The 41,727-nt window shown below is 29.0% G+C and carries 24 protein-coding genes and 1 tRNA gene; 10 read left to right on the plus strand and 15 right to left on the minus strand.

Annotated elements, in window-relative coordinates:
• Positions 1-111 precede the first annotated feature (111 nt).
• The 6 genes from MSCUN_RS00850 (at position 112) to cfbC (ending at position 5,977) form a co-directional block, all read left to right on the plus strand.
• Positions 112-666, plus strand: coding sequence for a flavodoxin family protein (locus tag MSCUN_RS00850; protein WP_095608935.1), 555 nt, complete (start codon positions 112-114; stop codon positions 664-666).
• A gap of 346 nt (positions 667-1,012) precedes the next feature.
• A complete protein-coding gene (locus MSCUN_RS00855; RefSeq protein ID WP_095608936.1) occupies positions 1,013-1,567 on the plus strand; it encodes a flavodoxin family protein in 555 nt (184 codons plus the stop codon).
• A gap of 50 nt (positions 1,568-1,617) precedes the next feature.
• Entirely contained in the window at positions 1,618-2,172 is a 555-nt protein-coding gene (locus MSCUN_RS00860) for a flavodoxin family protein (RefSeq protein ID WP_245837660.1), read from the plus strand.
• A 261-nt stretch (positions 2,173-2,433) separates the two neighbouring features.
• The gene (purF, locus tag MSCUN_RS00865) at positions 2,434-3,840 is read left to right on the plus strand and encodes an amidophosphoribosyltransferase (protein ID WP_180738352.1); all 1,407 of its coding nucleotides are present in this window, start codon (positions 2,434-2,436) and stop codon (positions 3,838-3,840) included.
• A gap of 119 nt (positions 3,841-3,959) precedes the next feature.
• Positions 3,960-5,183 carry a peptidase U32 family protein gene (locus tag MSCUN_RS00870; RefSeq protein WP_095608938.1) on the plus strand — a complete coding sequence of 408 codons (1,224 nt, stop codon included), beginning with the start codon at positions 3,960-3,962 and terminating at the stop codon, positions 5,181-5,183.
• A 5-nt stretch (positions 5,184-5,188) separates the two neighbouring features.
• Entirely contained in the window at positions 5,189-5,977 is a 789-nt protein-coding gene (gene cfbC / locus MSCUN_RS00875) for a Ni-sirohydrochlorin a,c-diamide reductive cyclase ATP-dependent reductase subunit (RefSeq protein WP_095608939.1), read from the plus strand.
• A gap of 36 nt (positions 5,978-6,013) precedes the next feature.
• Here the strand turns inward: cfbC and MSCUN_RS00880 are convergent, their stop codons facing one another.
• A complete protein-coding gene (locus tag MSCUN_RS00880) occupies positions 6,014-6,481 on the minus strand; it encodes a GIY-YIG nuclease family protein (RefSeq protein ID WP_095608940.1) in 468 nt (155 codons plus the stop codon).
• 101 nt (positions 6,482-6,582) lie between these two features.
• Between MSCUN_RS00880 and MSCUN_RS00885 the strand changes: the two genes are divergently transcribed.
• A complete protein-coding gene (locus MSCUN_RS00885) occupies positions 6,583-6,993 on the plus strand; it encodes a DUF371 domain-containing protein (RefSeq protein ID WP_095608941.1) in 411 nt (136 codons plus the stop codon).
• A 206-nt stretch (positions 6,994-7,199) separates the two neighbouring features.
• Here the strand turns inward: MSCUN_RS00885 and MSCUN_RS00890 are convergent.
• Positions 7,200-7,283, minus strand: a tRNA-Leu gene (locus MSCUN_RS00890).
• A gap of 155 nt (positions 7,284-7,438) precedes the next feature.
• On the minus strand, positions 7,439-8,302 hold the full coding sequence (rfbD, locus tag MSCUN_RS00895; protein WP_095608942.1) for a dTDP-4-dehydrorhamnose reductase: 864 nt from the start codon (positions 8,300-8,302) through the stop codon (positions 7,439-7,441).
• A gap of 221 nt (positions 8,303-8,523) precedes the next feature.
• On the opposite strand from rfbD, the gene rfbB reads away from it, so the two are divergent.
• Entirely contained in the window at positions 8,524-9,465 is a 942-nt protein-coding gene (rfbB, locus tag MSCUN_RS00900; protein ID WP_211305540.1) for a dTDP-glucose 4,6-dehydratase, read from the plus strand.
• A gap of 273 nt (positions 9,466-9,738) precedes the next feature.
• On the opposite strand, the gene MSCUN_RS00905 is transcribed toward rfbB, so the two are convergent.
• The 7 genes from MSCUN_RS00905 to MSCUN_RS00935 all read right to left on the minus strand — a co-directional run bounded on the left by MSCUN_RS00905 (position 9,739) and on the right by MSCUN_RS00935 (position 29,372).
• The gene (locus tag MSCUN_RS00905; RefSeq protein WP_170103968.1) at positions 9,739-15,243 is read right to left on the minus strand and encodes a cobaltochelatase subunit CobN; all 5,505 of its coding nucleotides are present in this window, start codon (positions 15,241-15,243) and stop codon (positions 9,739-9,741) included.
• Positions 15,244-15,631: 388 nt separating this feature from the next.
• Positions 15,632-18,103, minus strand: coding sequence for a right-handed parallel beta-helix repeat-containing protein (locus tag MSCUN_RS00910; protein WP_095608945.1), 2,472 nt, complete (start codon positions 18,101-18,103; stop codon positions 15,632-15,634).
• A 212-nt stretch (positions 18,104-18,315) separates the two neighbouring features.
• Complete coding sequence (locus tag MSCUN_RS00915; RefSeq protein ID WP_095608946.1) at positions 18,316-20,892, minus strand: right-handed parallel beta-helix repeat-containing protein; 2,577 nt, start codon at positions 20,890-20,892, stop codon at positions 18,316-18,318.
• A gap of 334 nt (positions 20,893-21,226) precedes the next feature.
• Entirely contained in the window at positions 21,227-27,316 is a 6,090-nt protein-coding gene (locus tag MSCUN_RS00920; protein ID WP_109582947.1) for a right-handed parallel beta-helix repeat-containing protein, read from the minus strand.
• Positions 27,317-27,622: 306 nt separating this feature from the next.
• Positions 27,623-27,943 (minus strand): DUF2149 domain-containing protein, encoded by a 321-nt coding sequence (locus tag MSCUN_RS00925; protein WP_095608948.1) that lies wholly within the window; start codon positions 27,941-27,943, stop codon positions 27,623-27,625.
• Entirely contained in the window at positions 27,934-28,584 is a 651-nt protein-coding gene (locus tag MSCUN_RS00930) for a MotA/TolQ/ExbB proton channel family protein (RefSeq protein ID WP_095608949.1), read from the minus strand. The genes MSCUN_RS00925 and MSCUN_RS00930 overlap by 10 nt, the downstream gene beginning before the upstream one ends.
• An 83-nt stretch (positions 28,585-28,667) precedes the next feature.
• Positions 28,668-29,372 carry a DUF2162 domain-containing protein gene (locus MSCUN_RS00935; RefSeq protein WP_095608950.1) on the minus strand — a complete coding sequence of 235 codons (705 nt, stop codon included), beginning with the start codon at positions 29,370-29,372 and terminating at the stop codon, positions 28,668-28,670.
• Positions 29,373-29,782: 410 nt separating this feature from the next.
• On the opposite strand from MSCUN_RS00935, the gene MSCUN_RS00940 reads away from it, so the two are divergent.
• A complete protein-coding gene (locus MSCUN_RS00940; RefSeq protein WP_143744871.1) occupies positions 29,783-33,217 on the plus strand; it encodes an Ig-like domain-containing protein in 3,435 nt (1,144 codons plus the stop codon).
• A 266-nt stretch (positions 33,218-33,483) separates the two neighbouring features.
• Here the strand turns inward: MSCUN_RS00940 and galU are convergent, their stop codons facing one another.
• Positions 33,484-34,341: a UTP--glucose-1-phosphate uridylyltransferase GalU gene (gene galU, locus MSCUN_RS00945; protein WP_095608952.1), complete on the minus strand. Its 858-nt coding sequence runs from the start codon at positions 34,339-34,341 to the stop codon at positions 33,484-33,486.
• A gap of 16 nt (positions 34,342-34,357) precedes the next feature.
• Complete coding sequence (locus MSCUN_RS00950; protein ID WP_095608953.1) at positions 34,358-35,425, minus strand: glucose-1-phosphate thymidylyltransferase; 1,068 nt, start codon at positions 35,423-35,425, stop codon at positions 34,358-34,360.
• A 342-nt stretch (positions 35,426-35,767) separates the two neighbouring features.
• Between MSCUN_RS00950 and MSCUN_RS00955 the strand changes: the two genes are divergently transcribed.
• Positions 35,768-38,269: an Ig-like domain repeat protein gene (locus MSCUN_RS00955; RefSeq protein ID WP_095608954.1), complete on the plus strand. Its 2,502-nt coding sequence runs from the start codon at positions 35,768-35,770 to the stop codon at positions 38,267-38,269.
• A gap of 226 nt (positions 38,270-38,495) precedes the next feature.
• Here MSCUN_RS00955 and hacA read toward each other — a convergent pair whose 3' ends face one another.
• The 3 genes from hacA to cyaB form a co-directional block, all read right to left on the minus strand.
• Positions 38,496-39,743 carry a homoaconitase large subunit gene (gene hacA, locus MSCUN_RS00960; protein WP_095608955.1) on the minus strand — a complete coding sequence of 416 codons (1,248 nt, stop codon included), beginning with the start codon at positions 39,741-39,743 and terminating at the stop codon, positions 38,496-38,498.
• Complete coding sequence (locus tag MSCUN_RS00965) at positions 39,740-40,921, minus strand: homocitrate synthase family protein (RefSeq protein WP_095608956.1); 1,182 nt, start codon at positions 40,919-40,921, stop codon at positions 39,740-39,742. The genes hacA and MSCUN_RS00965 overlap by 4 nt, the downstream gene beginning before the upstream one ends.
• A 183-nt stretch (positions 40,922-41,104) precedes the next feature.
• On the minus strand, positions 41,105-41,653 hold the full coding sequence (gene cyaB / locus MSCUN_RS00970) for a class IV adenylate cyclase (RefSeq protein WP_095608957.1): 549 nt from the start codon (positions 41,651-41,653) through the stop codon (positions 41,105-41,107).
• Positions 41,654-41,727: the final 74 nt, after the last annotated feature.

Consider the following 41,727-nt stretch of genomic DNA (forward strand, 5'->3'; position numbering starts at 1 on the left):
AATTATAACGATAGTTATAAAATCTAAATTATTAAAAAATTATATATATGGTATTTAAAAATATTATTATATATACAAATATAACAATAGTTATAAAATAGGTGATTAAATATGAAAATAGTAGGAATTAACGCAAGTCCACGTGAAGAAAGTAACACACGTATGGCATTACAAACAGCTTTAGAAGAAGCAGAAAGAAAAGGTGCAGATGTACAAATCTTTGATACAAACAAAATGAAGATTACACCATGTCAAGGATATAACGCATGTAAAGCTAATGGAGGAAAATGTGTAATAGATGATGAAATGCAAGACATCTATGATGCAATTAACGAAGCGGATGGAGTAATACTAGCAACACCAATTTACTGGTATAGTGTAGCAGCACAACTTAAACTTGTAATTGACAGAATGTATTCATACTACATGACACCAGCAGCAGATCAACTTAAAGGTAAAAAAATAGCTATGATCACATCACAAGGAGCACCTGGAGAAGAAGCATTTGCAGATGCACGTACAGTTGTACTTAAAGGATTTGAAGCAATTGGATTTGAAATTGTTGATGATGAAGGATTCACAGAAAACAATCAACCAGCAGCAATTGCAAATAAAGATGATGACATCAAACGTGCAGTAGCTCTTGGAGATAAAATGGTGGAATAAATATATAAATATTCTATTTAGAAAATCTAAATGATATTAACCACCCAACTTCACATCACCTCCAAAACTTTCTTTTTTAATTTTATAAATATTATTCAACTTTTTTATTTAAAATAAACTATTATCTTAAAAATCTTTTTTTCTTCGATTAGTTCCACTAAAAATTATTAAAATATTATATTTTTTAGTATTTTCATAAATTATTAGGTAAATATAAAACCTAACTATTAAAATTAGTTTTAAATAATAATTTTTCTAATTAGAAAAAGCAACTTTTTTTATACAATCTTTTAAATACATGATTTAAATATAATATTAGATACTTAATTCAAATAGGTGATTTAAAATGAAAATAGTCGGAATTAATGCAAGTCCACGTGAGGAAAGTAATACACGTATAGCAATACAAGCAGCTTTAGAAGAAGCAGAAGTAAAAGGAGCAACAGTAGAAATCTTTGATGTAACAAAAATGAACATTACACCATGTCAAGGAGATAATGCATGTAAAGCTAATGGTGGAAAATGTGTAATAGATGATGAAATGCAAGATATTTATGATGCAATTAATGAAGCAGATGGAGTAATACTAGGAACTCCAATCTACTGGTATAATGTATCAGCACAACTTAAACTTGTAATTGATAGAATGTATTCATACTACATGACACCAGCAGTAGATCAACTTAAAGGTAAAAAAATAGCTATGATCACATCACAAGCAGCTGATGATGAAGGAATATATGATAAAGAACGTATGAGAATACTAAAATCATTTGAAGCAGTAGGATTTGAAATTGTAGCTAATGAAGGATTTGCTGCAAATAATAATCCTGCTGAAATCACAAATAAATCAGATGATCTTAAACGTGCAACAGCAATTGGAGATAAAATGGTAGAATAAATTCTACTTAATAATAGTTAAAATAACGAAAAAAAATATAGGTGATTATAATGAAAATTTTAGGAATTAACACAAGTCCACGTCCAGAAAGTAATTCAAAAATAGCATTAAAAACAGCACTTGATGAAGCAGAAGCTAAAGGTGCAAATGTAAAAATTATAGACACAAACAAAATGAAAATCGCACCATGTCATGGAGACAATGCATGTAAAACTAATGGTGGAAAATGTGTAATAGATGATGAAATGCAAGATATCTATGATGCAATTAATGAAGCAGATGGAGTAATACTAGCAACACCTATCTACTGGGCAGATGTATCAGCACAACTTAAACTTATAATTGATAGAATGTATGCATACTACATGATGCCATCAGCAGATCAACTTAAAGGTAAAAAAATAGGAATTATAACATCACAAGGAGCACCTGGAGAAGAAACATTTGTAGATGCACGCGTTACAGCACTTAAATGTTTCCAATCATTAGGATTTGAAATTGTAGCTGATGAAGGATTCACAGAAAATAATGAACCAGGAGCAATTAAAGATAAACCTGATGATCTTAAACGTGCAAAAGCAATGGGAGATAAAATAGTAGAATAAAATAATAACTTTTATTTTATCTATTAACCTTCTTTTTTTTAACTTTTATTTTTTTTAATTTTATCCATCTTTTTTTTTATATAAATTCAAACCTGATTTAGAAATTTACATTTTTTCATGATCATTTTATTAAAAAATATAAGTATTATAGATAACATAACTATTAGTATAATTAAACTTTTAAACAACGATTTTTTTAAACTCATAGTATAAAAAATACTAAAAAATTTTTTTTTAACATTAGACAATATATGGAGAGACATGAAAGTGCAAAATGATTTGCAAGATAAATGTGGAGTTATAGGAGTATATTCTTATGATGACTCTGTGGATGTAGCATCATGGATTCTATCAGGACTACATACAATTCAACATAGAGGACAAGAATCAGCAGGAATTAGTGTAATAAAAGATGGAAGAACAAATACTCATGTAGGAATGGGACTAGTTTCTGATGTTTTTGATGAAGATCTTATAAACTTATTAAATGGAAATATTGGTATTGGACATGTTCGTTATTCAACAACTGGAGATTCAAGCCATGAAAACTGCTCACCTTTTGTAGAAGAAGCTGAGGATATAAACATATCAATAGCACATAATGGGGATATTGTAAACTCATTCAAACTACGTGAAGAACTAATTGAAGATGGTTTTAAATTCAAATCAAATACAGATTCTGAAGTTATATGTCACCTTCTAATAAAAGAGTACCAAAAATCACATGATACAGTGGATGCAATTAAAAAAACATGTGATAGACTAATAGGTTCATATTCACTTGTAATAATGATTAATGGAATACTTTATGCTGTACGTGATCCATTAGGTATGAAGCCATTATCTCTTGGTGGAAATGATGATTTTTTAGTTATTGCATCAGAAACTGTGGCATTTGATTCATTAAATGTTGATTATATCCGTTCAATAAAACCTGGTGAAATACTACAAATTGATGGACGGGATGTTGAAAGCTTCTTCCTTAAAAAATATGATCATACAGCAAATTGTATGTTTGAATACCTCTATTTTGCAAGACCTGATAGTATGATATATGATAAAAGTGTATATGAAGTACGCTTGAATGTAGGTAAGAAATTAGCTGAAGAATATCCGATAGATGCAGATGTAGTAATAGCAGTACCGGATTCATCAATACCAGCAACACTTGCATATTCACGTGCTACAGGAATTCCATATGCTGAAGGATTAATTAAAAATCGTTATGTTGGACGAACATTTATCATGCCAACACAACAAGATCGGGATATTGCTGTAAGACTTAAAATGAATACAGTAGATTCAATAATAAAAGATAAAAAAGTAGTTGTAATAGATGATAGTGTAGTACGAGGTACAACATCAAAAACTATTATTAAAATGCTACGTGAAGCAGGAGCAAAAGAAGTACACTTACTTGTTGGATGTCCTGAAATAATTTCACCATGCTATTATGGAATAGCTATGGCAACAAAAGAAGAACTTCTTGCTGTAGGAAGAACAAATGAGGAAATCAGGGATGAAATAGGTGTAGATTCAATAGGCTATATTAGTATTGATGGTCTTGTTGATGCAATAGGAACACCATATGAGGATCTTTGTCTTGGATGTATTACAGGAGATTATCCAACAGTAATACCTGAAGAAATTGAAGATGAACTAAATTAAAAAATTTATCCACCCTCTTTTTTTTAACTTTTTCTCTTTTTTTTTAATAAAAAGTAATATTTCATACACAAATTATTTATAAAAAGATAATTTTATTTTACCAAGGAGATGTATTATTTATGGTTGAACTACTTGCACCAGCACGAGATAAAAAGGCAGTATCAGCAGCATTAAATAACAATGCAGATAGTGTATATGTTGGAATATCAGACTATAATATGCGAGCAAATGTAGCAAAAATAAGTATAGATGATATAGCTGATATAACCAGACAATGTCATGATATGGGAAAGATGTTATATGTATGTACAAATACAGTAGTAGATGATAAACAAATACAAAAATATAAAAAACAAGTAGAAATACTAGAAAAATATGATATAGATGCACTAATAATATCAGATATTGGAATGATAAATGTAGCAAATAAAACATCAATACCAATACATCTAAGTGTACAGGCAAATACAACAAATACAGAAGCACTAAAACTATACCGTGATTTAGGTGTAACACGAGCTGTACTTTCACGAGAACTTTCTTTAGATCAGATAAGTGAAATATGTAAACATTCTCCTATTGAAATTGAAACATTTATACATGGAGCAATATGTGTAGCAATGTCAGGACGATGTTTTTTAAGTTCATACTTCTATGATCGTAATGCAAATAATGGAGAATGCCTACAACCATGTAGACAGCCATGGATGATAACATCAACAGAAGATAAACAATTAATAGTAGAAGAACATGAAAACAATACCTTGGATCATTCAAGACTTCTAAGTCCAAATGACATGTGTATGATAGAACATATTCCAGACTTAATGAAAGCAGGTATTGATGCATTTAAAATAGAAGGACGAGCAAGACCAGCAGATTATGTAGCATGTGTAACAAAAACATATAGTGAAGCAATAAAATTATATGAAGATGGATTATGGGATATTAAATCTAGAGAATTAATACCAGGCTGGCTTGATGAACTTCGAAGTGTATTTAATCGTGGATTTGACACTGGATTTTATTATCGTATACCAAGTAAGACAAGCTATGATAATAAAGCAACATATAAAAAACAAGATATAGGAATCATAACAAATTACTACAAAAAAGTTGGTGTTGCTGAAATAAAATTATGGCAAGATCTTAAAATAGGTGATGAAATAATAATACAGGGAAATAAAACAGGAAGTATAACACAGAAAGTAGAATCTATGCAAGTTGATGGAGAAAATATAGAATACATAAAAGAAGGACTCATAGGATTAAAAACAGATACACAAGTACGACAAAATGATCATGTATATAAGAAAGTAGAAATAGAAAATATGGGAGAATAAAAAAAATGACATTAAAGAAAATTGCAATATATGGAAAAGGTGGAATAGGAAAATCAACAACAGTATCAAACATAGCAGCAGCATATGATAATTCAACATTTGTAATAGGATGTGATCCAAAAGCTGATACAACACGTACATTAGTTGGAAAAAGAATACCTACAATACTTGATACAATGAGAGATAATCCTGGATGTAGTAAAGAGGATATTGTATATGATGGATATAATAATACTATCTGTACTGAATCTGGTGGTCCTGAACCTGGTGTTGGATGTGCTGGTCGTGGTGTAATTGTTGCAATGCAACTTCTTGATAAACTAGGTGCATTTGATAGTGATCCTGATCTTGTAATATATGATGTACTTGGAGATGTTGTATGTGGAGGATTTAGTGTACCACTACGTGAAGATTATGCAGATGAGGTATATATTGTAACAAGTGGAGAGTATATGTCATTATATGCGGCAAATAACATAGCAAAAGGTATCCAAAAACTTGAAGGAAAACTTGGTGGAATAATTTGTAACTGCCGTAATGTAGAAAATGAAGAAGAAGTAGTATCTGCTTTTGCTGATAAAATAGGAAGTAAAGTAATAGGTATTATACCAAGAAGTAAACTTGTACAAGATAGTGAATATAAAGCAACTACAGTAATTGAATCATTCCCTGAATCACAACAAGCTGAAATATATCATAAACTAATTGATGATATAATGATGAATGATGATATACGAACACCTCATCCTATGGATATTGATGAATTTGAGGAATTTTTCTATTCATATGTATAAAATTTAATTCTCTTTTTCATCTAACTTTTTTTTTAACTAATTTTTTTCATACCACTTATATGGCATGTAGCCTATTTTTTCATATGATTTACAACTTGACTTAATAGCTTCATCATATGTGTCAAAATAATATAAATGACTTCTACATTTACAATCAGAACAACCAAAACTTTCAATATATTTATCTGTATCTTGGCTTATTTCATTTGATATCATACATTCAATCTTTTTTGTTGAATGAGTATATATGACTTGTTCTACTTTTGTATTTTTATCAAGAAGTAGATAGTCAGCATGCCAATGTTTCTTTTTATCATCAGATAAATGTCGTGTTATACGCTTTGATAAACTTCCAAGAGCAGATCCAACATACACATAATAACCACATGAAAAATCAATATTACCACGTGCACCAATTTTTATACTACAATCATTTTCAACTTTTATTATAAGACAATAATTTCCCTTATCAGGTAGTGATTTATTAAAATTTACATTATTCATATACTCTATATTTTTTTAAATTATAGAATATAAAAATATAATATAATAATAATTTTAAAAATAGAATTTTATTTAAATAAAAGCGAGTGAATTGATTAATTATGGAATACTCATTTAAAGCATATGGACATGAAAATGTATTATCAAAACATAAATCAACATTTGAAATAACAACAGATGAACATTTAACATTACGTGGAGATTGTATAATAGGAACAAGTAGTGATACAACACTTAATGATTTTCCAGAAGAACTACGAGAAAAAATAATGACTGATGATACTAAAATTGAAATAATACTTAAAACACCAAATGCAACAGATACAATAATAGGCTATGGATCATCAGATTTAACATTAACACATCCATCTGATATGGTATGTCGAAAAAGTGATTTTACATGCAATCGTACTCTTATGATAAAATCAGATAAAGCAGCATGTGATTTTAAAAGTGAATTAATAGATGATCTTAAAAATAAGTGTGAAATGATTGTTACAATAAAAGTATAAAAAAAAGAATTTATAATCTCCTCTTAATTATTACTCTTTTTTTCAAACTTCTTTTTCTTTTTTTTTAATAAAATAAAAGAGTTAATATTAAAATAAAATTAGTTTTATCAATAAAAGTTAATATTTTAAAAAAATAGTATGTTATCTAAAAAGTGAAATTATTTATTAATGAAAAAATTAGTTAATTTATTTAATAATAGTTAAAGTGCGGGAGACGGGAATCGAACCCGCGAAGAGACTACCTCAATAGGCCCTCAACCTATCGCCTTTGACCGCTCGACCACCCCCGCATATAAAATAGATATAAGTTTATTATTATATTGGATGGATTTTTAACCAATAATTTTGTAGTTCTAAATAAGAACTATTATAAAGTTTGATCCTTATAGTATATAAACATTTTGGTTTTATATGAACCAAATTAAAAAAAAAGTGAATGATGAATTTATAACTCATCATCAGCCATACGCTTTAAAGACTCACAACATGTTTCCATCCTAAAGTCTAATTCATCTTCAATCTTTTTAACATTTAATGATGAATCACGTGGTCTTGGTGCTTTTTGAACAAATTTATCTGATGTAATAGGGTTTATAAGATCACTATCTAAATTAAATGCTTCAGCTATTTTAAGTGTAAAATCATAACGACTTATAAGATCATTTCCTGCTGTATGATATACACCTGTTTTATCACTTTTTGCAAGCTTAAAGAGTGCTTCAGCTGCATTATCAGCATATGTGGGAGAATTTATCTGATCTGTAACAATATTAATACTATTACCTTTTCTAAGTTCATCAATTACCCATGTTGTAAAGTTTGATCTTTGATGCCATCCATAAAGTACACTAACACGTCCAATTGCATAATTATCTGTATTTTGTTTTAATTGTACTTCTCCATCATATTTAGATTTAGCATATATTCCTAGTGGATTTGTAGCATCATCTTCTTTATAATTTCCTTTCTTTCCATCAAATACAAAGTCTGTTGATACATATATTATTTTCATATTATTTTCATCTGCTATTTTTGCAAGATTACCTGTTGCATCAGCATTAATCTTATATGCTTGATCTATCTCATCTTCACAAAGATCTACATTTGTCATAGCAGCAGCATGAATAATTACATCTGGGTCATATTTCATGATTGCTTCATATGTTTCATCATGATTTGTAATGTCACATTTAACAGTATCTGGAGTCTTATTAGAATTGTGTGAAAGAATAAGTTCATCATCAGGATCTGCGACAGTAGCAAGTCTTTCACCAAGCAAGCCACTACCACCTGTTATAAAGAATTTCATAATAAATACTATGTTAAATTCAAATATAAAAAAATATTTATTAAAAGATATTCACTTTACATCTATAACTAAGTATTTTAATAAATTCAAAGATAAATAAAACATAATAAACTATATCTTTAAAACAAATAAAAAAAAATTTAATTCCACATAAAGTTTGTGAAAATTATTAGAAAGATAAAATAAAAAAAAAATATTAAAGGTGAGATACTTTGAAAATAATGGTAACAGGAGCAGCAGGATTTATAGGATCAAACTTCGTACACTACATAGCAGATAAATATGACGACTATGAAATAGTAGTACTTGATAAACTAACATATGCAGGAGATATGCATAATCTAGATAATGTAGATGTAAAATTCATAAAAGGAGATATTGCATCACAAAAAGATGCATCAGAAGCAATGAAAGATGCAGACTATGTAGTAAACTTTGCAGCAGAAACACATGTAGATAAATCAATCACAGATCCAGCATCATTTGTAAAATCAGATGTACTAGGAACACAAAACCTACTTGAACTTGTACGAAAATATGATGTAGAACGATACATACAAATATCAACAGACGAGGTATATGGTAGTATACTTAATGGATCATTTAAAGAAACAGATAACATAGACCCATCAAGTCCATACTCTGCAAGTAAAGCAGGAGGAGACCTACTAGTATCAGCATACTATAAAACATATGACATACCAGTAATTATAACACGTAGTAGTAACAACTTCGGACCTAGACAATTCCCAGAAAAACTAATACCACTATTCATCCTAAAAGCACTAAAAGATCAACCACTACCAGTATATGGAGATGGAAAAAACGTACGAGACTGGATATATGTAGAAGATAACTGTGCAGGAGTAGACACAGTACTACAAAAAGGAAAAATAGGAGAAGTATACAATATTGGTGGAGGAAATGAGAAAAACAACCTTGAAATCACAAAGATGATACTTGAAAAACTAAATAAACCAGAATCACTCATACAACATGTAGATGATCGTCTAGGACATGATAGACGCTACTCACTTGATGCAACAAAAACTCAGAAACTTGGATGGAAACCAAAATGGACATTTGAAGATGCAATGCAAAATACAGTAGATTGGTATAAACAAAATGCAGAAAGACTATATCCAAAAGTTGAAACACTATAAAAAGTTAAAAATTCACCTTTAGATTTTACCTCCACACCACCATTTTTTTTTATCATATTCTTATTTTTTCCTAAATAAAAAGAAAGTTAAAAATTAGTTCTATTTTTAAAAATAAAAGTTTAAACTCCACATCTATAAAAAAAATAGAAAAAAGTAATCTTATTTTAAATTAAATATTTTTTATAAAAAAAAAGAAAAAAAGTGAAGGGGAAATTTTATTTAAACATTTTTTCAATTTGTATAATGATCTTATTTTTTGTCTAAAACACTATCCTAGTAATCTCGTGGACTTCGTTTCATAAATCCAGCAAAGAATATGAATGCTAATACTACTATTGCAATAATATAACCTAGTGATATTTCAGCTTGAGATGAAGCTTTTTGTCCACCTTTAGCAGAAACTTCCATTACAGTAGCTGTTGCACTTGTAGCTCCAGCACTAGCTGCACTAGCTTCTCCAGAACTTGCTTCTGCAGAACTACTATCGGATGATGTTGCTTCTCCAACACTACTGTCTCCACTGTTTGTAGAGTTTCCTCCACCATTAGCTTGTCCATTTTGGTTACTTGAACCTGTTGAACTACCTTGGCTTCCAGTTCCATCATTAGTTCCACTTCCATTAGCTGTACCATTGGAAGCTGAATTACCACTATTATCTGTATTACCAGAACTATCTCCACCAGATTGTGAAGCATCACCAGTCATTTGACTAATTGCACTTCCACTAGCTGATGAGCTTCCTGATCCTTGGTATTGACCTTGCATTCCTGAAACTCCATTATCAGCAAATCCTTGGAAGTTTTCTCCACCAATTTCTGTTCCAGCTGATGATCCTGAACCATCTCCGCCAGGTCCATCTCCAGCACCTTGACCTGAGTCACCAGTACCGAGAACTGTTCCAGTATTTGTAGCTGCATAGTATTGTTGTGAATATCGTTCTAAACCTTTTACACCAAATTGTGAACCTGTTTTAAGTATCCATTCATGAAGATTTACATTACCACATGTGTGGTGACAACATGCAACACCATATTTATTAGCTGCATTTACATATTTTTGAATCATATCTCGTATAAGTGTATTATCATTAGTTTTCCAATAATTATTCATAGCCATAGTCATTGTCCAACCAAGGATAGATTGTACAGAAAATGATTTATAATCTGCATCAGCTATTATGTATTCACTATATACCATTGTTTTAACAACATTTGTGAATAATTCAGCACTTATTGCACCTGTGTTATTTCCACGGTTTGTTTGGTGTATAGCTTTACCATTTTCATCTTCAGCATAGTTTTGTGTTGTGAAGATGGTTTTTATCATGTTTTCGAAGTTTTGTGCAAGTTGGTTCCATCCACCAATGGATGATGTAATCATTTGTAGCCATTGAGGGTTGGTTATTGTTCCCATAACTTCTTTTGAAACTTCTTGTGACATTGTACTTGTTACAAGATTGTTTTTATTACGTATATCAAGTAACATAGTGTTTGGTGTAGCACCATGAACGTTAGCTGCATTTAGTAATCCTCCAAACCAGTCAGTATAATCATCTGAATCTAGATATCTCCAGGTACTGTCTAAGTTTTGAATTACAAGATCAACATTTGAAAGTAAGTATACAAATGATTCTTTTTGAGCTGATTTAACAACTATTTTACCATTTTCTACAGTCCATGCATTTGAAATTCTTGATTCATATACACTTGCTGCTTCATAACTTACACCATCTTTTGAATCCTGCCATGATGCGATGTTGTTTAGAAGATCTGATACTCCTGTACCTTCAAGTTTTGGACCATCAAGTCCAAAGAGCCTGTAGATTGAGTCATCTTCTTTTAAGTGTTTTATGACGTAGTTATCATCTTCACTTTCATTTAGTTGACTTACCATGATGGTTGCATTATACATAAGTCCAATCCAGTATGGGTTATTTGTAACTATTGTTGCAAATGCATCTATTCTTGGACGTTGATATACTACTCCATCAATTGTTATTGTAAGTTCTTCAAGTGGTATTACTTCAAGACCTATTACTTTTCCACTTTGATCCCATATAGGACGTGTTCCAAGTAAGTATAGGAATTGTGCAATACTGATACCTTCTGTACGTAGTACTTCAGTACCCCATATAACTTCTGCAACCATTTCAGGATATGTATCTTCACCAAGATCTTTCATGTATTTTTCAAGTAAACCATCAACTGATGTTACAGCTGATGCATATGCTGCCTTACTAGGCATTTTTGTTGTATCACTTGCATACATTGCACGACCTGTTGGTATTACATCTGATAATGATGGGTCTCCAGATAAACCTGGTTGTACATATCCACCACTTAAAGCTCCAAGTATGGAATTCCATTCCATATTGTCTCGAACTCCATCAATGAATCCTTTAATTTGCATTAGATCTTCATAGAAGCTACTATTTTCTTTCTGGTTAACTTCACCTGCAATTGTTTTAACCATTGCTAATGATGTGTCAGCTGAAAGTCTTGTTACAATATTTTGTAATGTGCTTTCAATTGCTTTTTGTTGTTCAATGAAGCCTGTATCTTTTACTTTTTTATAGTAATCTCCATCAAGATTATAGTATAATTCCATGATATGTTGTAGTACTTGTGTTCTTGAAGATGCTATGGTTGTTATACCTTGAACCATTTCTGTATCATTCCAAATATATCCAAGTGTGTGCATACCATATGTTATTGTATCTCCACTTAAACTTTCAATTGTTGCATGAAGTGTTGATAGCCATTCATCAAATGCTGTATCACTTGTTACATAATCATACATTTTTTCTGTAAATTCATCAAAGGACATGTTATTTTTCAGTGTGAAATTATGATAACTGTTCATTGATTTATTTAGACTTTCTGATAAGTTTAAGATTGAACTACGACTTAAATCTATTAACATTATATCATGCATTTCTGTTGCATATCTATATTGTGTGATGTTATCTCTCATCTGCTGGAATTTAGCAGGTGGGAAACTACTGTTTGTTGAAGTAATATTTAATATTTCTTCTTTGTAGAATTGCATATTACTTGTATCATTAATTTTTTTGTTATTATCATAGTTTGCTATAGCATCACTTAGTTGTGAATATTCACCATATAATGTTGAAGCTGTAGTTACAGGTGTCATGTGTGTTATTACTTGTGCAAAGCTTCTGTCTTTTGCTGTCATACCTTCCCCAGGGTTTGATACAATATATGGATAAATAATAGGTACTTCTGTTAGCTGGAATGTCCAATCTGTTTCTTGAAGTCCAAGTGTACGTCCTGGAAGCCATTCAAGTGTTCCGTGTGTACCCATACTTATTATAGCATCTGTTGAACTGTTTTTTCCACCTTTAAAGTAGTTATAAAGGTATTTGTAGAATGCTACATATTGTTGTGGTGGTGCAAGTGTATCACTGTGGTAATCATTTACTGAATCCCAACCCCTTGCAGGTTGTGATGTTATAAATATATTTCCAAAGTAAAATCCTGGAATGAGTATGTATGATTTATTATATATCATTGATCCATTACCAAGTCCTGTATTCCATGATTTGGTAAGTTGTAGTTGAAGATTTTTAGGAAGTGAGTTAAACATTTCCATAAATTCAGCTTTTGATATTAACTGATGATTTTTTCTGAGTGTGTCAAAGTTTTCCTTTACATATGTATTAAGGAATCCCATTGCCCATCCACCTTTGTTACCAGTGTCTATCATCATGGTTGTTAATTCTTCTGCTGTTGGAATATCTTCAATTTTCATTCCAATATTATATCCACTTTGTGCTAGTTTTACAAGTAAATCATGTGTACTTGTAAATACATCAAGATATGATGCTCCTATGTTTGCTTTACCTGGTGGGTAATCATATACGACAATTGTAACTTTTTTGTCTTTATTTTTCTTATCTTTAAGATTTGCCCATCCATTTACAAGCTGAACATGTTTTTCTACACTTTTGTTAATAATTACGGTAGAACCATTAGTTTCAATATATGATATTGGTATTGGTCCTATTATTCCTTCAAATTGTGGTATTGTTACTTGATATGTCCATTCTGATTGTGGTCCATATTCACTTTTATAACTTTCTTTACTAATTCCACTTAAAGCATTAAGAATTGTGAAATTCATTCTTGAATATGCTTCAACTGTACTGTTAGTTGTCATTTCTGAAAATGATGTTGACCAACCATATAGTGAACTTCCTGCACTAATTCCACGTTTCATGTTTTTTGATGCAAGTTCAAGTAGTTGTGTCATTGAAGGTGTTGTTGTTGCATATTGGTATAGACAAAATGCTGCTCTTCCTTGTTTTTCAAATTCTTGAATTAAAGCTTTTACTTCTGGGTTTGTTTCATAGTAGCTTATAATTACAACGAAAGAACCTTTGATGTTTTTATTTTTATTATACCAATTTTCAAAGTCTTTAAGTACAGCTACTGGATCTTGATTTTTAAGTATCCATTTGTTATAATGGTTTACCATCCAGTTTAAACTTCCAGCTCCATCTGCATTATATCCTGGATCTTGATGAATCCATTGATTGATAAGTTTTGCACTAGGTGATGGTACTGTTTTTGTATATCCTGGGTAGGAAACTCCCCATTGTGGTCCTGGCATAACTGGAGTATTACCATTTGTTGTTGGATTTACTTTACTTTCACCCATAAGATAGTATATGTAGTTAAGTAAGTTTTCCATATTTTTATTAATAATTGTTCTATTGGTTGTAGCTTCTGCTTGCCAATATGATCCAATATAGGTATTTTCAAGAGAATGTGGATTTCCTCCAACAAATCCCCAGTTAAGTGATTGAAGCATAGCATCATTAAATATACCAAATGTGTATGCTACCATCTTATTTTTTGAAGCAGGTGATTCACGTATTAGACGTGCATCTACTGCAAATCCGAGACCTTGACTGTACATGTCGACTAATATAAAGTTTGAATACTCTAACATCCATTGGTCTGTTTTATCATATGAACTATTTAGTGCATATGATTCTATGAATAATACACGATCACTTAAGTTTTTAAGTGCTTTTATTTTATTCATTTGACCTTCTGATGCTCCTGCACTACTTGTTATGAATGCTATGTCTGGTATGAATACATGATCCATTAGAACTGATTCATTTGTTATTCTAATTTCTTCTTCACCTTTAAGGTAAGTTCCATATTCATATGTTATTTTATAGTATCCTGGTGCAAGATTACTCATATTATATTGACCAAATTCATCAGTTTTTTGTGATTTGATAAATTTGTCATTTGAATAGTAGAGTGTTACTTTTGCATCCTTTACTGCATATCCGTCTTCTTCGCCACCAGCAAATTTACCTGTGGTTTCATTTAGTACTTGGGAAACATTTCCATAAATACTAAATTTTTTGGTATCGGTTTTAACAATTTTTACGTCTTTATTTTTGATTTGGTTATTTTTTGTTGTGTTGTTTTTTTCGTTAGAATTGGTGTTTTCTTTGACTATTTTATTGTTTGTTGATTTAATATTTGATCCGGTTGTTGCTTCTTGTTTTACAGTTTTCATATTAGAACTTTTAGTAGTAATTTTCTTATTACTAGTTGTTGGTTCTTTTTTAACTTCTGATGTGACAGGTGTTGATGTTACATCTGCTATTTCAGAAGGAGTTATTTGTTCAACTGTTGGTAGTTGTGTTATTGTGTCTGTTGTTGGGTTTATTTGTGTATCACTATTAGTTGCGTTTATTGTTGTTGCACAAATCAAAATTATAAAAATCATCATACATAATGAAAACACCTTGTTTTTCATCATATATAACTCCTTTTAGTTTTTAAACTGTATTTGAAAAGCTTTTTATAACTAAAATTTTATTTTTTTTTTAAGTTAAAAATTAATCAAACACTGAATTAATATTAAATTTACTTTATTAATATAGTTACCTATAATATATTTTAAGGTTTTTTAAAAAAATTAAAAATAAACTAATTAGTTAAAGATAACTTTAAAATTTATAAGAAAAATATCTTTTTTAGTAGTAAAAATGATTATATGTTTATAAATAATTTAGTTATTTTTAGAAAGTTAAGTTAACCTAATAAAAAAAAGTAGAATATTAAAAAAGGGGAGATGAATTGGAAGGGTATGTAAAAAGAATTATGATTATTTGTAATTAAATTTTAAGAGTTAATTTAGTTGCTGTATATCTTCCACTTTCCACATATCCATTACCAGAAAATACAATTGTTATGTTATAGAATTTATTTTTCATATCAAATGGTAAATATAAATGAATCATTGCAATTCCATTTGAAACATGTAATTTATTGGTATTAACATTTTCATATATATCCATATCCTTTTGTGTTACACCATTAATCTTAAATACAAAGCTACCAGATTCTACTAAATTTCCTGTTACATTAGTTTTAATAGTTGCTTTTAATGTAATATATGTACCTGGAATTGCTTCTACATTATCTATACTAAATACTGGTTTTTGTTTAAGAGTTTTAAGTGTATATACACAACGTGTTTTAGAATATTTATTATTTTCTCCAATTATAATTTCAAGTGTATTATTATTAGAAGCACGTAGTGTTTTTGGAATTTCCACATTAACTAATAGTTTTCCATTATTTATTGTGCTATGAGCTATTGTTTTACCATTAACTTTTATTGCAATGTTATTTTTACCTGTAAGTTGTTTATTATTTTCATCAAATAATGTTTCATTTATAAGAATATTTTCACCAGAATATGCAGATATTGTTTTTCTATTAAATTTTACATTAAGCTTTCTTATATTCATTGTAATTGAATTTTCTGCTCTGTTATATTCATTATTACTTCCAAATACAGCAGTTATCATGTAATTTTTTCCAGAAAGACCTGTTAGATCATATTCTATTGAAATCATACCTTTATTATCAATCTTTTTAGCTGTAGCTATGGTTTTTTGATTAATTTTAAATACAACTTTTCCTTTAACAATTGCATTTTGTGTTGTATTATCAATAACTTTTGCTTTAAGATTAATTTTACTACCATATACAATGTTTTCAGGTATAATTATCTGTATTATTGCTGTTTTTTTATCAGCATTACTTATAATGTTTTTAACTGTTACATTATCAGCATTTATTCCAACTGAATCTTGTCCATATTGGATGTTTGTATCTAGTGTGTTATTTTCAATAAGAATATTTTTTGATGAATTAGCATATATTGAATATGCATTATTTGCATGATCTATACTTTTTATTGTATTGTTTATAATTGTTAGATTATCACTGTTTTGTTGTATTCCTATACCTTTATTTGCAGGTCTAATTTCTTCAACAATACTATTTGTTTGAACACTACTATTTGCTATTGTATTAATATAATTTGATATTACTGTATTATTTGGTGAATGTGCAAATACAATACCTGATGCATATGCAACTGATGTAACATTTATTTTATTTGACTTAATAACATTTTTTGTTGCTGTATAGATTTCCATTCCATATCCAATTGTAGCATCTAGGTTAATTGTGTTATTATAAATTAACACATTACTATTTAACTGCCAGCCACCATAACTTGATACACAAATTCCATATGCAAGTGATTCATCATCATCTGTGAAAATTGTACTATTATGACAATATGCATTAATACTATTATGTGCAACAGTTAAATTCTCAGCACTAGGTACTCCAATACCACTAACATAACGTTCACCAATTACACTAATATTATTATACTTGATATTAGAATGTCTAGCATTTCCTAGATAAATTGCACTTGTAAATCTTCCACCAAGTGTTTTAATTGTATTATTTATTATATTAACATGATTTCCATTTATTTCTAGTGCATCCATTGTACCATACCAGAATTCCTCTGAATTTTCAGATTTTCTCATATCAACATAATTATTTTCTATAGCTATATTATCACCTCTAGAAAATATTGCTGATGCATTAACCTGTCCATAGAATTCTGAAAATCCTGACCAGTCAATAAATGGTGCAGGTCCTGTGAGTTTTATTGTATTGTTTATTATTTTAACATTATCTTCTATATTTTTAATACCATAAGCTGATCCATCATCTTTTATTATTGTAAGATTGTTGTTTGTTATTGTGGTTCCTATTGCTTTGTTAGTTATTGTTGATTCAAGATCTGTATCTTTTATTATTACTGTAATATTAGTTACTGTAGAGTTCACTGCTTCTTCTGCTATTCTTATTTGTCCATTTCGTATTGTTGCATTATTACCAGTTAGATAAATTCGTGCTTTAGATATCTCAAAGTTTTTATTTTCAAATTCTCCATTTAGTATAATAGTTGAGTTTTCAGATACTGAACTATATAATCGTCCTCGACTATTAAAATACTTATTATAATTTCCCATATTTACATATGTTGTAGTATTAGTTGTTTTATCATCTTTTTTTATCTTTTTATCTGTAGGTGTGTAATTATTTTTTTGAGTAGTATCTATTTGTGTATTTGTTTCATGTTCTTGTAGTAATTCGATGTGTATATTATTATCATCACTTGTTTGATTTGTATCTGTAGCTGTTATGGTTGTTGTTAGAAATAGAATTAAAGTTAAAAATAGTATAATAAAACTAATTTTTCTATTAAACATTTTTATTCTCTTCAAAAAAGTGGTTTTTTTTTAATCTCTAATTTTTTTAAATTTTTAAAAAATTATAAATTTTACTTTAAAAATTTATTATCTAATTAAATATTAGTTCTTTTTTTATAAATAATCAATTTTAATAAAAAGTTGTAATATATTGTGAAAAATATTAATTACTAAAAAAAAATATAAATTGGGAGGTTAAATGTAACTTTTACTTAAAATAGTAATGTTAAAGCATCAGATGTGTATCTTCCAGCTTCTACATAACTATTTCCTGAGAAAGTTATGGTTACTTTGTATGATTTTGATGCAAAATCAAATGGAATAACAAAATTAAATGATACTGTACCATTTGATATGGTTAATGTTTTATTAAGTTTGTCTCCATAGTCATTCATGTCATATTGTGTTATACCATTTATTTTATATCCTACTTTACCATTTAATACATTACTATTTGTTACATTAGTTTTAATTGTAACATTAAATCTAACAGGAGTTCCAGGATATGCTGAAGCTTTAGTTATTGTAAATACAGGTGCTTGTTTAATTGTATTTACATCTACATAAATTCTTGTAGTTGAATAACGTCCAGTTTCTCCTACTACAATTTCAAGTTTGTTTTTTCCACTGCTAGCTGTTAGTGGGATTTGTACACTTGTAGAGAGTTTTCCATCTTTAATGGTTAATTTTTGTATTGTTTTACCATTATATTTTATTGCAACTTTATTAGATCCAATAAGCTGTCTGTTGTTTTTATCAAATAATGTTTCATTAATTAATATTTTATCTCCAGTATATACATTATTAAATGTTTTTATAGATGGATTTTTAACATCAACTTTTTTAGGTGTGAATGTAATTGCTTCTGAATCTGCACGATTATAATCTGAATTACCTCCAAATACTGCTGTGATTTTATATGTTTTTGATGAAAGTTGAATAAGATCATATTCAAGCTGTACAATACCTTTATTATTAAGTTTTATAGTTGATATATTTCCAACTTTTACAGTTGCTCCATTGATTTTAAATACAACTTTTCCACTTGTAATTGCTTGTTTTGTAGTAGAATCTACAACTTTTGCTGTAAGATTTATCTTATCACCAACAGTCAAGTTATCAGGAAGTGTAACTATTATTTGTGCTGTTTTTTTACCAGTCATACCTGTAATTGTTGATCTGTTTGTAATATTTGTTGAATTTTGATAACCCATTGAATCTACACCATGTTGTGTATTTGTATCAAATGTGTTATTTTCAATTAATACATCGTTTGTTCTGTTAATAAAGAGTGCATATGCATTATTTCCTTCATCTGTACTGTTTACAACATTACCTCTAACAATTGTATTTGCACTTTCTTGTTGAATTTCAATACCTTTGTTTGCTGGTATGATTTCTTCAACTACTTGATTTGTATATATTCTACTATTACCTGTTGTATTAACTTTATTATCTATTATAAGACAATTTGGTGAGTGTGCAAGACTTATACCTGATGAGTACACACCATTTAATTTTAATTTGTTATCTGTAATATTAGCATAGCTGGTTCTGTAAATTTCCATTCCATATCCAATTGTAGCATTTATATTAATGGTATTGTTATAAATGTTTATGTTTTCACTTCCAGCTCCACCCATACTTGAGGTAATTATACCAAATGCCATAGCTTCATTATCATCTTTATAGATTGTTGAATTATTACAATTTAAAGTTATTTCGTTGTTTGCTATTACAACATTTGATACTCCATCAGCAACTTGTATACCATCAACATATCTTTCACCTTCACCATAAATTTTATTATTTTCAATGGTTGAATTTTGAAGTGCTGTTGCTGTAATTGCAAATCCAAATCTTCCAGCATATAAGTAGATAGTATTATTTTTAACTGTTGCATTTTTACCTTTAAGTTCTATAACATCAATTGTACCATATTCATTTGATATAGCACCTTCAATTTTTGAAACATTAAGAATATTTCCTGTAACTACTACGTTTTCTCCACCTAATGTTTTAACTGCTGCTGTATTTACTTCTCCAGACTTATCACTCATTCCAGACCAGTCAATTGCTTCATCAGGACCTTCTACTGTTACATTATTATTTAATATTTTAGCATTATTTTCTATGTTTTTAATACCAATAGCTTCTCCATCTACTTTTTGAAGTTTGATTTCATTGTTTGATATAGTTACATTTAATGCTTGATTACTAATTGCATAATTATAATCAGTACCAGATATTTGTATTTTAAGGTTTGTTACAGTTGCTCCAATTGCTTTTTCTGCAATTTTTACTTGTCCATTTTTAATTAAAACATTTTCACCTGTAACATAAACTCCAGGTTTTGATACTTCAAAATTTCTATTTTCGAATTCACCAGTTAATATAACTGTTGTATTTGCTCCGATTTTACTGAGCATTCTTCCTCCTGAGTTAAAATAGCTGAAATAGTTTCCACTATTTACTGTTACTGAGGTGTTTTCTGCTTTTTTTACTGTTTTTGTATTTTCTTTATTTTCATTTATAGTTTTAGTGTTTTGAACCGTATTTTTAGAAGTGGTTTCCACTTTTTTATTGGTTTTTGTTGTTTGTGTTTCATCGTTTTGTGTTTGTGTTGTTGTTTTTTCTATTGTTTGTTGAGTGTTTGTGTGTTGTTGTAGTTGATTATCTGTTTGTATACTTTGAGTATTATCAGCATCTGCTGCTGATACCGCGGTTACTCCTACAAGAAATACGATTAATGTCATAACTAAAACAAGATTTAGTTTTTTATTAAACATAATCATCTTTCCTTTTTTAAACTTGTAATATAAAACATTTTTTAATTTTTATTAACTTTACTTAAAAAATATACTATTACTTAAATTATTATTTTATATTTTATTAATAATAAAGATGATTATAAAAAAAATTTCATTATTCCTAAATAGCCTATTTTTCAAGCTTAAATCAAAAAATATGAGAAAGGATCTTATTAATTTTAATAGAAGCTTTTATAATTTAGTTTTATAATTATTATTTGAATTTAAAAATAGTTAGTATAAAATAAAGGGGTTGATGTTTGAAGTAATATATATTTTGATATTTATATTACTTCTAAAGTTTTTTTTTTGATTATAATCTTTTTCCAAAGTTTAGGATGTTTTCTGGGTTAAGTGTGGATTTTTCATTTTGTGATTTTAGGTTTTCTGTTTTTAGAATACCATTTACGTTGTTGTATGTGTTTGCTGCACGTTGTGCTGTGTTTGATGTGGAATTACAATTTTTGATTGTGAGTGTTCCTTTATCATTAAAGTTTACTCCACCGTTCATTGTTGCTGTGTTTTGTGTGAATGTTGATTTATCAATTGTCATTGTACCGAAGTTGTAATTTACTCCACCACGTGTTGCTGTGTTTTTAATGTTTTTGGAGTTTGTTATTGTCATTTTTCCATTGTTGTTGTAGTTTACTCCACCATTACCATTTGCTGTGTTTGATTCAAATGTTGAATCTGTTATTGTTACTGTTCCTTTATCATTGTATGTTACTGCTGCGTTTGTTGTTACTTTGTTGTTTTTGAATGTTGATTTGATGATTTGTAGATCACGGAAGTTGTAGTTTACTCCACCTCTAGATGCATTGTTGTTATTTAAGTTGGATGATCTTATGATCATTGTTCCATAGTTTGCATTTACTCCACCATTTGGTGCATAGTTTCCTGTAAATAGTGATCCTGTAATGTTCATGTTTAGTTTGTTGTTGTTGTAGTTACATCCTCCATAGTTTCCTGCTTTGTTGTTTGTGAAGTTGGAGTTTGTGATTGTCATTGTGTTTTTATCATTAAAGTTACATCCACCATTTATTGTTGCTGTGTTTTGTGTGAATGTTGATTTATTAATTGTCATTGTACCGAAATCGTAGTTTACTCCTCCTCTGGATGCTGTGTTTTTGTTGTGTTTTGAGTTTGTTATTGTTATTTTTCCATTGTTGTTGTAGTTTACTCCACCATTTCCTGTAGCTTTGTTTGATTCAAATGTTGAATCTGTTATTGTTACTGTTCCTTTATCGTTATATGTTACTGCTGCGTTTGTTGTTACTTTGTTGTTTTTGAATGTTGATTTGATGATTTGGAGTTCACGGAAGTTGTAGTTTACTCCTCCTCTGGATGCATTGTTGTTATTTAGGTTGGATGATCTTATGATGATTGTTCCATAGTTTGCTGTTACTCCTCCATTTGGTGCGTAGTTGTTATTTAGGTTGGATGATGTTATGTTCATTTTAGCATAGTTGTTGTTGTACATTGCTCCACCATAGTTTCCTGCTTTGTTGTTTGTGAAGTTGGAGTTTGTGATTGTCATTGTGTTTTTATCATTGAAGTTTGCTCCACCATTTACTTTTGCATTATTGTTTTTGAATATGGAATTTGTAATTATTGAATTTCCCATATCATAGGTTACTCCTCCACGACTTGCTGTGTTAAATGAGAAGTATCCTTTTGTTAAGTTGATTGTTCCATTGTTATTGTATACTATTGCACCATTTTCAGCTATGTTATTTGAGAATGATGAGTTTAGTACTTTTAGTTTTCCTTGATCGTTGTATATTACTCCACCATTGGATTTTGCTGTATTATTAAGGAATATTGAATCATATATGTTTACTGTTCCTTTGTTGTATATTACAGATCCACGTTGAGCATTTGTACGTTGTATTTTGAAGTTTAGTAGTTCAAGAGTGTATCCTTTATCTACTGTTATGAATTGTTTATTTTTATTTCCATCAAGTAAGTTATTATTTCCAATAATTCTTAATGTTTTTATTGTTGCACCATTCCATGTGATTGGTTCGGTTATATTGTAGTTTCCTTTGTTTAATTTTATTGTTGCTATTCCATTTGGATTTAAGTTTTTCTGTGTTTTAAGGTTTTTAATTGCACTTACAAGTTGTGCGTAGTTGTTTACTGTTATTGTTGGTTGTGCTGCATATATTATAAGTCCATTTGTAAATGTTTTTGATGCTGTGTTAAATTGGTTGTTTGCTTTAAATGTAAATGAAATGTTGTTTGATCCTACAAGTGATGCTGGTGCATTAAATGTGAATATTACATATCCGGATTGTCCTTTTATTCCAGCTTCAATTGCTGATCCATTAGCATATTTAAGTTGTACTCCATTTATTGAAATTGTAACAATACCTGATTTTGCAAATAATTTTCCTGTATTATCATTTATTCCAACTTTTATTGTTGTATTTTGACCTACTGTTGCATATGTTGTATTGTAGTTTAATACTGTTGGTTTTAATACAAGGTTTAATTTATTAGTTGCCATGGAAGTTGCAAGTTCTTCATTTTCATTGTATTGAGCTTTTATTGTGTAGCTTCCACGTGTGAATGTTGATGGAATTGTGTAGTTATATGTGAATATTCCATTTTTAACTGAAGCTGTTCCTACTTTTTGGTTATTTACAGTTATTGTAACTGTTCCTTTATTTACTGCTTTACCATTTGATGTTACTTTACCTGTTATTGGTACTTTATCACCAATTGCACCTGTTGAACTTGATACTGTGGTTGCTGTTGTTGTAAGGATGCATAGTTTACTGCTTCCTTCTGATGCAAGATGATCATCATTACCACTGTATATTACGGTAATATTGTATATACCATTTTTAGTGTTCATTGGTACTTTGTATTTGTATGTTGCACGTCCTAATGTTAGGTTTTCTGTAGTGATTTCTTTTTCATCTAATTTAATTGTTACTTCACCTGATAGTTTACTTCCAAAGTAATCTTCTACATCTACGATAAATGTTACATTTTCACCAGGTAATGCACTTACTTGGGTTACTTTAACAATACTATCTGTTTTTGTTTTGTTAAGATCAAGTATTGCTATTGTTGTGGTATTTTGGAAGTTTGTTCCACTAACACTTCCAACTAAATAAAATTTTGTTGGTTTAAAGTAGCTTGTTAAATTTACTTTAAGTGCAAATGTTCCATCTTTATTTACTTTTACAGTTCCAAGGTTTGATCCAACTACTCTTACACTTACTGTAAGGTTTGTTAAATCATTTGTTGTTGCTGTTACTACTCCATTTACTGTAAATGGTGCTCCAACTGTTGCTTTTATAGGTTTTATACTTAGTGTTGTGAAGTGTAAGAAGTTATTTCTAATTACATTTGTTTTATGATCATTAAGTACAGATTCATCTCCAAATAATTTATTTGCTTGTAGTGCATTTTGTTCAATTGTGTTATTTACTGCTTGATATGTTAAATTTGCAGTGTATTGTGCTGTTGTGTTTATTGTATTGTATGATATATTATTTCTGAAACTGTTGGTTTCAAAGTATATACCAGCATTTCCATATCTTATTGCATCACTATGTTTTGCTTCTGAAACTTTTCCATAGCTTCCATTTCTTAAATCAAATTTGTTTGATGTTATATTGTTATCATTTGCACGGTATCCTGCAATACCATAAATGTATGATCCTTTAGCATAGATATCATTACCATTTATTAAGTTATTAATTGAGTCAAATATTTCTACAGAATATACAGCTGCTCCTGTTAGGTTAAATACGTTGTTATTTATATAGTTAAATTGTGATGCTTCTAGTGTACATCCATATACATAGTCACCATATTGTGTTTTGTTATGTAATGCATTTACATTAAATACATTATCTTCAACTATTGTATTTACACTATTTAATCCTGATATAAATCCTGTTGCAAAATATCCTCCATTTACAGTTACTGTATTTTTATAGAAGCTATTGTTTGTTGCATTGTTTGATTCTAATGATCCACCCCATTGTGATCCTAGAACTCCCATACCATAGGTGTATGGTCCAAAGCTTGTCATAGTAATGTTGTTTGATTGTACTAAGTTATAATTTGAATCATAGTATATATCTATTCCAACTACACTATTTTTACAATCTGTTTCTGGTGCTGTGTATTGTTTAAATTCTGATATTCCAATAACTGTGTTATCTTCAATTGTATTACGTGATGAGTATAAAAGTATAATTCCATATGCATGAAGTAATTCTTTTATTGTTCCCATTTCACCATTTAACATTATTTCATCATCATATTCTAATCTTTTTGATGATTGATTTACAGTGATAGTGTTATTTGTTATATTACTCATATCTGTTGCATAAACTGTAACTGCATAGTTTATGTAGTCACCTGATGTAAATACTTTATTATTTACTACAGTAGCTCCATTTGCTCCATATAACCATATTCCAATACTTTCCCAGTTATCAAAGTTGTATACTGTGTTGTTTATAATTTTACAATTTGATACATCTTTAACTTCAATTGCATGTGTATTAGCAATATTATCTGTTCTTGTATTTCTAATTGTTATATTAGTTACTGTTGAATTTGATGCATCTTCTGTTAGTGTTAATGTACCGTCATTTATTATACAATTTTGTCCAATTACATGTACTTTTATTGGGAAGATAAATTTTTTGTTTTTGAAAGTTCCTTTGAGTATGATTGTATCATTTTTAAGAACTTTTTTAGTATTTACAGAGAAGTCATCATTAAAGTAGCTGTAATATGTATCATCAGTTACTATGTATGTTTTATTTGATTCTGGCATATCATCTTTATTTGCTGTGGATGGTGGGATGTATGCTTTATCTCGTCCCATACCTAAACTACAGTTAAGTACATTTGATTCATCTACTGTTATATTAATATCATCAGGGTTATATGCTCCTGCATCTGAGAAGTCTATTGCACATTCACCAAATGATTGTATTGCATTTCTTGATACAAGAACATTGTTTATTCTTTTTGTTGTTGACTGACGTCTAAATAGTATACCCATTTTTTGTGCAGTCATGGTGTTGTTTCTTATTATAATATTTTTGTATTGTCCTTTTGAGTATATAGCGTATGATTCTGTTGACCAGAGATAGTTATTTTCAATTATTGCATCATTTGCATTTATTACAATACAACTTCCAGCATTTGATGAAATATTGTTATTTTTAACAAGTACTCCATTACCTCCAATTTCAATACCAGTTGTTGTATCATTTACATGAACTTCATTATATGTTACAATAGCACCTTCACATGCATATATTCCTTGTGATGTTGCATTTACATAGTTTCTTGTAATTGTGTTGTTTGTGAAATCCTGTGTTGATATTCCACGGTATGCATGATTTACAGTGTTATTACTAATAATATTTCTTGTTCCCATAATTTCAATTGAGTATGACCATGATGTATTTCCACCTAAAACTCGGTTTCCTGTTACATTGTTATCATCACAGTATCCTCCTTGGAATAATCCTGATCCATATACTGAAAAGTAGATACCATTTGCTGCATCACTTGTTACTTTGTTATTTCTAATGTTATTAAAGTAACAATTTCCAAATGCTGCTGCTGTGTGTGTACGTATTGTATCTGTACGATATGCTGTTTCAAGGGTGTTACCTTCAATGAGACTGTTGTTCATTTTATCTGCTGCAAGTGCAAATCCAAATGGTCCATTTACAAATGCTACATTATTTCTAATTGTAACATTTTTTGTTACATTTATATATATTCCTGTACCATAAGTATTTGAGTTGTTAATTCTTAGATTTTCAACTGTTGCATTTTCTGAGTTTAGTCCTGCAACTGTTACTGTACAGTTATATAGTCTTACGTTATTTTTACCTTTGAGTGTAATGTTTGGTTTGTCTATTGTGAAGTTTACATTTCTGAATTCTCCACTAAGGATGATTGTAGATCCTGCTGTTATTAAGTTTGTTGATTCTGTTAGTTGTGTTTCATTATTATATCTGAAATACATACCATGCTCTTTTTGTGTTATGGTAATTTCCAGTGCTTGCTTTGTTTCTTTTTTATCATTATTTGATGTTAGATTTTTATTTGTTGTTGATTTGTCACTTTTTATGTTTTTATTTGTTGTTTTGGTTGTGTTGATATTTTCACTTATAGCTTTTGAAGTAGTGGTTGCTTTTTTTACTTCTTTAGCATTATCAGTTTGTACTGATTTTTCTACAGTTTTTTGTGTAGTTTGTATGCTTTCGCTAGGTGATTGAATATCTTCGCTTATACTTGTATCAGCTGATACTGGGGTTGCTGTTGTGCTGTTATCTGCTGCACTTATACAACCTAAGCCAACCATTATCATTATTAGTGTGACAACTAATAACTTATTTATGGTTTTCATATAATGTCACCTTTATTTTTTGATATAATTCATAAAGAAATTTCTAAAAATTAAAAAAAAAATTTAAATTTTTTTTATCCTTTTATGTATTATCTATATATGTTGTTTGAATTAATAAGGTTTTTTAAAAAAAAGTTAAAATTTAATTTATTATATTCGAATTAATAGGAATTTATAAAATTTTATTGATTAAATTTAATATTTTTAAAATAAGTTAGAAAATTAAAAAAGGAGATTAGAAAAAAAGTAAAATAACGCTCTAATTTATGATTTTAATAATTTTATTTTACTTTTATAATTTCAGAACTACGATGATACCATTACCATTTTTCCAGTTTTTGGATCTTGATATACTGTACCTTTTTGTTCATATCCAGAACCTGATGATGTTACAGCTTCTGGTTGTTCATTTAGTTCAGTTGTTTGTTCATTTAGTTCTGTAGTTTGAGCTGGACTTGATTGTGATTGACTTGCTTGTGAAATACTAGTTGCTCCTGTTGACATAACAGCAAATATTAGAAATCCCACAGCAAGTACAAGCATAATATCAGTTAAGTTAACAGCTGATGCCATTGGATCTATATCTTCTTCTGGCATTTGCCTTAATCCACTTCTTCTTAATGACATTTTAAAACCTCAAGTATTGCTTCTGCAACATCATATAAGTCTCCGATATCTTTTTGATACCATCGTCTTCTTATTTTTGCTATAACATAACATAATGAACCTGCAGCAAGTCCTGCAGTTGTTGTGTTAAATGCAACTGTTAAGTTTGATGTTAATGTTGTCATATCCCCTGCACCAAGTGCTGCAAGTCCTGGACCCATAGGTATAATTGTACCAAGAAGTCCACATGCAGATCCAACTTTTGCTACAATATCATCTTTTTCAAGTGATTTTAGCACATTATTTTCTTGTCCTTCAAGAAGGTTTCGTGCAAGGATTTCACGTGTTGTACTGTCATATTCTGTAGTATTAAGATTTGCAATAATACAGAGTATTTCTTTATCACGTTTATTAAAATTTGAGTTATTGATGAAATTACACATTTGATCTTTAGGGGAGACAGTAATATCTTCAATAAGTTTTGCTTTTTCTTGACTTGTAATTTTTTTACGACTTGTATATTCAGCTAGTATTGATCCAAGTTCAATAATTGCAAATATTATGAATATTACAAGTAAAATCATAACTGGAAGTAATAGACTCTGTGCTATTACATTTAAAACTCCAGATAATATATCTCCACCAGGTATTGTACTGGCCATTTTATCCTCCATTTTTTTTAATATCTTTTTTTTTATTAGTTGTTTTTAAAAAAGTTTAAAACTCTTTTCGTTGTCTGTTTTAATTAGTATTGTATATACTCATCTCTTTTTTTGGCATATATTACTCCAATTATCATTATAACTGCAATTACTACAACCATTTTAAGAACACTTGTAATTGATTGTATTTCTATTGGTGTTCCCACAGTTACAAGTTCTATGTTTGGTAATATCATAAGACATAATACGAAGTACATTCCCATAAAAATCATGAAGTCTCCTAGTACAATTGGATATGGTCTGTGTACTTTTTGAACAATTTTACCTGAAAGTAGGTATGTTACACCCATAACAACAACCAATGCTACTGCAGATATTGCTCCTAATGATACTGTTGGTATTGTACTCATTGGTGCAACTAGTAATATTGTTGTTAGTATTGCTCCAAAACAACATGGACATGGTGCTACTACTGCCATACTTGTTGCAGAACCTACATCTTTACCTGTGACTTTCCAGTCATGTATTGTTTTAAATCCTGTAACAAGAATAATTACAGCAATTACAGCAAAGATGTATGAGGTGTAATTATATACAAAATTATATAATATTTCTGTATATGGCTGTGCGAGATATGATAATACTGTTAGTCCTACTCCATATCCTATTAATATATAGCCAACAGTTCTTTTCTTAATTCCTGAAAAACCAAGAGCTAACCCAATTTTTAAACCAAATATTAAAACTGCTGCTAAAATTCCATATTGCATTAGCTGATCTAACATCATATACCTCCCTTTATTTGTTTTATAAAATAAAAAAACAAACACTTATATTTAAAGAAATATTGATTATTTGACCATTATTTTATTAAATAATATTTTTTGATTTTTTATAAGTTTATATTTAGTTTTTTAAGTTTAATAAAATTACTTTATTTTTTTTAAAAAAAATCTAATAATTGTAATTCTATTTGCTTTTATATTTTCTAAAAATAGTTCAATTTTACTTATTTTAATTAATTAAATACTAACTAATCAAAATTTAATAAATAATCTTATATAATACTTTAATCAAAATAACTTATCATGGAGAATATTAAAATTAATGGAAAAATATTTTTCAAGTATTAATAATAAAAGGAGGTTAAATTATTAACATTAAAAATAATCATATTATCTTGATTATTTTAACTATAATGTTTATTATCCTCACAACATCTACAATCTCAGCAGCATCAGATGATATAACAACATCATCTGTAGTTTGTGATGATAATAACCAGATAGATCATATGTCAAATAATATGGTTTCCAATGTTAAAAATAATCACTTAGAAACTAATACTCAGCAAGAAAGCTCAAAAACAATTGAAACAACCAGTGAAAAAACAAAAAATACACAAAAAGACACCAAAGTATTACAAAATACAAAATCTGATAAGATAATTAAAAAAGATAATAATACACAAACACAGCAAAATACAACAAATTCTACTAACACAAACTCATCTAAACTAACACCATCATTATCTATAAATGATGATCCAATAACACCAGGAAAAGAAGCAACATTTACAGCAATAAAAAATCCAGATGCAACTGGAAAAGGTGTATTTAAAATAAATGGAAAAACAATATCAGATCCAATAAAACTTGAAGCAGATACAATGCTTGTAAGGTATACATACATGATACCAACAACATTTGAATCTGCAACATACAAATTAACATTTGTATACTCAGGAAATTCAAAATATGAAAAAGATGAAGTTTCAACAACACTAAAACTAGAACCTGAAGAAAAGGATCTTGATCCACAACTTTACATGAAAAATGTAACTGTAAAATTCCAAGATACACAAAAACTAGTTCTTAAACTTGCAGATGATGCAAAAGGATCAGTTGTATTTAAATTAAATCATTCAACAATAACCCCAAAACTAACTGTTGTTAATGGAACAGCAACCTATCTATTTGATTCATCAAAGATATATCCTGGAAAATATCGACTTGATGCAAAGTATAGTGGAAATTTTAAGTATAAACCAGGAAATTTCACATCATACTTAACAATTCAAAGACTAGCAGCAAATGTAACACTAAATAATATAACATCAAAAGCTGGATCAACAATTAATTTAAATGCTCGAATTCTTGATGAACGTGGAAATCCAGTAGAAGCAGCATATGTTGTTTATAAAATCAATGAAAAAACAATAGGAAATACTACTACAACAAGTGAAGGATATGCACCATTAAAATATACAATACCTTCAATATTTGATAATCATGAATATAGCTTAAAAGTTATATGTAATGTATCAAGAAAAGTTCAAAGATCAACAGCTTATGCTACAATAACATTAACACAACTAAAAACATATTTAACTATTTCTAAAGTACAAGCAAAAATTAATGAAACAGTAACAATAATTGCAACACCTATTGATGAAAATAAAAATAATGCACATAGAGGCAGAGTTCTATTTACAATAAATGGTGTAAAACAACCATATGTAAATATTACAAATGGATATGCACTAATACGTTACACACCAAAAACAAATGTAGCAACCAAATTAAATGTAACAGCAGCATTTGATAGTATATGGAAGTATACAAATTGTAGTGCAAAAAGCACTATTGAAATAATTAAGATTGGTACAATAACAACAACTCGTTATACTGATGCAAAAGTTGGAATGACAACAACAGTATCAGCAAGAGTAGAAGATAAAAATCAAATACTTGTAAATGGAGGAGTTGTAGTATTTACACTAAATGGAACTAAACTTGGTAATGCAACAGTTAAAGATGGTGCAGCAAACTATACATTTATAATGCCAAGATATCCAAAAGGTGTATATCGTCTTAATGCAACCTATATGGGAAGTGGATCATATCTAAGTAGTAATAACTTAAATTATGTAAATGTAACATTACTTGATTCACGATTAATTACATCACCTGTAGTTGTAACAGTAGGTCAGAAAACTAATATTTCAGTATTTGTTATGGATGAAACAAGCCATTATGCAGAAAATGGTGAAGTAACCTTTACATTAAATGGAACAAAAATAGGTTCAGCAAAAATTAAAAATGGAACAGCAACAATAACATATAAACCACCATATAAATACAGTGGATTAACACTTAGATATGTTGCAACACTTAAAGCTAACCAATTCTATTCATCAGCATATTCAATAAACAATATTACAGTCTCACCACTAAAAGATGTATATGTATCAAATAAAGGAAATAACAACAATCTTGGTGATAAAGCACATCCATTTAAATCTTTATACTATGCTGTAGGACACGTAGCAACCTTTGGAACAGTTCACATGCTTGATGGAACATATAAAGAAAACACAATACTAATAAACAACAGTGTTAAAATCAAAGGATCAAGCTATAAAACAATAATAAATGGTATAGCTACAGGTAAAACAATAATAACAGTTACAAAAGCTGATGCACTACTTACACTTGAAGATCTTACAATAACAAATGGACTTGGAAAAGATGATAGATCTGCAGGAGCAATAAAATCCTATGGAAAATTAAATATTGCACATGTAAGATTTATAGCAAATAAAGCAACAGGTAAATTCTCAGCAGGAGCAATATACTCAACTGGAATTACAAACATTACAAATGTTGAATTTATAAACAATACTCTAACCACACCTAATGCAGAAGGTGGAGCTCTACGTTTAATTAATAATACAACAACTATTATTAATGCAAACTTCCAAAATAACCAGGCAATAGGATCAAACTCTACTGGTGGAGGAGCAATCTACATGCAAGATGGTGCATTAATAATTAATTCAACCAACTTCATAGATAACAAAGCAAAAGGTGCAAATGTACTTGGTGGAGCAATAAGAGGCTCATATGGTGATATGGTAATAACCAAAGTAACATTTAAAAATAACATGGTAAATGGTACAATCTTTGGTATAGGTGGAGCTATAAGTAGTCTTGGAACAGGAATTTATATAAATCAATCAACACTTAATTCAAATAAAGCATATGGTAAACAATCAGCATCAGCTGCAGCAATATATGCACAATATGCAGCAGTAATGTCATATAACTGTCGTTATCTTTCAAACTTAGCACAATCTGAAACAGTGCTTGGTGGAACAATTGAAGGATATTCTGCATATTCAAACTTTGTAAATTGTACGTTTGATAAAAATATTGCAAATGCAACAAAAACCAATTCATTTGGTGGAGTAATATACTATGAAACAGGAAATCTTACAGTTTCCTCATCATACTTTACAAATAACCAGGCAAAATCAGTTAATGTTTCAATTGGTGGAGCAATCTATTCACATGCTAATTCCACAGTATATCATTGTAACTTTACAAATAACCAAGCAGTTGGTAAAAATATAGGTGGAGGAGCAATAGGTAACCTTGGAAATATGACAGTTTCACAGTCAAACTTCGTAAAAAACAATGCATCTAAAATAGGAAATGCAATAACTGCAGTAACCGGTGCAAAAACCATAATTAATGAAAACTATTGGTATGCTCAAAATCCTAAATGGAATGAGTTATTACGTAGATTAAATAAACCAAGTGATTATTCAAAAACACCAATAAAACACTAAAAAAAAAACAAAAAAAATAATAAATGAGAGAATATATTATTTTTCTTATATATTCTCTTTTTTTTAGAAAACTTTTTTTCAACTAATTTTATTAAAACTTAAAAAAAATAAACCTAATTCTTTTTATAAAAAAAACTTGATTTTTATTAACTTTACTAATTTTTTGATCATCTTTTAAAGCTTATATGATTATTCTATTTTTAAAAAAAAGGTGTTATTTAAGAGGGAGGTTAAAAAGTAATTATTTATATAAGAAGAATTTTTTTTTATACTCCAAATTCTCTAAGTTTTGCTCTCATATGTTCTATGATAAGATCTCTTTCTTCTTCTGATTCTAATGCCATATCTATTGAGCTTTTTAGCCATTCAATAGTATTTCCAATATCATATATTTTTCCTTCAAATGCTGTTGCATATACATTGTCTTGTTCATTTATTGCATCAGTTAATTGTATTTCTCCACCTACACCTGGTTGTGTATTTCTAAGTTTATCAAATATATCTGATGTTAGCACATATCTTCCTGTTATTCCAAGATTTGATGGTGCATCTTCAAGTTTTGGTTTTTCAACAAGATTATCTACTTTATATGTGTTATCTTCAATTTTAACTCCATCAATTATTCCATATCTTTCTACTTTTTCAGCAGGTAGTTCTTCTATTGCTATTGTTGATCCACCATATTTTTCATGAATATCAAGTAATTGTTTTGTACATGGAACTTTTGAGTGTGTTATTGTATCACCAAGTAGTACTGCAAATGATTCATCTCCTATGTGTTTTTCAGCACATAGTATTGCATCACCTAATCCTTTTTGTCTTTTTTGACGGATATAGTGTATGTCTGCCATATCTGCTATTTCTTGAACTTGGTGTAGGTAGTCATATTTTTCTTTTTGATTTAATGTGTATTCAAGTTCAAATGATCTGTCAAAGTGATCTTCTATTGATCTTTTTCCTTTTCCTGTAATTATTATTATATCATCTATTCCTGATTCCACTACTTCTTCAACTACATATTGTATTGTTGGTTTGTTAAACACTGGTAGCATTTCTTTTGGTTGTGCTTTTGTTGCAGGTAAAAATCTTGTCCCTAGCCCTGCTGCTGGTATTACTGCTTTCATTTTTTATCAATTCCTCCTATAATTTTATAATTGAATTTTCACCAATTACAAAGCTTCGTCCTTTTGGATATGTTTCTTTGTCTGTTATTATTTTTGAGTTTTCACCAAGAAGACTTTCTGTTATTCTTTTATCTGATTTAATAGTTGAACTTCCTATTATTATTGATGAATCTATTTCTGATTCTATAATTTTGGTATTATCACCAATTGATGTGTAAGGTCCTACATACCCTTTTATTTCACAGTTTTCACCGATTATTGCAGGTCCTTTTATTACTGATCCTGATTTTATTGTGGTATTTTCACCAATTATTACTCGTCCTTTTATTTTAACATTATCTTCAATGTTTCCTTTAATATCTGATTCTATTGTTTCAAGGATGAGTTGATTTGCATCTAGTACATCTTCTGGTTTTCCTGTGTCTTTCCACCATCCTTGTACTATGAATGAATCTACACTTTTATCTTCATCTATTAGTTGTTGTATTGCATCTGTTATTTCAAGTTCATTTCTCCATGAAGGCTCGATTTTATCTATTGCATCAAAGATTTCATTTTTAAATAGATAAATTCCAACTAATGCAAGATTACTTTTTGGATGTTCTGGTTTTTCTACTAAATTTATGATTTTACCCTCTTCATTTAGTTCTGCTACTCCAAATTGTCTTGGATCTTCTACTTCTTGTAGTAATAATCGGGATGAAAATTCTGATTCATCAAATCCTTTTACAAATTCATCAATTCCTGATTTTAGGATATTATCTCCTAGATACATTACAAAGGATTCACCATCTACAAATTCTTTTGCTGTTGCTGCTGCATGTGCTAATCCTTTAGGTTCTCCTTGCATGATGTATGTTATGTTTACACCATATTTTGATCCATCACCTAGTTCTTCTTTTATTTTATTAGGCATGTTTGTTCCAAGTATAATTCCAATATCTGTTATTCCTGCATCACGTAAATCTTCTATTGCATATTCTATTACAGGCTTGTTTGCTATTGGTATTAGTTGTTTAGGACCTGTGTGTGTTAATGGTCTTAGTCTTGTACCATGTCCTCCAGATAAAATAACTCCTTTCATTGTTAGTTTTTCTCCTTAAATTAAATTATTTTATAATAATTCCTCTTTTTTTGTTTTTTTTTTATTTTATTTAAATTGAAAAGTGAAAAAATTTTTTATTAGTATGTTAAAAAAAAGTTTATTATTATATAGTTAATTTTATTTCTATTTTTTATCTTTTTTATATTTTTTAGCTATTAGTAAATTATATAGTATGAATATTTCATTTTTATAAAATAAAGTTTTTTTTATTTTACTTTAAAAAAACCATAATAGTTTATAATAATAAGTATTTTTATAATATTATCTATTAACACAATATTTTAAAAGTTAATCACTACATGCAGGAGGATATTTAAAATTATGAATAAGAAATTTTTATTAATATTTTTTTGCATAACAACAATTCTTATACTAACAACAACAGCAGCAGCAGATAATACTACAACGACACAAGAAACATCAACTATACATGATACAATAGATAAAACATCACAATTAACACAAGAAAATACCAATACACATACCCCAGATAATGAAAAAACAAACACTAAATATACAAATAAAACCACTAAAAAATCCATAAACACAAACACATTAACACAACAACTAATAGATACACAAGATGATAACACAACAATAACACTACAAAAAGGAAACTACAAACTAGATCCACTACAAATAAACAAAAATTTAACAATTATAGGTGAAAATAAAACACAAACAATACTTACAACTAACTCAACAAAAAGTCTTTTTAACATAGTAAACCAAAATACACACCTAAATCTTATAAACATAACAATACAAGATCATACTTCAAATGAAACACCAACAATAAACAACAATGGAATACTAACAGTTGATAATGTTATCATAAAAAACAATACATGCAAACTAAGAACAGCAAAAGGTGGAGCAATATATAACACAGGAAATTTAACTGTAATAAACTCCGAATTTCAGGAAAACACAGCATCATGGGGAGCATCAATATACAACTTCCAAGCAAACACAACAATTGAAAACTCACAATTTACGGGAGATCATACATATAATGTTGGAGGAGCACTTTATACTATACGTGGAAATATGACAATAAACAACTCACGTATCGTACAAAATCGTGGTGTAAGTGGAGCTGGAATATATAATGCATTTGGAAAACTAAATGTAAATAATACATTGTTTTTAAAAAATGATGCAGAATCATTCTATGGTGGAGCAATATATTCAACAGGAATTGCAAATGTTGAAAATTCAAACTTCCTATTTAACCATGCACAATACATGGGAGGAGCAATAACTAACACTAATAACTTCACAGCAACAAACTGTTCATTTGAATCAAATACAGCAGGTGAAAGTGGAGGAGCAATAGAAAATATTGCATGGTCAAATACTGAAAATGGAAATCTTACAATAATAATGTGTAACTTCACAGAAAATTCAGCAACCACAGCAAATGGTGGAGCAATAATAAATCTTAACTCAACAGAAGTACTTGGAAACTATGGAACAATAACCGCAAGAAAATGTATATTTGACTCAAACACGGCAAGTAAAAAAGGTGGAGCAATATATAATGATCAATACATAAATGTAGAATATAATATATTTAAAAATAATGAAGCAGATACAAATAATGATATCTACACACAAGATGTAATGATTAAATCCATAGAAAACAATTGGTGGTCACAAAATAATCCTAACTGGAAAAAAGTTGGAGTAACACCAAATAAGTGGGTAGTAATGACATTTACAAATCAAACACTACTACTTGAAAATATGCAAACTAAAACTATTGTTACACTAGATTCACTAAATGATAATACAAAATTATATGATGAACTTCCATTAGTTGAAGTTATATACATATCATCAAATGCAACATTTAAAGAAAACTTCCAAACACTAAATAAAACATCAATAAACACATGTATTCCAACAAATGAAACAATAACAGCAAAAATAGATAATCAAAGACTAAATCTAACACCAACAAATGCAAACATAACATATACACTTATTGATAATAACACTAAAATTCTAATAACATACAACTTACCAAGCATAATAAATGCAAAAACAAGTGTTAAAATCAATGGAAAAACAATATTTAACAAACAACTCATAAAAGATGGAAAACTAAACCTGACATACACAATACCTGTATCATATGCTAATGATGAATACACACTAACTTATGTTATAAACAACCATGGTAATATACTAAATAAAAATGATATACTCATTATACCAAAACGTAACATAACTATGATAATAACAACAAATCAAACAAAAATACAAACAGGTGACATGATACAAATAAAAGCTGACTTAAAACTAGCAGGTATAAAAATAACAACAGGTCGTGTTTCATTTAAAATCAATGGTAAAACCATACAATCAAATGTAAATGTAATAAATGGTACAGCAACAATAAATTACCAGATACCAGACTCATTTAGAGCATCAAGTAAATATAATATAACCGCTGTATATTCAGGAGATTTTAATAAGAATCGTTGTGATGCTACTCAAAATCTTAAAATTACAAAACAAGATATTCACATAGAAGATATGACTCCATTTGAACTTATGGCAGGAAGTTCTATAAGAGTTCCAATAGAATTACTAGATACACATAATAATTCAATACAACCATCTAAGTTATGCTATAAAATTAATGGAAAAACATATAAAACAAATATTACAACAGAAGATGGAGTATTCTACTTTGACTACATAACACCAACACTAAAAACTGGAAGTAGTCTAAAACAAACATTAACAATAAAAGTAGGAGAAAATCGAATCTATAATGAAGCAATATTTAACATAACCCTCAAAATAGAATAAAAATAATTGTGAAGAAGCAATAAAAAGTTTCTTCACATAAAAAATACATTCTACTTTTTTTAGTATTCTAATTTTAATCTTTTTATAATTTAATCTTATTTTTATATCCATCATATTCTTCTTAATTTTAGGAATTAAAACTCATGATACTTAAAATTAGCTCATAAATATATCATTTTTAATAGATTTAAAAAAAAGAGATTTTTAAGGAGGTGAAAAAATATTATTATATTTCACTTGGATTTGTAATTTCCCCTGTTATTGCTGATGCTGCTACAACTTGTGGATTTGAAAGATATACATAGGATTTTGCACTTCCCATACGTCCTAGGAAGTTACGGTTTGTTGTAGATATTGCTTTCATATCATCATCCATTACTCCCATATGAGCACCAAGACATGGTCCACATCCAGGATTACAGATTATTGTATTTGATTCAAGTAGTGTTTGTATAATTCCAGTATCTATTGCATCTTGGTATATTTTACGTGATGCTGGAAATACAAGTAATTGTACATCTTCATGAACTTTTTGACCTTTAAGAATTTCAGCAGCTTGTGCTAGATCTTCATAGCGTCCATTTGTACATGATCCTAGTACTGCTTGGTTAATTGTTGTTCCTTGTATTTTATCTACATCACATACATTATCAACATTATGTGGACATGCAACTTGTGGTTGAAGATCATCTACATTAAAATCATATGTTTTTTCATATTCTGCATCTTTATCAGGTGTGGTAATTTCATAATCTGTAATATTACGTTGTGCAAGATATTCGCGTGTTTGTTTATTAGGTATCATTATACCATTTTTTGCACCACACTCTATTACCATATTGGTTATAGTCATACGTGCATCAGGTGACATTGCATCTATTGTATCTCCATGAAATTCCAGGCTTTTATATGTTCCACCATATGATCCTAGTGTTTTGATAATGTTTAGTATTACATCTTTTGAGAATGTATGTTCTGGTAGTTTTCCATTTACATTTATCTTAAGGGATTCTGGTACATTTAGCCATGTTTCACCTTTTGCATATACTAATGCTAAGTCTGTTGCTCCAAGTCCTGTTGAAAATGCTCCAAATGCTCCATATGTACATGTGTGTGAGTCAGCTCCTACAATTAGACTTGATGGTTTTACATGTCCCATTTCTGGTAGTACTTGGTGACATATTCCTTCACCTTGTTTATATATATTGTTTATTTTCTGTTTTTTTGCAAATTCTCGTACTACTTGTTGGAAGTTTGCTGATCCTATCGTGTTTGCTGGTATATTATGGTCAAATACAAGTACGATTTTTTCAGGATCCCATACTTTGTCTGTTAGTTTTTCAAATACTTTTATTGTAGGTGGTGTTGTTCCATCATGACTCATTGCAATATCTACTTTTGCTGTAACTGTGTCATTTGCTGATACTTCATCTAATCCTGCATGTTTTGCTAATATTTTTTCTGTTATATTCATTCTTTTCCCCTATATTGAATATCTGCTTTTTTTAGTATTTCATTAAATTTTTCGTTTGTTATAAGTTCTCCACGTTCTCGTTCTTCTTTTACAAGATTTACAATTTCAAGAAGTTTTGCATCATCTACTTCTATTTTTAGTGTATCAAGTTTTTCAGCTATTGCTGCTTTTCCTGAATGTTTTCCTAGTACTATTTGTCTTTTGGTTCCTATCATTTCTGGAATAAATGGTTCATATGCTAGTGGATTTTTAACGATTGCATCTACATGTATTCCTGATTCATGTCTAAATATATTATTTCCAACTATTGGTTTATTGTATGCTATTGGTATTTGACTGTATTTTGATACCATTTGTGATAGTTCATTTATTATTTCGGTTTTAAATCCTAGGTCTTTATTATATAGGAGTTTTAATGCCATAGTAAGTTCTTCAAGTGATGTGTTTCCTGCTCTTTCTCCGATTCCATTTACTGTTGTTGAGATTGCTGATGCTCCGACTTGAAGTCCTGATATACAGTTTGGCACTGCCATTCCAAAGTCATTATGACAATGTAATGCTATTTCAACGTTGATGTGTTTTTTTATCTCTGATACTAGATATTTCATTGCTTCAGGGTTTATTGATCCTGTTGTATCAGCTATATGTATACGATCTGCTTTATGTTCTTGTGCTTGTGAGTATACATCTAGTAGTTTTGGTAGTTCTGTACGTGTTGCATCTTCTGCTGAAAATGCTACAAATAGTCCATGATCTTTTCCATAGTCTATTGCATTCATACATATTTCATATACTTCATCTCGTGGCTTGTTCATTTTTACATCTAGATGTAAGTCTGAAAGTCCCATGAATGTTATAATTCCATCAACATCAGCATCTAATGCTGCATCTATGTCTTCTTTTTTGGTTCTTGTTAGACAGATGATTCCTGCATCTAGTCCTTCGTTTGCTATTTTTTTTACGGATTGTTTTTCATTTTCTGATACTCTTGGAAATCCTGCTTCTATTTGATCTACTCCAAGTTCATCAAGTTTACGTGCTATATCTAGTTTTTCATCAGTTGAAAAGTATACATCTGGTGTTTGTTCTCCATCACGTAGGGTTGTATCATATATGTTTATTTTTTTTGGAAAATTATATTCTATTTCATCATTATATACGCTTACAAATCTGTCCATATTGATCTAACCTCCCTTTCTTTAAATATTTTTTTTTAATCTCCATATTATGGTTTTTTTCTCATTATTTTTTTCTATGAAATTAGTATCTTTATTTAACAAATATTTTTTTTTGTATCGTATTTTTTCTGATAGTTAATAATAATATAATTTTATTTTTTTAGTTTATATAGCTTTTTTTATTTATTCTTTGTTTTCTTCGAGTAATTCAAGGTATGATGTTCTTTCAAAGTTATCTGTTATATCAAGTTTTTTGAAGATTTCCATGATATTATCACATATTTCATCAATATTTGCATCTTCTTTTACTACATCTTCTATTTCCATGTATGTTCCTAGTTTTTCAAGTTTATCTATTGTTATAGTGTAGTTTTCATATGTGAATATTCTACGTATTTTATCTACTGTTGCTGCTTTTTTAAATCCTAGATTTTCTAGTATTTCAGTCATTTTTGTAATACTGCTTATTTCTACTTCTATTTCTTTTCTGGTTTTGCTTATATCATTTAATTTTGGTCCTTTGTATGTTAGTATTTTTTCAAATTCTGTGTCATTTTTTGGTATTTTTCTTATTCTTAATGCTTCATCTGTTTTTTTGTAGTCTTTATCAGGAGCATTGAAGTATATGTCATGTTGTCTTTCTGTATGGGAGTATTTTGCTCCTAGTTTGTCTAGTTTTTCTATCTCATATTTTGGATTTTCTATTTTTGCTTTTATTTCAACTTCTATCATTTTTATATTCATCTCACTATATTTTTTTTTAAAAGTATTTTTTTTTATAGTATTTATATAGTTATATATATTTC

Origin of the sequence: Methanosphaera cuniculi (assembly GCF_003149675.1) — an archaeon.
Taxonomy (GTDB): domain Archaea; phylum Methanobacteriota; class Methanobacteria; order Methanobacteriales; family Methanobacteriaceae; genus Methanosphaera; species Methanosphaera cuniculi.

Coding starts and splice junctions, on each gene's coding strand:
- MSCUN_RS00920 (WP_109582947.1), bottom strand. CDS start 27,316: ATGAAAACCATAAATAAGTTATTAGTTGTCACACTAATAATGATAATG.
- MSCUN_RS00885 (WP_095608941.1), top strand. CDS start 6,583: ATGGAATACTCATTTAAAGCATATGGACATGAAAATGTATTATCAAAA.
- MSCUN_RS00965 (WP_095608956.1), bottom strand. CDS start 40,921: ATGGACAGATTTGTAAGCGTATATAATGATGAAATAGAATATAATTTT.
- MSCUN_RS00860 (WP_245837660.1), top strand. CDS start 1,618: ATGAAAATTTTAGGAATTAACACAAGTCCACGTCCAGAAAGTAATTCA.
- MSCUN_RS00880 (WP_095608940.1), bottom strand. CDS start 6,481: ATGAATAATGTAAATTTTAATAAATCACTACCTGATAAGGGAAATTAT.
- cfbC (WP_095608939.1), top strand. CDS start 5,189: ATGACATTAAAGAAAATTGCAATATATGGAAAAGGTGGAATAGGAAAA.
- rfbB (WP_211305540.1), top strand. CDS start 8,524: ATGGTAACAGGAGCAGCAGGATTTATAGGATCAAACTTCGTACACTAC.
- MSCUN_RS00955 (WP_095608954.1), top strand. CDS start 35,768: ATGAATAAGAAATTTTTATTAATATTTTTTTGCATAACAACAATTCTT.
- galU (WP_095608952.1), bottom strand. CDS start 34,341: ATGAAAGCAGTAATACCAGCAGCAGGGCTAGGGACAAGATTTTTACCT.
- purF (WP_180738352.1), top strand. CDS start 2,434: ATGAAAGTGCAAAATGATTTGCAAGATAAATGTGGAGTTATAGGAGTA.
- MSCUN_RS00935 (WP_095608950.1), bottom strand. CDS start 29,372: ATGATGTTAGATCAGCTAATGCAATATGGAATTTTAGCAGCAGTTTTA.
- MSCUN_RS00915 (WP_095608946.1), bottom strand. CDS start 20,892: ATGTTTAATAAAAAACTAAATCTTGTTTTAGTTATGACATTAATCGTA.
- rfbD (WP_095608942.1), bottom strand. CDS start 8,302: ATGAAATTCTTTATAACAGGTGGTAGTGGCTTGCTTGGTGAAAGACTT.
- hacA (WP_095608955.1), bottom strand. CDS start 39,743: ATGAATATAACAGAAAAAATATTAGCAAAACATGCAGGATTAGATGAA.
- MSCUN_RS00870 (WP_095608938.1), top strand. CDS start 3,960: ATGGTTGAACTACTTGCACCAGCACGAGATAAAAAGGCAGTATCAGCA.
- MSCUN_RS00930 (WP_095608949.1), bottom strand. CDS start 28,584: ATGGCCAGTACAATACCTGGTGGAGATATATTATCTGGAGTTTTAAAT.
- MSCUN_RS00910 (WP_095608945.1), bottom strand. CDS start 18,103: ATGTTTAATAGAAAAATTAGTTTTATTATACTATTTTTAACTTTAATT.
- MSCUN_RS00950 (WP_095608953.1), bottom strand. CDS start 35,425: ATGAAAGGAGTTATTTTATCTGGAGGACATGGTACAAGACTAAGACCA.
- MSCUN_RS00905 (WP_170103968.1), bottom strand. CDS start 15,243: ATGATGATTTTTATAATTTTGATTTGTGCAACAACAATAAACGCAACT.
- cyaB (WP_095608957.1), bottom strand. CDS start 41,653: ATGATAGAAGTTGAAATAAAAGCAAAAATAGAAAATCCAAAATATGAG.
- MSCUN_RS00855 (WP_095608936.1), top strand. CDS start 1,013: ATGAAAATAGTCGGAATTAATGCAAGTCCACGTGAGGAAAGTAATACA.
- MSCUN_RS00850 (WP_095608935.1), top strand. CDS start 112: ATGAAAATAGTAGGAATTAACGCAAGTCCACGTGAAGAAAGTAACACA.
- MSCUN_RS00940 (WP_143744871.1), top strand. CDS start 29,783: ATGTTTATTATCCTCACAACATCTACAATCTCAGCAGCATCAGATGAT.
- MSCUN_RS00925 (WP_095608948.1), bottom strand. CDS start 27,943: ATGTCATTAAGAAGAAGTGGATTAAGGCAAATGCCAGAAGAAGATATA.